A 56237-nucleotide genomic window follows, 5' to 3' on the forward strand; every position below is an offset into this window, starting at 1 on the left:
GAAGGTTGATCAGCGCCTGCTCGAGCTGCCCCGGGTCGATCATCACCTCCAGCGACGCCGGCTCCACCGAAAACTCCACCTGCCCGCCCAGCGCCTGCCACTGCGGCGCCAGCAGCGCGGACAAGCGGTCGAACAGATCCTCCAACCGCACACGCTGCGGCTGCGCCTGCGGCACCGTCGACAGGCTGCGGTAGCTGCCGACAAAATCGACCAGGCTGGCGGCGCGGCGGGCGATGGCGTCCAGCGCGATGCCCAGGTCGGCGTGGATGTCGGCGGGCAGTCCGGCGCTGGCTTCGTCCAGCAGGCCGCAGGCGGTGCGCGACAGCGAGGCCACCGGCGTCAGGGAATTCATGATTTCGTGCGTCAGCACTTGCACCAGCTCGCGCCAGGCGTTCAGCGCCTCCGCTTCCAGTTCGCTTTCCACCGGCATCAACGCGGCCAGGCGCTGCGCCGAGCCCTGCACCGAGAGCGCGGAGATGGCGACCAGCGCGCGCTCGCCACCGCGTTCGGTGTCGAAGGTGACCAACCTGCGCTGGCCGACCGGCTGCGCCGCCAGCAGCTCGTGCAGATCCTGCGGCGCGCTGGCGCGGCCCGGCGCCAGCAGCCTGCGGGCGCTGGCGTTGAGCGGCGCGACCTGCCCCGCGCCGCTGGCTTGCATGATGCGGAACAGCGCGATGGGCGCGTGTTCCAGCCGCGCCTCCAGCGCCAGCACGCTGGCGGCCAGTTCGTTGCGACGGGGACCGGGGGCCATGTCGGCGCCGGCGCCTTGCGGCTCCATGCGCGGCACGCGCGGGCCCAGTTTACGCAGGCATTGCCACAGCGCGCAGATCGGCGCCAGCGCCAGCATTGCGCACAGTACGATGCGGCGCGGCTGCGGCGTGGGCGACAAGGCGTCGGCCATGATGGCCAGCGCCACCAGGGCGAGCACGCTGGCGGCGACGCCGATCTTGAGCGCGCGCTCAGATGCCATGCTTGCCCAGCTTGCGGTACAAGGCGGCGCGGCTGATGCCGAGCGTTTTGGCGGCGTGGCTGATATTGCCGTTGAACTGCGCCAGCGTGCTGGCGATGGCTTCGCGTTCCAGGGCGTCGAGCGTCATGTCGCCAGGGACGGCGGGCGCGGCGCCCTCGTTGGCTGCGACGTTGATGGCGGCCGGCGCGGCACCAAGGCCGAAATCGTTCAAGCCATACTCCGTCCCCTGTCCGAGGATGACGGCGCGCTCGCAAGCGTGGCGCAGCGCGCGCACGTTGCCGGGCCAGTCGTGCCGCCGCAGGCTGTCGAGCGCCATGCCGGCCACCTCGCGCACCGGCCGCTGGTACTGCAGCTCATACAGTTTCAGATAGTGCGCCAGCAGCAAGGGAATGTCCTCACGCCGCTCGCGCAGCGGCGGCACGCGGATGACGATGGTATTCAGCCGAAACAGCAAATCCGGCCGGAAGACGGAGGGATCGAACAGGCGCGCCTCGTCCAGATTGGTGGCGCTGATGATGCGCACGTCGATCGCCTCCGGCTTGTCGGCGCCGATCGGCGTCACCTCGCGCCGTTCCAGCGCCGTCAGCAGCTTGGCTTGCGCGGCCAGCGGCATGTTGCCGATTTCGTCGAGGAACAGCGAGCCGCCGCGCGCCGCCTGGAAGCGCCCGGCGCGGTCGGACCTGGCGTCCGTGAACGAGCCTTTGCGATGGCCGAACAACTCGCTCTCGAAAGTCGATTCCGGCAACGCGCCCATGTCCACCGCCAGCAGCGTGCCGGCGGCGCGGCGCGACAGCGCGTGGATGGCGCGCGCCACCAGCTCCTTGCCGACGCCGTTCTCGCCGAGGACCATCACATTGGCCTCGGTGGGCGCCACGCTGCCGATCAGCGCCTTGAGCTCGCGCATCGCGGCCGACCCGCCCATCAACTCGGGCGCGGCGGCCGACGATCCGCGCAGGGCCGCGCGCCGCGCCAGCGCCTGGTCGACCGCCGCCACCAGCCGCGCGTTATCCCACGGCTTAGTGATGAAATCGCCGGCGCCGCGCTTGAGCGCCTCCACCGCCAGCGGAACGTCGGCATACGCCGTCATCGCGATCACCGCCGGCGGACGCCCTTGGGCGCGCAGCACGTCGAGCAGCGCCAGGCCCTCGGCGCCGTCGATGCAGCCGGGCGTGAAATTCAGGTCGAGCAGCACCACGTCGGGCACGCCCTGCGCCAGCAGCGCGGGCAAGCCGGCGGGATCGCAGAGCGTGGCGACCTGGCCGTGGCGCCGCCGCAGCAGCAGCTGGGCGGCGGTGGCGACATCGGGGTCGTCGTCGAGTATCAGTACGTAGGCGGACATGCAGGCATTCTAGCAGCGCGGGAGGGGCTGCGGACAAGGCAAAACAGGCCGGGCAAACCATTGTGGATGCGGATGTCCAGTTCCGAACATCGCTTGGTGTTCGATATTGAACACCTGCGGACCACATGCGTCACAAATACCCCTGAATCGCCGTTTTTTGTGCGTGGCACAGCGTTTGCTCTGAGACCGGTATGCAGATCAAAAAAAATATCGACCAGCCCAATCCGGGCCTGCCGGCCAGCGGCGCCGCGATGGACACCGTGGTGCCGCGCCGGCGCGGGAAAACCATCGCCATCGCGGTCGTCTCGGTGCTGGCGGTGGCTGCCGCCGGCTACGCGCTGTGGTCGTGGATGCCGCGCGGCCTGCAGATCGAGGGTGCCGACCTGCGCATCGGCCAGGCCGCGCGCGGCGTCTTCGTCGATGAAATCGTCGTGCGCGCCAACGCCGAGCCGCTTAATTCCGTGATCCTCGATTCGGTGGAATCGGGCCGCGTCGAGGAGGTACTGGCAAGCGACGGCGCGCTGGTCAAAAAAGGCCAGCTGCTGTTCCGCATCTCCAACCCGCAACGCAACCTGGAACTGCTGGCGCGGCAATCGGAACACGCGGTCAGCATCTTCAACCTGTCCAACCTGCGCGTGGCGCAGGAGTCCAGCGCCAGCGACCACCGGCGTCGGCTCGACGAGCTGCAATTCGAGGTGGACCAGGCGCGCAAACAGCACCAGCGCAACACGCGGCTGGCCGCGCAGGGCTTCATCTCCAGCGTCGCGCTCGAGGAGTCGGCCGACAAGCTGGATCAGCAACAGCGCCAACTGGCCAACGAGCAGCGGGCGTCGAGCACCGAGGACAAGGTGCGCAGCGCCGCCGCGCAGCAGCTCGAAAGCGCGATCGACGGCTTGAACTCCGGCCTGAAACTGGTCTCCGGCACGGTCGACGCCTTGGCGGTGCGCGCGCCGGTCGAAGGCCGGCTCACCAATTTCCGGCTGCAGGTGGGCGAATCGATCGCCACCGGCAAAAACATCGGCCGCATCGACGATCCGGTGCGCTTCAAGCTCTCGGCCAGCGTCGACGAGTACTACCTGAGCCGCATGGCGGTCGGCCGCAAGGGCAGCGTCAAACAGGACGAGAAGAGCTACGCCGCCGACATCAGCACCATCTACCCGCAGATCAAGGAAGGCCGCTTCACCGTCGAAATGGTGTTCAGGGACGGCCAGCCGCCGGTGCTCAACCCCGGCCAAAGCCTGGACGCCCGCATCACGCTGGGCGAGCCGGCGCCGGCGCTGCTGCTGCCCAACGGCGCCTTCATCAACGACAGCGGCGGCGCCTGGGTCTACGTGGTGGACGCCGGCGGCCGTGGCGCGCAGCGGCGCGCGGTGCGCATCGGGCGCCGCAACAACAGCCAGATCGAGGTGCTCGAAGGCCTGGCGGCCGGCGACAAGGTGATCCTGTCCAGCTACGCCGCCTACGGAAATTCACCCAGGTTGCAGATTACGCAGTAAATTCACATCCACACCACCAAAAGGCAAACCCACATGCTCAAACTCGTCGGCATCAGCAAAATCCACCAGGCAGGGGAAATCCAGACCACGGCCCTGGACCGCATCGACCTGGAGATCGAGGCGGGCGAATACGTCGCCATCACCGGACCGTCCGGCTGCGGCAAATCGACCATGCTGGGCATCCTGGGGCTGCTCGACACGCCCAACCAAGGCGAATACTGGTTCGAAGGCCGCAACGTGGCCGGGTGGAGCGAATCGAAGCTGAACCAGCTGCGGCGCGGCCGCATCGGCTTCATTTTCCAGAGCTTCAACCTGATCGAAGAGTTGACCGTGTTCGAAAACGTCGAACTGGCGCTCGAATACAACGGCACGCCGGCGCGCGAGCGGCGCGAACGCGTCACCGCCATGCTCGACAAACTGGGTGTTGGCCACCGCGCCGCCCACCGCCCGTCGCAGCTGTCTGGCGGCCAGCAGCAGCGGGTGGCGATCGCGCGCGCGCTGGTGGCCGGTCCCGCCGTATTGCTGGCCGATGAACCGACCGGTAACCTCGACACCGCCCACGGCGACGAAGTCATGCGCCTGCTGCGCGAGATCAACGCCGAAGGCACGACCGTTGTGATGGTGACGCACTCGCCGGACCACGCCGCGCAGGCTTCGCGCACCATCAACCTGCTGGACGGCCGCATCATGGTCGACGCCCTGCAAGCCGCTTAAGCGTCAGGATCACCGCCATGAACCTGCGCGATTTTCGCATCGGCTGGCGCCTGCTGGCCGGTGAACCCGGCTACTCCGCCGCCGTGATACTGAGCCTGGCCGTCGGTTTCGCCAGCTGCTTCCTGCCGCTGGGGTTTGTGCGCTACTCGTTCAGCTACGACCGCGACGTGCCGCAGGCCGACCGGGTGTTCCTCGTCAAGATGCGCAGCAACACTTTCGAGCAGCCGGTTTGGTCGGAATCGGTGCCGCTGGCCTTCCTCGAACCGGCACGCACCAGCGGCATGACCGACGGCGTCACGGCCGTGGTGCCGCTGCCGGTGGGGATGAAGACGACCTCGCAGCCGCAATCGATCCAGCTGGCGGCGGTCCATCCCGATTTCCCCGCGATGTTCGGCGTGCGGGCGCTGGCCGGCGACCTGCGCCAGGCCTTGAGCCGCCCCGACGCCCTGGCCCTGACAACCAGCAGCGCGACACGCTTGTTCGGCCGCGCCGACGCCGTCGGCCGGGTGGTGCACATCGGCGGCAAACCCTACACCGTGGCGGCGCTGGTGGCGGACCGGCCGTCCAACAGCACCTTGAGCTACGGCGCGCTGGCCGGCATGGACACCGGCGCTTGGGACGCCGCCGAGCGCAAGGTGCTGATGGCGTCGTGGGGCTACATCAACGGCGCCAAGATCTATGTGCGGCTCAAGCCCGGCGCCGACGCCGACGCGTTGCGGCGGCATTTTCAGCAAGCCACCGACGACTCGCCGTTCAGGCGCGAACAAGCCGCAGCGCTGCAGACTAAACTCGGTGGCGGAAAGCTGCGCGACATGGCCCTGGGCGCCCTGCCCGCGATGTACTTCGACGCCGACACCGCCAACACCCCGAACAGCGGTCCGCACGGCGACCTGCGCGGCATGCTGGGCCTGACGGCGGTGGCGCTGCTGATCCTCGCGCTGGCGGCGATCAACTACGCCAACCTTGCCACCGTGCGCGCGCTGCGGCGCCAGCGCGAGATCGCCGTGCGCAAGGTGCTCGGCGCCGACGGCAAGCGCGTGCTGGGCCAGTTCCTGGCCGAATCGCTGCTGGTGGCGATGACAGCCACCGCCCTGGGACTGATGCTGGCGTGGATGCTGCTGCCGGTATTCGCCGATCTGGTCGACCGCCGGCTCGACGGCTTGTTCACACCGGCCGCGCTGCTGCCCAACCTGGCGCTGGGCGCGGCCATCGGCCTGCTGGCGGGCGCCTATCCGGCATGGGTGGCACTGCGCGTGCGCCCGCCGCAGGCGCTGGCGGGACGCGGCAACGCCGAAACCTCCGGCGCGTTGTGGCTGCGGCGCGCACTGACAGTGCTGCAATTCTCGACCGCCATGGGGTTGGTCGCCGTCACCTTGGCGGTGGCCTGGCAAACCCGCTACGCCAGCCAGGCCAGTCCCGGCTTCGACCCGTCCCCGCTGTTGGTGCTGGAACTGCCGGCCGACACCTCCAACCAGGCCGCGCGCGGCCTGCGCGAGGCGCTTAGACACCTTCCGGGTGTCGACGGCGTGGCCACTTCGCTCGATCCGATCGGGCGCCAGTTCGCCGGCGCCTATATCAAGGTTTCGCTCAAGACCGGGCGCTGGAGCGGCCTGTCGATCCGCTCGGTCAGCGCCGACTTTTTCAACGTCCACGCACTGCGGCCAATCGCCGGCCGCCTCTTCGATGACAAGAAGGACAAGGACGAAGGCGGCTTTGAATCCGTGCTGCTCAACGCCCGCGCCGCCCGCGCGCTCGGCTTCGCAGACCCGGCCGACGCCGTCGGCCAGCTCCTCACCACCGACAGCGGCGACGGCATGGTGACCGGGACCATCGTCGGCATCGCGCCCGAGCTGCGCTACGACAGCCTGCGCGACACGCCCAAATCCTACCTGTACTTCACCAGCCAGCAAAACAGCACGCTGACGGTGCGCGCGCGCGGCGACATGGGCCAGCTCGAAAGCGCCGCCCACGCACTGGCGGCGCAGTACTTCCCGAACGACGTGGTGCCGATCCGCCAGGCGCGCACTTACTTCGCGCAGAACTACGACGACGACCTGCGGCTGGCGCAGCTGCTCGGCCTGGCCAGCGCCATCGCCGTGATGATCGCCGGCTTCGGCGTGTATGTACTGTCGGCCTACAACGTGCGCCGCCTGGGGCGGCAGATCGTGCTGCGCAAGCTGTTCGGCGCCGGGCGGCGCGACATCGCAAGGCTGGTGGCACGCGAAGTGCTGGTACTGGTGGCGATCAGCGCGGCCATCGGCCTGCCGCTGGCCGCGCTGGTGATCCAGCGCTACCTGGCCTCTTTCACCGAACACGCCCCCGTCGGCGGCTGGACCCTGCTTGCCGGGCTGCTGGCGGCGCTGGTGGTAACGGCGGTGTCCACGCTGCGCGGCGCCATCGCGGCGACCGGCATGTCGCCCGCCATGGTGCTGCGCGACTGATGTACAAAATAAGGAAAACAGAATGACACTGCGCGATTTCCGCATCGGTTGGCGCTTGCTGCTGCAACAGCCGGCCTACTCCATCGTCGTCACCGGCGGGCTGGCGATCGGCTTCGCGGCCTGCTTCCTGCTGTTCGGTTTTGTCGCCTTTTGCCTGAACTACGACAGCAGCGCGCCGGACAACGAGCGCGTCGTGACCGTCAAGCAGCGCATCAATGTCTTTCCGCGTCCGGAATGGCAAACCATCGGCTATCTGCCGCTGCGCGACATCGCCCTCGCCAGCGGCCTGGTGGAGCAGGCCACCATCGTCCGGGGAATCGACAAGCCGCTGCGCGCCGACGGCAGGCTGCATGCGATGGACCTGAGTGTGGTCGATCCGGCCTTCGGTTCGTTGTTCGGTATCTCCGCGTCGGCCGGCGACTTGCGGGAGGCGCTGACGCAGCCGGATGGCCTGGCGCTGACCAAGACGGCGGCCCGCAAGCTGTTCGGCGATGCGCCGGCGCTGGGGCGCAGCGTCAATGTCGGCGACAACGTGCTGCAAGTGCGCGCGTTGCTGCCCGATGCGCCGGCCAACTCCAGCCAACGTTACGAGGCGCTGATCGGCAGCGCCAGCAGCGCCTGGCCGGAGCGCGCGACCGCCTTTACCAACTGGGCGCGCGGCACGGTCTACATGAAGCTTAAACCCGGTGCGTCGATGGCGGCGCTGGCCACGCTGCTGCAGGACGCCACCGAGAAATCGCCGATGAACCAGCGCGTCAAGGCGGGCCCGATGGGCGCCGCGCTCAATGGCCGCAACGTCTCGGACATCAAGCTGCTGCCGCTGCGCGACGCCTACTTCGACGAAGAGCTGCTCAACAGCCGCGCGGCGCAGCGGCATGGCGACAAAAGCACCGTGTTCGGCATGGCCGCCGGCGGCTTGCTGATCCTGCTGCTGGCGGCGATCAACTACGTGAACCTGGCCACTGTGCGCACCTTGCGCCGCCAACGCGAGATCGGCCTGCGCAAACTGCTCGGCGCCAGCGCGGCGCGGCTGGTTCAACAATTCCTCAGCGAGGCGGTGCTGACCGCGTTGATCGCGACCGTCGCGGGGCTGATGCTCGCGTGGCTGCTGCTGCCGGTGTTCTCCGATATGGTCAACCGCACGCTGGACGGCATGTTCACGCCGCTGCGCTGCGCGATCGCGCTGGCGTTCGGGGTTTTCATCGGCGTTTGCGCCGGCGCCTACCCGGCCTGGATCGCCCTGCGTTCGCTGCCCGGGGTGTCGCTGGCGGGACGCGGCAACAGCGAGACGGCGGCCGGGCTGTGGGTGCGCCGCGTGCTCACCGTGCTGCAATTCGCCAGCGCGATGACGCTCGGCGCCACGGCACTGGCGGTGGGCTGGCAAACCTGGTTCGCCAGCCACGCGTCGCCGGGCTTCGATACCGCCAACCTGCTTTCGCTATCGCTTCCCGACGGCGCCGAGGGCAAGCCGGCGGCCACCGCCTTTATCGAACAATTGCGGCGTGTGCAGGGAGTGGAGGCAGTTGCTGCGATTTCCGAAGCAGTGGGCCGCGACGGCCTCAAATTGGTCAACACAGTCGTCGCCAAGGACGGGAGGGAGATCCCCATGGAGGCCAAGTACGTCTCGCCGAACTGGTTCGAGGTGCACCGGATACGGCCGCTCCACGGGCAGCTGTTCAACCCCGCCCACGATCCCAACGACACCAAAAACCTCGGCGGCGTGGTCCTGAACCAGGCCGGCGCGCTAGCGCTCGGATATGCCTCGCCACAGGATGCGGTAGGCCAGACGACACCCAGCGGACTGCGAATCAACGGCATCGCGCCGGACATCCGCTTCCAGGGATTGCGCCAGCCGGCCAAGGCGATCATGTACGGCATCCGGCCAGCTGGCGTGCTGTCGGTCCGCACCGACGGCCGCCTGGCAGACGCCTACGGCGCTATCGAGCCGGTATGGCGCCGCCACTTCCCCGACGACATCCTGGAGATCACGACGCAGGAGGCGGTGCTGGCCGAACCTTACACCGACGATGCGCGCCTGGTGCGCATTCTGGTCACCACCAGCGCCGTGGCGATCGCGCTGGCGGCCTTTGGCATCTACGTGCTGTCGGCCTACAGCGTGCAACGCAGCCGGCGCGAGATCGTCATGCGCAAGCTGCACGGCGCGCGGCGTCTCGATATCGCGCTGATGATGGGCCGCGAGTTCCTGTCGCTGATCGGCGCCGGGGCGTTGATCGGCCTGCCGCTGGCGGCGCTGGCGATCGAACGCTACCTCGCCAGCTATACCGACCGCGCGCCGATCGGGATGTGGACGCTGGCGGCGGCGCTGGCGATGGCGGCGTTGGTGGCCCTGCTGGCGACCACGCGTCACACGGTAACGGCATTGCGCATGTCGCCGGCGACGGCGCTGCGCGACTGAAAAGGAGACGAGATGAAACCAAGGGACTTTCGCATCGGCTGGCGCCTGCTGGTGCGCCAACCATTTCAATCGGCCGTCGAGCTGCTGGGGCTGGCGACCGGCTTCGCGGTCTGCTTCCTGCTACTGGGGTTTGTGGCTTACTCGTTCAGCTACGACCGCGACGTGCCGCAGCGCGAGCGCGTCTACGTGATCAAACACCGGCTCAACTTCATTCCGCAGCCGCAGTGGATGGAATACACGCCGTTCGCAATACGCGAAGTGGCACTGCGCAGCGGCTTGCCGCTGGAAGCCAGCGTGTGGTGGCCGCACAAGACAACGGCGTCGCTGAAAGGCCGCGCGCGCGAACTAGAGGTTATGGCGGTCGATCCAGCCTTTGAACGCATTGCCGGCCTGCGGGCACGGGAAGGCAGCCTGCAACAGGCTCTGAACTTGCCGGACGGCCTGGCGGTGACGCGGCGAACCGCGCTAGCGTTGTTCGGCACCGCCGATGCCCTTGGCAAGACCGTGGACATCGATGGTCAAACCTTGCAGGTGCGCGCCGTGCTGGACGACCGGCCGGGCAACAGCACCTTGCAGTTCGGCGCGATGGTCGGCATCGGCAGCGCGCTGTGGCCGGACGCGGAGCGCCAGCGGGCACTGTCCAACTGGATGGGGATCGAGGGCCGCATCTACGTCAAGACCGGCGCCGGCGTCAGCGCGACGGCGCTGCAAAAGGTCCTGCAGGATGTCGTCGACCGCGCGCCGTGGCAGAGCATGGCCACGCCGGAGATGACGACCATGCTGGACGGGCGCAAGATGGTCGATGTCGCGCTCGGGCCGCTGGCAGATGCCTATTTCGACCGCAGCGTCGCCAACACCATGGGCAGCGGCCCGCGCGGCGACATGCGCCTGGTGCTGGCCATGGGCGCGGCCGGCCTGCTGATCCTTGGCTTGTCCGTGGTCAACTACGTCAACCTGGCGACGGTGCGCACGCTGCGCCGCCAGCGCGAGATCGCCGTGCGGCGCGTGCTGGGCGCCAGCACGCGCCGGCTGCTGACGCAGTTCATGGCCGAATCGCTGCTGCTGTCACTGGCCGCCGCCGCGCTGGGCATACTGATGGCATGGCTGCTGCTGCCCTTGTGTTCCGAACTGCTGGACCGTCGCCTCGACGGCGTCTTCACGCCGTTGTCGCTGGCCACCGGCCTGCTGTCCGGCGTGGTAGTAGGCGCGCTGGCGGGCTTGTATCCGGGCTGGCTGGCGCGCGGCATCGACATGGGCGCTGCGCTGGCCCACCGCAGCGGCGAGACGGCCGGCGGCGCGTGGCTGCGGCGCGTGCTGACGGCATTGCAGTTCGCCACGGCGATGGCGACCGGCAGCATGGCGCTGGCGATCCTGTGGCAGACCCAGTTCGCCGGCCGGGCGCCGCCGGGCTTCGATCCGGCGCCGTTGCTGGTGGTGGAAATGAGCAAAGGGCTGGGCGATGCGCAAGCGCGGGCGTTCCGCGACGCCGTCGCGCGCTTGCCGGAGGTCGCCGGCGTGGCGGACAGCCACTTTGTGCCCGGCCGCGACGACCACACCGGCACACGTGGTAGCGTTTCGCTGCGGCGTACCGACGGCAGTACCGCCGGCATGGCGGCGCAATTCGTCAGCCCGGAGTTCTTCGATGTCTACGGCCTGTCCGCCATCGCCGGGCGGCTGCTCGACCCACGCATCGACAACAACGCCGGCGCCGGCAAGGATGCGGAGCGCAATATCGTCATCAACCGGGCGGCGGTAACGGCGCTGGGCTGGAAGTCGATGCAACAGGCGCTGGGCCAGCGCCTGCCCGACTCCAACTGGCGCATCGTCGGCGTGGCGCCGGACATCCGCTGGTACACCTTGCGCGAACCGGTCGGCCCAACGCTGTACCTGCCGGCGGAGAGCAGCCGCCTGCTGACGGTGCGGATGCGCGCCGCGCCATCGGCACGCGGCGCGGCCGAGGCGCTGGAGCGGGCGATCGCCGCGACCGCGCTGCGCTACTTCCCGACATCCCCGCCGATCATACGGCGCGCCGGCAGCTACCACGCCGAGGCCTATGCCGACGACCTGCGCGTGGCCAGCATGCTGGCCTGCGCCACCGCCGTGGTGTTCGCGCTGGCGGCGTTCGGCATCTACGTGCTGGCGGCGAACAGCGTGCAGCGGCGCGCGCGCGAGATCGTGCTGCGCAAGCTGCATGGCGCCGGCCGCGCGGCCATCGGCGCGCTGGTGGGACGGGAATTCCTGCTGCTGACGGGCGTCGCGGCGCTGGTCGGGCTGCCGCCGGCCGCGCTGGCGATCCAGCACTATCTGGCGCCATTTGTCGAGCGCACGCCGCTGGGCGCCTGGGCGCCGGCGGCGGCATTGGCCGTCGCGCTGCTGATCGTGGCGCTGGCCACCGCGCGCCACACGCTGGCGGCGATGCGCATCGCGCCGGCCCTGGCGCTGCGCGACTAAGCCGTATAGACGAAAAAAATGGCAGCCATTTGATTGGCTGCCATCGTTGTTCTATCTAGCTCTATCAGTTGACCAACGTCAGTTCGATGTCAAAGATCAAATTCGAGTTGGCCGGGATGCCAGTCTGCGCCGCAGAGCCGTAGCCCAGGGTCGCGGGAATGTAGACCGTACGTTTTCCTCCGACCTTCATGTCCTTCACACCCAGGTTGAAGCCGGGGATCACTTGCAGTGGCGACGCGTCGATCACGAACTGCAAAGCGGGCTTCGCGGGTGTGGTATCGCGGTTGGTATCAAACTGTTTGCCCTTGCCGCCAGTGGCCGTGCCGTCATACAGATAGCCGGTGTAAACGACAGAAACCGTTTTGCCGGCCGTCGCGGCGGCGCCCGTACCCGCCAAAACTTCGGTGATGGCGAGCGTCGTGCCACCCGGCTGATTAGGCAGTTGGTTAGGCTTGATGACGCTGATCAAACGCAGCTCGTAGACCAGCGGCGAATTGGCCGGAAGCGCGGCGTAGGGGACGCCCAAGACCGTTTGCGCCGCGCGCACGGTGGCGCCGTAGGCCAGGTTGTCCGGCAGGGTGGCCAGGCGCACGCCACCGACGCGCATGCCGGCGACGGCCAGGTCCCAGCCATTCGGCACGATGCCGCCCACGCCCAGCGTGAACGGCGGCGCCGTGGTGCCGCTGTCGATCGAGCTTTCCACCTTGGCGCCGATGCCGTCGGTCTTGGTGGCGTCGTACAGGTAGCCGGTGTAGGCGACGGCGACCAGGTCGCCCTTTTCCGCCACAGGAGCGCTGGCCGGACCGACCGTAACATCCTTGACCGCGTAGGCCGGCTGCGGCACCACGACCGGATCGGATTTTTTCGAACCGCCACCGCAGGCCGTCAAGATCGCCAGGCAAGCAACAGCAACAATAATGTGAAACTTCGATTTCATGATGACCTTTGATGAACAGTTCATATTCGTGCAAGCTTTTAGGAGCAGAAGTTTAGCAGACGCCGGCACCGCCGCCCCAAGCACTACATTCGGTTACATCTTTTAGCGCCGATTGTGTGCTTATATTTCCACTTGCGTGCCAAGTTCGATGACGCGGTTGGGCGGAATCTGGTAGTAGTCGGCCGCGCCGCGGGCGTTGCGCGACATCGTCACGAACAGATGCTCGCGCCATGGCGCCATGCCGTGGCCGGGGGTCGAGATGACCGTCTGGCGGGCGATGAAGAACGACGTTTCCATCATCTCGAACGGCAGGCCGAGGCACTCGCACTGCGCCAGCACCTTCGGAATATCCGGTTCGTCCTTGAAGCCGTAGAACACATTGACCTGGTAGCACTGGTGTCCGAGGTCGATCACCTTGACCTGCTCGGCCTCCGACACCCACGGCTCCTCGACGATATGCACGGTGAAGAACACCACCCGCTCGTGCAGCACCTTGTTGTGCGACAGGTTGTGCAGCAGCGCGTGCGGCACGCCGTCGCTTTCGCCGCGCAGGAAGATGGCGGTGCCGTAGACGCGCGTGGGCGGCGCCACGAACAGCGACGACAGGAACTCCTCAAGCGGGATGGCGTGCTTTTGCAGATTCTTGAACACCAGTTCACGCCCGCGCTTCCAGGTCAGCATGATGGTGAACAGGATGATCGCCAGCAGCAGCGGGAACCAGCCGCCGTGGAACAGCTTGAGCGTGCTGGCCGAGAACAGCAGGATGTCGATGACGACGAAGAAGCCGGTGGCGCCAAAGCACAGCCACAGCGGCAGGTGCCAGCGGTAGCGGATCACGAAGAAGGTCAGCACGGTGGTGCACAGCATGGTGGCCGTGACCGCGATGCCGTAGGCGCCGGCCAGCTTGTCCGACGAGCCGAAGCCGATCACCGCCATCAGCACCACCACAAGCTGCAGCCAGTTGACCGCCGGGATGTAGACCTGGCCGATCTCGGTGGCCGAGGTGTGCAGGATGCGCATGCGCGGCAGCAGGCCCAGGGCGATGGCCTGCTTGGTCATCGAGAAGGTGCCGGAGATGGTCGCCTGCGAGGCGATCACCGCCGCCATCGTCGACAGCACCACCAGCGGGTAGACGCTCCATGAACCCAACTGGTTGAAGAACGGGTTGGACACCGCCTCCGGGTGCGTCAGCAGCAGCGCGCCCTGGCCAAGGTAGTTCAGCGCCAGCGCCGGGAACACGATCAGGAACCAGGCCGCGCGGATCGGCTTTTTGCCGAAGTGGCCCATGTCGGCGTACAGCGCCTCGGCGCCGGTGAAGGCCAGCACCACCGCGCCCAGCGCGACGAAGGCGATCATGCGGTTTTCCAGCATGAAGTGGAAGGCGTGCACCGGATTGAGCGCGTACAGGATCTGCGGCGCGGCGACGATGTTGATCACGCCCATGACGGCCAGCGCGCCGAACCAGATCACCATGATCGGTCCGAACCAGCGGCCGATGCCGGCCGTGCCCTGGCTTTGCAGCGCGTACAGCGACACCAATACGATGATCGACAACGGCACGATGTATTGCTCCAGGCCCGGCGCGGCCACTTCCAGGCCCTCGATCGCGCCCAGCACCGAGATGGCCGGCGTGATGACGCTGTCGCCGTAGAACATGGTGGCGCCAAATACGCCCACCAGCATCAGCGGAAAGTGCCACCGCGGCGCCGCCTTGGTGACGGAATTGAGCGCCAGCGCCATCAGCGCCATGATGCCGCCCTCGCCGCGGTTGTCCGCGCGCAGCACCAGGGTGACGTACTTGAGCGAGACGATCATCGTCAGGCCCCAGAAAATCAGCGAAATGATGCCCTGCAGGTTGAATTCGTTCAACACCAGGCCGTGATCGGGGTCGAAGATGGTCTTGAGGGTGTAGAGGGGGCTGGTACCGATGTCGCCGTAGACGATGCCGACCGCCGCCAGTGTAAGGGCGGCGACACTGCTTTTCTTGTGTTGCTCGGTCAAGATTGCACCTGTTGTTGTTTTGGTGCGTTGCACAATAGGATAACTATTTGCAAAAGGCAAGGAGATTTTGGCATACGCAGGCGTTCCAATTAGTCAATAGCGTCAGTGTACGCTGCTGTGGCCGCGAGCGCGAGTTTGGCGCGCTGCCGGGACGTCGTTGTTGCCCTGCGGCCAGCAAGCCCGGGTTAATTGGGCGATAATGTCGGCCCGCCCCTTTACGCCGCTGCGCACCATGAATCCAGGTATTGCCTACGCCGCCTTTGCGTTCTTTTGCTGGGGACTGTTCCCGCTGTATTTCCACGCGCTGGCCGAGGTGCCGGCGCTGGAAATGCTGGCGCACCGCATGCTGTGGTCGCTGCTGTTCCTGGCCATCGTGCTGACCGCGCGGCGCCAGTGGAAGTGGCTGCCGCAAACCCTGGGCCGCCCGCGCGTGCTGGCCAGCTTCGTCGCCAGCGCCGTGCTGCTGTCGGCCAACTGGTTCGTCTACATCTGGTCGGTCAACAACGGCCACGTCATCGACGCCAGCCTCGGTTACTTCATCAATCCGCTGGTCAATGTGCTGCTGGGCGTGGTGGTGCTGAAGGAAAAACTGCGGCGCGCGCAATGGATCGCGATCGGCGTGGCGGCGTGCGGCGTGCTGTGGCTGACGTGGACGGCCGGCCAGGTGCCGTGGATTGCCTTAATTTTGGGCATCACCTTCGGCTCCTATGGCCTGCTGCGCAAAACGGCGGCGCTCGCCGCGCTCGAGGGCCTGTCGCTGGAAACGATGATTTTGTTCCCGCTGGCGCTGATCTATGTGGTCTGGCTGACCATGAGCGGCCAGAACACCTTCGTCAACAGCGAATTCGACAGCACCCGCTGGCTGCTGGCGGCGGCCGGGCCGATCACGGCCATTCCGCTGCTGCTGTTTGCCGCCGGCGCGCGCAAGATTCCGATGGCCGCGCTGGGGCTGCTGCAATATCTGTCGCCGACCATGCAGGCGCTGCTGGGCGTGTGGGTGTTCCACGAAGCGTTTCCGCCGGCGCGCCTGCTCGGCTTCGTCATCATCTGGGCCGCGCTGGCGCTGTACGTGGCAGAGGGACTGTGGAGCAGCCGGCGGGCGCCGGCTGTCTAGTTGCCAAGTTGTCGGCTGGTGATCAGCCTTCGCGGCGGCGGCGCGCCATGGCGCCCACGCCCGCGAGGCCGGCCAGCAGCATCGCGTAGGTGGACGGCTCGGGCACGGCGGATACGCCGGCCGACACCGACACGTTGTCGAGCAAAGCGCCGCGCAGGTCGCCGCCCAGGTTGTGGAAACTGAACGACGCGACGCCGTCGATCAGCGGGGTGTACCACAAAGACAGCGTGGTCAGCGGTTGATTGTCCTGCACGTTGAAAATCTGCGACGTGCTGCCGAAGGCCACCACCACGGTGTCCACGCCCCACGAGCGCTGATTGCCGGCCAAGTCGAAGCGCAATTCGTAGGTGGTCCCGGCGGTCACGTACACCGAGTTCACGAACAGGCCGCCGACATAGCTCGTGCCGTCGAGATCGACGAAATTGCCGCTGTTCGATACCTGTGGATACCAGCCTGGGGTTTCCACATCCACCGTGCCGACCGGCACTTTCCAGCCATGCAGGAAATCGGTCTTGTTGCCTGCCGCGTAATCGTTGTTGAAATCGTCGTAAAAGATGGTGCCGGCTTGCGCCGCCTGCGCGCCAAGCAGAGCGGCCGCAAGGGCCAGTGTGCGAATAAACATTGTAATCCCCGTATCGGTTATGGAAATTACAATGTAACATATCTAAAAGTTAATTATCATTCTATTAATTTAACGAATGGGCGTCAGCAGGTGTTCCAGCTGATCGGGTTTGCCGGGGATGCGTTCCAGACGCGGGTAGCGCAATGAGCCGTAATAAGGAATCAGCTCGGTTTGCTGCTGGCCGTCGGCCTCGAAGCCGAGCGAAATCGGCTGTTTGGTCGCGGCCGCCGTCTTGATCGCCTGCTTGAGCGCGTCGTCGCTGTACGGCTGTCCGCCGACCGTGGTCAGTTTGGCGCCGATGCCGACGCCGGCGCGGAACGCCGGTCCCTCCCACGCCACCGTCCTGACCACGCCTTTCTTGCCCACGGTGAGCCCCAGCGACGCGCTCAAATCCATGCCGCGGACGTTGAAGCCCTCGTTTTGAACGAAATATTCGGTCGGCTCGTCGGTGTAGACCAAGCGGTAGCCGGCGCGCCCCAGGCCGTCGAGCAGGTGGCTGTCATCGTGGGCGCGCAGGCGCGTGTTGAAATACCCGGCCCAGTCGTGGGGCGCGATGGCGTTGAGTCCCTTGCAGACGTCGGCGAAGCTGTAGGTGCTGGTGACCAGCGCGTTGCCACCCACCCCGAAGAAGGCGCCGGCGAAATCGGCCAGGCTTTTCTTGCCGCCGGTGCGCTCCCGCAGCAGCATGTCTACGTCCAACCACAGCAGCACGCCCTCGCCGTAGTAATCTTCGCGCCGCTGCCAGTCGCGCCATTGCATCTGGCGTCCGGGCATGTACAGCGGGTCGTTGGTGGTGTCCGCCAGCGACTTCCACTGGCGGCCGGTGCGGGCGACGGCGTTGGCGGCATCGACGGCCAGCGCGTCCAGCGTTTGCTGGCGGGTGCGGAAACCCAGTTGCGCGGCCACCACGCGGCCCCAGAATTCGGTCTGCCCCTCGTACACCCAGAGCAGACTGCCGCGCACCGGCTGGTTCATCGTCGGCGACCACAGGTCGGCCGGCTGGCGGAAGCGGCCGTTCCACGAGTGCGCGTATTCGTGGACGATCAGGTCGGCCATCGGCAGATGCGCGTCCGGCCGGGTGAAAAAGTCGAGCGCGAGGTTGTTTTCGCTCGATTCCTGATGTTCGCGCCCACCGGCCGACGGCAGGATGTCGGACAAGGTCAGCAGGAAATCGTAATGGCGGTAGTGCTGCGAGCGGAACAAGCCGGGCAGCGCGGTGGCCAGCGCGCGGTATTTGTCCAGCAGGTCCGGCGGGATGGCCAGCGCGGCTTCATTGTCGGCGATCATGTTCAGACGCACCGGACGGGCGGCGCCGGGCGTGAGCTCGATGCGCTTGAAGTAGCGTCCCGCATGCACCGGCGCATCAACCAGGTCCTCGAACGTGATGGGCTTGAACGACACCAGCTGGTCGTGGAAGGCGGCCGTCTCCAGCGAGGTGGCGTACTGGAATTCCGCCGGCAGTTTCAGTTCCGCCCGCACGGCGATGTTGCGGATGAACCAGCCGGCGGGATACAGCGCGACTTTTTGCCACGGCAAGGTCAGCATGTCGCGGCTCATCAGCACGTTGCCGGCGGTGGGCGACAGGAACTGGAATTCCACCTCCAGTTCGCGCGCGCCGGCGGGAACGTCGATATGGAAGGCGTAGGGATCGCCGCCGTCGCGCAGCCATTCGATGCGCCGCCCGCCGGCCTTGACGATCAGGCCGGCCAGCCCGGTCAGCTCCTGGGTGGCCGAGTGGCTGTCGGTTTCCCACTGCGGATACATCAGCACCATCTTACTTCCACCCTGGACGGGAATGGTTTGGCGCACGCGCAGGATTTTATGAACCTGGTCGGTGGCATCGACGCTCAGCTTGATCTCGCCCTTGAAGGGGATGTCGCGCGGCGCCGGCAAGGCGGCGGTGCCCGCCGTGGCCGCCGCTGCGGTGATGCAAAACAGGACTGCGCAAATCGTATTTTTCATGGATGTTGATGTGAATAAAGAACAGCCGTGATGAGCAGGATCCGTGCCATCGCTAAGTCCTTGAATTTGCTGAAACCGGGTGTCCGGATGCGCGCGCAATGTGTCCGGCGCTGTCCGCTGCGCCTATAATGCTGGATACGGATTATCCCTTACTCTCTTGAAAGCTCCCCCTGAATGGCAAATTACGTCTACACCATGAACCGCGTGGGCAAAATCGTCCCGCCCAAGCGCCAGATTCTGAAAGATATTTCGCTGTCCTTCTTCCCAGGCGCAAAAATCGGCGTGCTGGGTCTGAACGGCTCGGGTAAGTCGACCTTGCTGAAAATTATGGCAGGCATCGACACCGACATCCAGGGCGAAGCCGTGCCGATGCCGGGCCTGAACATCGGCTACCTGCCGCAGGAACCGCAGCTCGATCCGGAAAAAACCGTGCGCCAGGAAGTCGAATCGGGTCTGGGCGAAGTGTTCGAGGCGCAAGCCAAGCTGGAGGCCGTATACGCCGCCTACGCCGAAGAGGACGCCGATTTCGACGCGCTGGCCACCGAGCAGGCCCGTCTGGAAGCGATCATCTCGACTTCCGACGGCGGCAACCTGAACCTGCAACTGGAAATGGCCGCCGACGCGCTGCGCCTGCCGCCATGGGACGCCAAGATCGGCGTGCTGTCGGGCGGCGAGAAGCGCCGCGTGGCGCTGTGCAAGTTGCTGCTGTCGAAGCCCGACATGCTGCTGCTCGACGAACCGACCAACCACCTGGACGCCGAGTCCGTCGAATGGCTCGAGCAGTTCCTGCTGCGCTTCCCCGGCACCGTGGTCGGCATCACCCACGATCGCTACTTCCTCGACAACGCCGCCGAATGGATCCTGGAACTGGACCGTGGCCATGGCATTCCATGGAAGGGCAACTATTCGTCGTGGCTGGACCAGAAGGCCAACCGCCTGAAGCAGGAAGAATCGACCGAATCGGCGCGTCAAAAAGCGCTGGCCAAGGAATTGGAATGGTCGCGCCAGAATCCGAAGGCGCGCCAGGCCAAGTCCAAGGCCCGCCTGGCCCGCTTCAACGAGCTGAGCGAGTACGAATACCAGAAGCGCAACGAGACCCAGGAGATCTTCATCCCGGTGGCCGAGCGTCTGGGCAACGAAGTCATCGAATTCAAGAACGTCTCGAAAGCGTTCGGCGACCGCCTGCTGATGGACAACATCTCGTTCACGATCCCGCCTGGCGCCATCGTCGGCATCATCGGCCCGAACGGCGCCGGTAAATCGACGCTGTTCAAGATGGTGGCCGGCCTGGACCAGCCGGACAGCGGCGAAGTGGTCATCGGCCAGACCGCCCGCGTCTCGCTGGTGGACCAGAACCGCGACACCCTGAGCGACAGCAAGAGCGTATTCGAGGACGTCTCCGGCGGCGCCGACATGCTCACCGTCGGCCGCTTCGACATGCCGTCGCGCGCTTACCTGGGCCGCTTCAACTTCAAGGGTTCCGACCAGCAGAAGATCGTCGGCAACCTGTCCGGCGGCGAGCGCGGCCGTTTGCACCTGGCCAAGACCCTGCTCAAGGGCGGCAACGTGCTGCTGCTCGATGAACCGTCGAACGATCTGGACATCGAAACCTTGCGCGCGCTGGAAGACGCGCTGCTCGAGTTCGCCGGTTCCGTGCTGGTGATCTCCCACGATCGCTGGTTCCTGGACCGTATCGCCACGCACATCCTGGCGTTCGAAGGCAATTCGCAGGTCACCTTCTTCGACGGCAACTATCAGGAATATGAAGCCGACAAGAAGAAACGCTTGGGTGAGGAAGGCGCCAAGCCGAAGCGTATCCGTTACAAGCCGCTGACCGTATAAGCACGGTGGTGTAATCGATATAGGGGGCAGCTGGTTTAGCTGCCCCCTTTCACATCGTCAGTCGAACTTGATCAGGTCCTTGAAGATCAGATGGCCCCAGCTATTGCCGCGCGCGTGCACCAGCAATCCCCCTTCCGCGAGACCGCCCAGTTTGACCGGCGCGAAGCCGAACTTTTGCGCCAGCGTGGCGACTTCCGTCGCCGCGCCGTCGTCGTCGCTGGCCAGGAAGACCACGCGCTTGCCGCCGTGGACGGCCGGATCTTGCTCAAGCACGCCGGCGACCAGATGGTTGAAGCCCTTGACCAGTTTTGCACCGGTGAACGCCTGTGCGACCACCCTGGCGGAAGGTTGTCCGCCCAGTTCCTCCGGCGGCACGCCATACGCGTTGGTGACATCGACGATGGTCTTGCCCTTCCAGCTGGACAACGCCCTGGCGACATCCGGATGCGACTCGAACCGGACCGCCAAAAAGATGACGTCGGCCTCGACGGCGTGCGCCAGTGTGGCCGGCTTGATCCCGGGACCGATCGCGGCCGCGTCGGCGGCAAAGCTGGCCGGGTCGCGCGTGGTGGCGACGGCTACCTCGATGCCGCTGCGGGCGAACGCCTTGGCCAGCGCCTTGCCGACGCTGCCGAAGCCGATAATTGCGTAAGTCATAGATGCTCCTTTCGTGCGCTTGCCTGGCGCATCACAGTTGAGCCAGGCCGCCGTCGACGGCGAGCTCGCTGGCGGTCATGAAGCTGCTGTCCGGCGACGCCAGGAAGGCGGCCGCCGCGCCGATCTCGGCCGGATCGGCCATGCGCTGGAGCGGCGTCATCGCGGCGTAGACCTTTTGCCCCTCCTCGCCCAACGCCGCCTTCGCCAGCTCGGTCGCCGTCGCCCCGGGCGACAGCACGTTGACGCGGATGCCGGTGCCCTTCAGATCTTCCGCCCAGGTGCGGGCCAGGTTGCGCACCGCCGCCTTGCTGGCGCTGTAGGCGCTCATGGTCGGCGCGCCCGTGGTGCCGGCGCTCGAGCCGGTCAGGATGATCGAGCCGCCCTGGCCCATCAGCGGCAACGCCTTCTGGACCGTGAAGATCGTGCCCTTCACGTTGGTGTCGAAGGTTTCGTCAATGTGGGCGGCGGTGATTTCGCCAAGCCGGCCCTGGCTGCCCGCGCCGGCGTTGGCGAAGACGATGTCCAGGGTGCCGCGCTCGGCCTTGACTGCCGCGTAGAGCCGGTCGAGGTCGGCCTCGTCCGAGACCGAGCCCTTCACCGCGCGGGCGTTGGGACCAAGCTCGGCGACGGCGGCGTCGAGCGCGTCCTGGCGGCGGCCGTAGATGAAGACGAAGGCGCCCTCCTCGATGAAGCGTTTGGCGGCGGCGCGGCCGATGCCGGTGGCGCCGCCGGTGATGACGGCGGTTTTTCCATTCAATCTGGTCATGACAGGTGTCCTTTTCGTTGCAGGGTGAAGGAAGCAGGGATTGCTTCCTTGACGGCCAATATAACGAGCTGCTAACCTAAGGACAAGTATGCACTTTTTGGTAAGTACCCCTTTTCTGGAAAAATGATGACGACCCATGAAACCTGCGGCACCGGTGGTTTTTCTTGCGGGCTCGACGCCACCTTGCGCATCATCTCGGGCAAGTGGAAGCCGCTGATCCTGTTTTCCTGCGCGACGGCCCCAAGCGCTACGGCGAGCTCAAACGGCTGACCCAAGGCGTCAGCGACAAGGTGCTGATCCAGCAATTGAAGGATTTGGAGGCCGACCACGTGATTGCACGGAACGACTACAGGGAGGTGCCGCCGCGCGTGGATTACTCGCTGACGCCGCTGGGGGGCAGCCTGGCCGAGGCCATCGTCCCGCTGTGCACGTGGGGAAGCGAGCACATGGCCGAGATGGCCGCCATCTTCGCCCGCCGCGCCAGTTTGCCCGAGGAGGATGTGGAACAGGCGCCGCGCCGGCTGATCAACAAGCTACGCTGACCGTCGCGCACGCGGCGCCGAACGAAAAAAGCCACCTCGCGGTGGCTTTCTTGCTGCTATTGCTTGAACGCTTGAAACTTAGAACGCGTAACGCAAGCCCGCCGTCACAGCACCGCTCTTACGACCGGTATCGATGTCGTTCTTGCCGTAGTTTTCATATTCCAGCGAGACTTTGACGTTTTTGTTGACGGCATATTCAGCACCGACCGACGCGTACAGCGCGGTCTTGTCCTTGTCGCCGCTCACCGTCGAGAAACCGGTGGTGGTCACTTCGTTGGTGTTGCGCGCCACGCCCAGCTTGCCGAACAGCGCGATCTGCTGGTTCACGGGCCAGGTGCCCTTGCCGGCCAGGTAGTAGGAGTGCGCATCGGTGCGCACGCCGCCAGGCAGGCCGTTGGAGGTGTAGTTGTACGACTTTTTACCGAAGTCGGTGTAGCCCGCTTCCACAGCCCAGGTCTGGTCGATGTTGTAACCACCGTAGACCTTGCCGCCGGCCTTGTAGCCGCTGTGGTTGTCGCCGCTCAGCGCGTTCGGCGCGTTGAATTCGTAACGGCTGCCCACCACGCCGGCGCCGATGTAACCGGTGCCTGCGTCATCGGCGAAGGCGGAAGTGGCGCTCAGGGCGGCAGCGGAAGCGACTAATGCGAACAGAATTTTTTTCATGATATCGATCTTTCAGCAAAATGATTGAAGTGGGACTTGCTTGGGATCGCAGTTCTTTGAATTGCGATGTGTTCAAGATAGCACTCCGACCATCGCCCGTCACGACCGAATTAGTAATAAGTGTGACCAAGTGTAAGCCATATGTTTCATGGTATAATCGCCGCTTCGCCAAACTTAAGCCAAGCTTAAGAACTCTTAGAATTCCTCCCAATCGGAAGTTGCGGGGCTTGCCGCAGCCTTGTTTTTGCCGGCATCGGTCACACGCAGCGGCGCCTTGGCCGGTCGGGCGGGCGGCTTGGCAAGCGCCGGACGGGACACCGGCGCGGCGGGCGCGGCCAGCGCCGCGTGCCGCTGCTCCAGCCGGAACACGCTGACCACCTGCGACAACCTCCTGGCCTGGTCCTGCATCGATTCCGACGCCGCCGCCGACTGCTCCACCAGCGCCGCGTTCTGCTGCGTCACCTGGTCCATCTGGACGATCGCCTCGTTGATCTGCTCGATACCCGTGGTTTGCTCGCTGCTGGCCGCCTGGATGTCGGCCATGATGTCGGTCACCCGCTGGATGCTGGCAACGATCTCGCGCATCGTCACGCCGGCCTGGTCGACCTGTTTGGCGCCGGCGTCGACCTTGCTCACCGAATCGTCGATCAGCTGTTTGATTTCCTTGGCCGCCGCCGCCGAGCGCTGCGCCAGGTTGCGCACCTCCGTGGCCACCACGGCGAAACCGCGGCCCTGCTCGCCCGCGCGCGCCGCCTCGACCGCCGCGTTCAGCGCCAGGATATTGGTCTGGAAGGCGATGCCGTCGATGACGCCGATGATGTCGGCGATCTTGCCGGACGATTCGTTGATCGCGCCCATCGTGCCGATCACCTCGTCCACCACCGCGCCGCCCTTTTGCGCCACCTCCGAGGCCGACAGCGCCAGATGGTTGGCCTGGCGCGCGTGGTCGGCGTTCTGCTTGACGGTGGAGGTCAACTCCTCCATCGAGGAGGCGGTCTCCTCCAGCGCGCCGGCCTGCTGCTCGGTGCGCGCCGACAGGTCCTGGGTGCCGCTGGCGATCTGCGACGAGGCGGTGGCGATCATGTCGGTGCCGGCGCGCACCTCGCCGACAATGCCGCCGAGGCTGTCGCGCATGGTTTTCATGGCGAACAGCACGCTGTCGCGGTCGTTGTGGCGCAGCGCGACGTCGACGGTGAGGTCGCCGCCGGCGATTTTTCCGGCCACGTCGGCGGCATAGGCGGGCTCGCCGCCCAGCTGGCGCGTGAGCGCGCGGGCGATCAGCGCACCCAGACCGAGGCCGAGGCACAAACTACCCAGCACCAGGCCGATCATCAGTTCCTGGCTCGATTCGAACAGCTCGGTGGTGTCGTCGGATTTCTGCTTGGCGCGTGCCTCCTTGATCTTGGTCATCGCGGTCAGCATGTCGTCCAGCACGTCGGCCTGCTTGCGCGCCGCCACCAGCATCCCGGTCAGTTCATCGCTGCGCTGCGCCAGCGGCTCGGCCTCCGCCCGGGCGAGCGCGCGCGACAGCAATTGCTTGTACTCGCGCGAAGAACTGGTGTAGTCGTCGAGCAGTTTTTTCCCTTCCTGGCTGATGAACAAGGGGCGCGCCTTCTGCAAATAGTCGTCGACCGTGGACAGGTATTTGTCGATGTCGCGGCGATGCCCGGCACGTTCCTGGGTGGTGGTGGCCAGCAGGAAGCTGTTGCGCGACCTGCCCGCGTAGATCAGGTTGATATTGGCTTCCTTGATGTACGAAAGGCCCATCAGATCCTCCGAGTACATGCTGTCGGCCTGGTCGTTGATATCGCCCATGCTGAAGATGCCGATGCAGGCGACGATCGCGCCCAGTATCGAGACGAACACAAATCCCGCGATCAGCTTGGTACCCACTTTCATGCTTCTAAACATAACGCCTCCCGTTTTGAGAAGGCAAAGATAGCAGCGGAAACGGCGGCTGTATTCCTCGAAAAACCGCGTCAAACGACGGCGGCGCGGCGCCTGGCGAAGTTGTCCAGAACATCGAGGCGCACTGCGTCAAAAAACGGCGGCAGGCGCGGGTTTGTTCAACACATCGGGCCGCCGGTCGTGACCCGCTTATTTGGTCTTGCACCTTGCAAGCTGTTGCCATTGACCAACGGTTCAGCGGATCATGCGGAAGGTCAGGTTGATGCGGGGACCGCGCGGCGTGCGCTCTTTGTTGATGCCGTGTAACCAGTGCTGCTGCAGGGTGCCCGCCATCAACAGCAGGCAGCCGTCGCCCAGCGCCAGCTTGACGGTTTTCGGCAGGCGCCGGTGCTTGAGGATGAAAGTGCGCGGCGCGCCGAAGCTGACCGAGGCGACGGCCGGGTCCGGCCCCAGTTCGCGCTCGTCGTCGGCGTGAAAGCCCATGCTGTCGCGCTCGTCGCGGTAGTAGTTCAGCAGCACGCTGTTGAAGCGGCGTCCCGTGGCGCGCTCGACGGCCTCTTTGATGTGCAGTTGCAGCGGCGTGAACGGCAGCGGATGGAAGGTCTTGCCGGAATAGCGATAGCTCGCCTCGCCATGCCAGGCCGTCAGGCGCGGCTGCATGTGCAGTTTGCCCCAGACCTGCACCTGTTCGTGGCGCCAATCGGTCTCGTCGAGCAGGCGTTGCATGACCTCGGCCGCCGGGCAGTCCAGCGCCAGCCGTTGCTGAAACCACAGTTCGCCATCGTCGATGGGGATCGGCGTCAGGGCGGTGTCGTCGGCGAATAAGTCCATGCGCGGTATGATACCGGCACTACGCGATCGAGGAGAAACCGCATGAAAAAACGCCAGTTCCTGGGCAGCGCCGTCGCCGGCGGCCTAGCCGCCGCCCTGCCCGCTGGCCCGGCCGGCGCCGCCGCCACGGCCGTCGCCACCGCCGGCCCGGCCTTGCTGACCGTCACCGGCGCCATCGACAAGCCCAACCGGGACAAGTTCAACCCGGTGCGCGACCAAATGATGTTCAAGCAAAAGCTGGGTTTCGACAAGGCGCACGCGTTCACGTTCGCGGCGCTGGCCGCGCTGCCCGCCGTCACCATCAAGCCGACCCTGGAATACGACGCCAAGGCGCACACGCTGAGCGGCCCGCTGCTGCTGGAAGTGGTCAAGGCGGCCGGCGGCGCGCTCGGCGACAACGTCAAGCTGGTGCTGCGGGCGGTGGATGGCTACGCGGCCTCGATTACGGTGGCGCAGGCGCGCGCGCAGCGCTACATCGTTGCCACCCATCTGGACGGGACGGCGATGGCGCTGGGCGGGCTCGGTCCGCTATGGGCGATCTACGATGCCGACAAAGTGCCCGACATGGCAGGCAAACCGCTGCCTGAGCGGTTTGGCTCCTGCCCGTGGGCCTTGTATCACATCGAAGTGGCGGCGTGACGCCGCGCGGAAGGTTTTAAGCGTACGCTTCGGCCAAGGTCATCACGCGCGGCGCGATGGTGATACCGATGCCGCCGAACAGCGCGGTGATGGCGGCCATGTTGGCTTCCATTTCCTCGGCCTTCCAACCCTGGAACAGGTCGGTGCCGTCCTTCTGGAAGTGCAGGTCCAGCACCTTGCCGCGGTCCTTGTGGGTGTAGCCGCCGCTGTAGGTGTTCTTGAAGCCCATCGCGGCCAGCGCTGCCAGCACTTCGGCCGGCGGATTGTCCGGATCGGTGGCCATGAAGACGCCGAAGGTTTTGCCTGGCGGCTTGGCGGCGATGTCGACGTCGTAAATGCCTGGCGCCTTAGTGACGGTCGTACTTTTCAAAAATAACATGTTCTTACCCCTATCCAATTGGCGCCGGCTGCAGTCTTGCTGACGTGTTGTATCGTGTACTTCTTGATTCTCAAAGAAAACATTCTGAGAAACAAGCTTATTGTGAATCGCCGCGTTTGTCGACAAATCCCGCCACTTATTTGTGAATTCGTACCAATAAAACTGCAACGCATGACCATACACGGCGCCAGACCACCGGCAACCCTGTCTAAAATATAGTTGTTATGTAGTAATTTGCAAGGAGATAAGTGCCGAAGCGTGCACGGGGGACGCCTCAGGGCATTTTTTGATGTTTTCTGCGCGCCAGCAGGGTCGTCGGCGCCACCAGTGCCTGGTACAGCTCGCCGGTAGCGGCGTCCCAGCCGGCCACGGCGCGCTGCTGGCGCTCGACCGTCGCCATGTCGCCACGCGCGACCGGCCCGCTGAGCGCGGCGGCGGCGCCCAGCCGGAATACATTGGCCATCGATTCGGCCGCCAGCGGCTGCGCCATTTGGCGCGCCACCGGCTCCGGTATGCCGGCGGCCTGGTAGGCGCGCAGCGCGGCGTCCAGCACCGTGACCAGGTAATTGCTGGCGAAGACGGCGGCCGCGTGGTAAACGGTTTTGGCGGCGGCATCGATCGGCACCGGTTGCGCGCCGATCGCCGTCAGGGCCGGCGTGAGCACGGCCAGCGCGCCGGCATCGCCCTCGATGCCGCAAAACGTGCCGGCGAATTGCGCGGCCACCGCCGCCGGATCGGCGAAACTGCGGATCGGATGCACGCTGGCGACCAGCGCGCCGGCTTCCCGCGCGGCCTGCAACCGGTCGGACGCGAGCGCGCCGCTGCAATGGAACACCACGCTGCCGACCAGCGGCACGGCTTGGGCCAAGGCCGCGCAGGCGCCGGCGATCTGGTCGTCGCCGACGGCCAGCACGTGCACCGCCGCCGGTTGCAACTGATCGTAGCGCTCGACCGCGTCGCCGGCGCCGATGAAGGCCACGCCGTCGCGGGCGGAAGCCACGGAGCGCGTGAGCACCTGCTGGATGGTGAAGCAGCCTTGTAGCGCGAACAGGCGCCCCAGCACGCGGCCCACATGGCCGGCGCCGATCACATTCAAACCCGGCGTCATCAGAATCCCGATCCGGGCTGCTGGAGATAGGCCTGTTCTTCAGCGGTCGATGGCCTGTTCAGGATCGCGTTCCGGTGCGGGAAGCGGCCGAAGCGGCGTATCACCTCGCGGTGGCGCTGCGCGTAGTCGAGCGAGCCCGCGATGCCCTTGAGGGTGGCCGCGGATACGACATCGCGTTCTTCGTTTTCCATCAACGTGAACAGCGCCACGGCCAGCTCCTGCATCGCCATGTCCTCGGCGTGCTCGAAAGGCAGGTAGACAAATGCGCGCTGCAGCGGCGGCAGCGCCTCATCGTGGCCGGCGTCGACCATCGCCTGGGCCGCTTGCAGCGCCAGCGCGTCGCCGGCGAAGGCCTGCGGCGTGCCGCGATGGACGTTGCGGGTGAACTGGTCGAGCAGCAGGATGCGCGCCAGTTGCGATGGCGGACCTTCCGCATCCCATTCCAGCAGGCCGCCGGCCAGCGCCCGCGCGATCAGCGCGCCGAAACGGTTGCCGATTTCGCGGTCGAAGGCTTCGTCCTTCTGGAACCACTCGCGGCGCGGGGCGTCGGCAGGCTGGCCGGGACCGGGCTGAAACCAGAAATCGAATACGGCTTGGGCTTGTTCATTCATCGTCTTAGTTCCTCGCGTGCGATAGCTGGAAGCTGTGGATGCCGTCGAATGCGGCCAGTTCGGCGGACAGCACCGCCATCGGCGCGCCACTGCGCTTGCTCAATGCGATGGCGACGAAGCGCCACTCCTGCTGGCCGCCGTCGCTGCCGATCATCAGCGAGCCGCCGGCGATCTCGTAGCCGCGCTGCAGCGCCATCGCCCGCAGCGCCGGCTCTTGCGGCATATACCCCGCCTTGAAACGCATGGTGATGGCGATCGCATGCCGCGACGGCAACCACCTCTCCACGCGGGTCAGGAAGATCATCGAGCCGGCGCACAATATCGCCAGGCCGATCGCGCCCAGATAGAAGCCCACCCCCACCATCACGCCGATCACCGACGAGGCCCAGATCGATGCGGCCGTCGTCAGGCCGCTGATATTGAAGCCCTCGCGCATGATCACGCCGGCGCCGAGGAAGCCGATGCCGGTGACGATGCCCTGCACGATGCGGGTCGGGTCGGAGTTGATCAGATATTGCGACACGTGGCCGCCGAACCAGTGCCCCGGATAGCCGCCGATGACGGTGAGCGCGGCCGACGCCATGCACACCAGGCCATAGGTGCGCATGCCCGCCGCGCGCCCGTGGTACGAGCGTTCGTAGCCGACCATCAGCCCCAGTGCCAGCGCTCCCATTAGATTGAGCAGGATGACGGCGTTGGTCGCTAGCTCGTCGTGCGACCAGTAGGCGCTCAGGAAATCGATGGCGGGCATGTCGAGCCTTTATTCTTTGGGTGCTTTTTTGACGAGCTGCTTTTCAAACGCCACATCGAGCTTGCTCACGCGCCTTGGCGGGCCGGGCGAAATGCCGTTGACGAAAGCGACGAAATCGTCGAGCTCCAACGGCGCGCACAGCGGCGGCTCGCAGGGGCCCTCGGTCAGGAAGAAGTGGCCGCTGCCGGTGCGCGACATCGAATACTTGGCATTGCCGCTGCGGACCTTGAGGCGGTCGACGGCCGACGTGGCCCGGGTTGCGCGGCCGCTCATAGCGCCACCGTGCGGTTTTCCAGCCAGGCCAGCGCGTCGCCGGACAACAGCGGCAGCAAACGGCCGCGCACCGTGGCGTGGTAGTCGTTGAGCCAGCACTTTTCGTCGTCGCGCAGCAGCGAGGGCTCGATGCAGCGGGTGTCGATCGGGCACAGCGTCAACGTCTCGAACTGCAGGAAATCGCCGAAATCGGTCTGGCCGGCGGGCCGGTTGAGCACCAGGTTTTCAATCCGGATGCCCCATTTGCCCGTGCGGTAAAGGCCCGGTTCTATCGATGTAATCATGCCTGGTTCCATAGCGGTGTGCGGCTCCGGCATCGCCGATTGCGAAATCGACTGCGGGCCTTCGTGCACGTTGAGGAAATAGCCGACGCCATGGCCGGTGCCGTGGCCGAAATCGAGCCCTTCGGCCCATAGCGGCGCGCGGGCGATGGCGTCGAGCATCGGGGATTTGGTCCCGCGCGGGAAGCGCGCGGACGACAGCGCGATGACGCTCTTGAGCACCAGGGTGAAGTCGCGTTTATGTTCGGCGGTGATGGCGCCGACGGCGACCACGCGCGTGATGTCGGTGGTGCCGCCCAAATACTGGCCGCCGGAGTCGATCAGCAGCAGGCCGTCGCCTTCGATCACAGCGTGGTGCGCCTCGCTGGCGCGGTAGTGCATGATCGCGCCGTTGGCGCGGAAGCCGGCGATGGTGGCGAAACTCGGACTGATAAATCCCGGCCGGCGCGCGCGGGCAGCGGTAATGTGGTGGTCGATCGCCACTTCGGTCAGCGGCGCGCGCTGCGGATCGGCCAGCGTCTGCTCCAGCCACGTGAAGAACTCGCACAGCGCGGCGCCGTCCTGCTCCATCGTCGCGCGGATGTGGCTTGCATCCTGCTCGCTCTTTTGCGATTTGGCGAAGGTGGTGGGGTTGATCGCCTCGATCACACGGACTTCCACCGGCACGCACTGGCGGGTGCCGAAGGTGACGCGGCGCGGATCGATCAACAAGGTGGCGTCGTGCGGCAAGTCGGCCAGCGCCCCGGCGATGGCGCCGTATGGGGCGACGTAGATATCCTGCTCCGCCAGTTGTTTGATGAGTTCTGCGGCGATTTTGCCGTCGGCGACATACAAGGTCGCGCGGGTCGGCGTGATCAGCGCGTGCGCCAGGAAGACCGGATTGAAATTGACGTCGGCGCCGCGCAGGTTGAATAGATAGGCGATATCGTCCAGGGTCGAGATCAGGTGCCGGTCGGCGCCCAGCCGCTGCATCGCGTCGCGCAGCTCGGCCAGTTTTTCGCTGCGGCTTTTCGACGCGTACGGCGGCTGGTGTTCGTAGACCTGCGTCGCCGGCGGCGGGGGACGATCGGGCCAGATCTCGTCGAGCGGATCGAGATCGGTGCGCAGGGTGACGTCCTTGGCTTCCAGCGCCTGCCGCAGCAGGCGCGCGATCGCCAGGCCCAGTACCGCGCCGTCCACGGCCAGGGTCTGGCCGGCTTGCAGATTGGCGGCCAGCCAGTCGACATACTGCACGCTGGCGCCGGAGGTCAGCTTCATCAACCGGATCGAGGTGCCGGCCAGCTCTTGCTCGGCCTGTGTCCAATAGCGGGCATCGGTCCAGACGCCGGCGAAATCGGTGGTAATGATGAAGGTGCCGACCGAGCCGGTGAAACCGGACAGCCATTCGCGGCCCTTCCAGCGGGCCGGCAGGTATTCGGACAGGTGGGGATCGGCCGACGGCACCATCAGCGCGTCGATGCCGCGCCGACGCATCGCCGCCCGCAATAGCGCCAGGCGCTCGGTGACGTGGGTGGTATCTGAAATATCCATGGGTAGCTTGAATCCGGTGCGCCGCCGATGCGGCATAGCTTGTCGCTATGATACCGCGATTGCCCTACGCCTGGTTTGCCATCACCGTTGAAGCATGCGGGGCGCCGCACCGAAAACGGCACTGCCCATTTTCTCGACCAGATAGCCGATAAACACCCGCACGCTGCGGCATGTGGCGCCGGTTGCGGAAGATCGCTTGAATCTCCTCGGTGTTGCCCGAATTAGGACGGGGTAATACTTCCACCAATCTGCGGGCCTTGTGGAAGCAGCGCCAGTCTGCTACGTATTGATAAGAAGGGGATCCTGGAGCCTTGTCATCGCCTGATGCAACTAATTAAGCGCCTATCTAAATCACGTAGGGCGGATTAGCGTAGCGTAATCCGCCCTACGAAATGTCTTTAATAGAAAGTTTTAATGATTTTATTTCGTCGGTAAATCCGCGCCGATGCCGGAACCGTACCGACCAGCGCGTAAAGCAGACCCGGGAGCGTATTGCCGGGCTATTCGTGCCAAGTATTGGCGTGTATTCGCCAATTTTCAGCACGCGGACTCAGGCTTCGTAGCGACGCAGGCCTTCCAGATCGAGTATGCGGATGCCGCCATAGTCGACGCGCAGCAGGCCTTGTTTCTCCAGCAGGTGCAAAGCCTGATGCGCGCGCTGGCGCGATGCGCCCGAAAGAAGGCCCAATTCTTCTTGCGATATTTGGATCAATTTCTCCAGGCCTGGATAAAGGTGGGAGTTGAACATCGAAGCAAGGCATCGGGCCACGCGGGTATCAGGGTTAAGCAGCCTGTCGTTTTCCACCATGCCAATAAATTGACCGAGACGTTCATTCAATTGCATCAACAGGAACCTGGTAAACGGCAAACTGGAATCCAGCAGCCAAATAAATGTGGAAGCCGGCATGCGCGCGATGCGCGCGTCGCGCAACGCCATCGCATCATATTTAAGTATCTCGTTCTTTAATATCGAACCTTCGCCAAACCAGCCGCCGGCCGGCACGCCCGTAAATGTCACGCTTTTACCGGAACGCGAAAAGTTATTCATCTTGACCATGCCGTCGATAATACCGAGCCAATTCTCGACCATATCCCCTTTGCGGCAAACGTAACCGCCTTTGGGGACGAAGGTTTCAAAGGTATCGGCTTCGACGCGCGCCATTTGCTCGGGCGTCAGGCTTTGCGCCCAAATTGCAGATCGCAAAGCATCTTTGAGGGAGATTTGATGTGGAGACATTATTGCGTCGCACCATAGAAAAGTCGGTCAATTGTCATCGAAACGACAACACAGGTCTTTGCGGCAGGCTAATATCATCACACAAGAAGCTGTACACAAGTACAAGAAAAGCAACCGGAGACAACTGGTGCAAAACAATCAAGAGACTTTTCCTCGCCGCCTGCTCGCGCACGGCCAGGTCAGACCCGGCAAGCCCGCGTTCCGCGAAAAACACCTGGGCATCTGGCAAAGCTGGAACTGGGCGCAGGTGAACGACGAAGTGCGCGCGCTGGCCTGCGGACTGGCGGCGCTGGGGTTCGAACGCGGTATGAACCTGGCCATCATCGGCGACAACCGCCCGCGCCTTTATTGGGCGATGCTGGCCGCGCAATGCCTGGGCGGCGTGCCGGTGCCGCTGTACCAGGACGCGCCGGCGGCCGACATGGCCTACGTGCTGGAAAACGCCGAGATCCACTATGCCATCGTCGAAGACCAGGAACAGGTCGACAAATTGATGGAATCGCAAACGTTGTATCCGCACGTGCGCCATATCGCCTACGACGACGAACGTGGCATGCGCCACTACCGCCAGCCAGGTTTGCTGTCCTTCGCCCGCCTGCAGGAGCTGGGGCGCGACTGGGACAAAGCCCATCCCGGCATGTTCGACGCCGCCGTCGATGCCGGACAGGGCGGCGACAACGCCATCATCCTCTACACCTCCGGCACCACCGGCAAGCCGAAAGGCGTGTGCCAGACCCACGCCGCGCTGATCGCGGCCGGCACCGGCGGCGTCGGTTTCGAGAACCTCACCGACGCCGAAGACATCCTGTCCTACTTGCCGATGGCGTGGGTGGGCGACTGCCTGTTCTCCTTTGCGCAGGCGATGACGGCCGGTTTCACCGTCAACTGCCCCGAATCCGGCGACACCGTCATGACCGACATGCGCGAAATCGGTCCTACTTATTACTTCGCCCCGCCGCGCGTGTTCGAAAACATGCTCACTACCGTGATGATACGGATGGAGGACGCGGGCGCCATCAAACGCACCATGTTCCATTACTTCATGGCGGTGGCGCGCCGCAGCGGCGCGGCGATTTTGGATGGTAAAGCAGTGCCGCTGGCCGACCGCCTGTCGTATGCGCTGGGACGGGTGCTGGTCTACGGGCCGCTGAAAAACGTGCTCGGATTGTCGCGAGTGCGGGTCGCCTACACCGCCGGCGCCGCGATAGGACCCGATCTGTTCAGGTTCTATCGCTCCATCGGCGTCAATCTGAAGCAGTTTTACGGCTCGACCGAAACCTGCGCCTACATTTGCCTGCAACCGGACGGCCAGATCAAATTCGACAGCGTCGGCCTGCCGGCGCCCGGCGTGGAGGTCAAACTGGCCGACAACGGCGAGGTGCTGGTGAAATCGCCAACCCTGATGGATTGCTATTACAAGCGCGCCGACGCCACCCGCGAGGCGATCGACGCGCAAGGCTACTTCCACACCGGCGACGCCGGCTTGTTCGATCCCGAAGGCCATCTGAAAATCATCGACCGCGCGGCCGATGTGGGCAGAATGAATGGCGGCGCCATCTTCGCGCCGAACTACATCGAGAACAAACTCAAATTCTTCCCGTTCATTAAAGAGGCGGTGGCGTTCGGCCATGAGCGCGACGAGGTCTGCGCCTTCATCAATATCGATATCGAGGCGGTGGGTAACTGGGCCGAGCGGCGCGGCATCGCCTATTCCGGCTACACGGACCTGGCGGCGCATCCGCAAGTCTATGGCCTGATCCGCGACTGCATCGAGCAGGTCAACGCCGACCTGGCCGCCGAGCCGATGATGGGCGACACGCAAATCCACCGTTATCTGGTGCTGCACAAGGAGCTCGATCCGGACGACGACGAGTTGACCCGGACACGCAAGGTGCGGCGAAAATTCATCGCCGAGAAGTACGCGGTGCTGATCGATGCCCTCTACGGCGGCAAAACGTCTCAATACATCGAGACGCAGGTGAAGTTTGAAGATGGCCGAACGGGCCTGGTGGCGGCGGATCTGAAGATAGAACGCTGCAAGACCTTCCCTGCGGTCCAAGCAGCGGCATGCCGGAGAGAGCGACCATGCAGATGAACGAACCAGACGTCCACTTCGGCGCAGACATCAGTAGCGGGCGCCGCGTCATCGGCGACGTGATACTCGACCTGAAAAACATCTCGCTGTCGTTCGGCGGCGTGAAGGCGCTGACGGATATCTCCTTCGACGTGAAAAAGCACGAGATCCGCGCCATTATCGGCCCCAATGGCGCCGGCAAAAGCTCGATGCTGAACGTGATCAACGGCGTCTATCGCCCGCAGCAGGGGGAGATCGTTTTTCGCGGCCAGCACCGCAAGAATATGGACTGCCACAGCGCCGCCAAGGCGGGCATCGCGCGCACCTTCCAGAATATCGCGTTGTTCAAGGGGATGACGGTCCTCGACAACATCATGACCGGCCGTAACCTGAAGATGAAGTCCAACTTCCTGATGCAGGCGCTGTACTGGGGACCGGCGCGACGTGAAGAAATCGCGCACCGCGTCAAGGCCGAGGAAATCATCGACTTCCTGGAGATCCAGGCGATTCGCAAAACGCCCGTTGGACGCCTGCCGTACGGCCTGCAAAAGCGCGTGGAACTGGGCCGCGCGCTGGCCGCCGAACCGGAGATCCTGCTGCTGGACGAGCCGATGGCCGGCATGAACGTCGAGGAGAAACAGGATATGTGCCGCTTCATCCTCGACGTCAACGACCAATTCGGCACCACCATTGTCTTGATCGAACACGATATGGGGGTGGTGATGGATATCTCGGACCGCGTAGTGGTCCTCGACTACGGCCGCAAGATCGGCGACGGCACGCCGGACGAGGTGCGAGGCAATCAGGATGTGATCAACGCCTACCTCGGAGTCGCGCACGCATGAACATCAATTTCTTCTTCGAGGTGCTGATCGGCGGCCTGCTGTCCGGCGTCATGTACGCGCTGGTGGCGATCGGCTTTGTGCTGATCTACAAAGCGTCCGGCGTGTTCAACTTCGCGCAGGGGGCGATGGTATTTTTCGCCGCGCTGACTTGCGTCGGCATCATGGATAAATTCGGCGTGTCGCTGTGGGTGGCGATCCCGCTGACGATCGTGGTGATGATACTGCTCGGGATAGCGATCGAGCGGGTGGTCCTGCGGCCGCTGGTCAACCAGCCCGAGATCACGCTGTTCATGGCCACCATCGGACTGGCCTTCTTCATCGAAGGGCTGGCGCAGCTAATGTGGGGCAATCAGGTGCACAAGCTGGAACTGCCGATCGAGGACGTGCCATCGGAGTACCTGATGGAGAACTTCAATTTGCTGGTGTCGCAGTTCGACATCATGGCGGCGGCGGTGTGCGGCATCCTGGTCACCTCCCTGGCGCTGCTGTTCTCCAAGACCAAGGTGGGCCGCGCGCTGCGCGCCGTCGCAGACGATCACCAGGCCGCGCTCGCGGTGGGCATTCCATTGCAACGCATCTGGGCGGTACTGTGGGCGGTGGCCGGCGTGGTCGCGCTGGTGGCCGGCCTGCTGTGGGGCGCGCGCAATGGCGTGCAGTTCGCGCTGACCTTCGTGGCGCTGAAGGCGCTGCCGGTGCTGATCCTCGGTGGCTTCACGTCGATGCCGGGCGCGATCGTCGGCGGCCTGATTATCGGCGCGTCGGAAAAACTGGCCGAGGTGTATATCGGCCCGCTGGTCGGCGGGGGTATCGAAGGCTGGTTCCCGTACGTGCTGGCGCTGATGTTCCTGCTGGTGCGGCCGGAAGGGCTGTTCGGCGAAAAAATCATCCGCAGAATTTAAGAGGCGAATTTTAAGAGGCGAACATGCTCTACCGCGAAGCAGGACAATTCAAGACCAGCTATCAGGCCGACAGCCAGATCTTCCCTATTCTGCAGGACCGCGTAGCGATGCTCGCGCTGCTGATCGTCGCCATCGTGGTGGTGCCGCTGGTGGCGTCACCCTACGCACTGTCGGCGATCCTGATTCCGTTTTTGATTTTCTCGCTCGCCGCGCTCGGGTTGAACATCCTGACCGGCTACGCGGGCCAGCTCTCGCTCGGCACCGCCGCTTTCATGGCGGTGGGCGCCTTCGCCTCGTATAACTTCGTCTCCCGCATTCCAGGCATTCCGGTGCTGGTGGCGTTTGTCCTCGGGGGCTTGAGCGCTGCGGCGGTGGGAATCGCCTTCGGCCTGCCGTCGCTGCGCATACGCGGTTTCTACCTGGCCGCGTCGACGCTGGCTACGCAGTTCTTCGTGATCTGGTGCCTGACCAAGATCCCCTACCTGACCAATTACAGCGCGTCCGGCGTCATCACCGCGCAGAAAATCGTCATCCTCGGCTACCAGTTCGACACGCCGGACCGCAAATACCTGCTGGTGCTGGGCGTGGTGGCGGTCATGGCGCTGCTGGCCAAGAATATGGTGCGCTCCAACGTCGGCCGCTCCTGGATGGCGGTGCGCGACATGGACGTGGCGGCGGAGGTCATCGGCTTCCGGCTGATGCGCACCAAGCTGCTGGCGTTCGCGGTCAGCTCCTTCTATTGCGGCGTGGCCGGCGCGCTGTATGCCTTCGCCTACCTCGGCACCGTGGAACCGGAGGCCTACAACCTCGATCTGTCGTTCCGCATCCTTTTCATGATCATTATCGGCGGCGTCGGCTCGATACTGGGATCCTTCCTGGGTGCGGCCTTCATCGTGCTGCTGCCGGTGCTGCTCAATATTTTGGCACACAGCCTGTCGCTGCCGAACAGCGTGGCGTCCAACCTGGAGTTGATGGTGTTCGGCGCCTTGATCATATTTTTCCTGATCGTCGAGCCGCACGGCCTGGCGCGTTTGTGGCAAATCGGTAAAGAGAAACTGCGTCTGTGGCCCTTCCCGCACTGAACGCAGCAATTGGATGCAACCTTCCAGCGTAATACCCAAGAGGAGACAACAATGAAAATCATGGCATCGTTTGTAATTGGCGCCGCACTTGTCGCAACCATCGCGCCCGCGCTGGCGCAGCAGGCCGCCGGACAGTACGTCGCCCTTCCCTCCTACCGCGTCGGCCCTTACGCGGCGGGCGGTTCCGGTTTTTATGGCGGCATCATCGACTACTTCAACCTTGTCAACCTGGCGGGCGGCATCAATGGCGTCAAGATCGGCTGGGAGGAATGCGAAACCGAATACAACCCGTCGCGCGGCGTCGAATGCTACGAGCGGCTGAAAACCAAGAACGGCGGAGCGACTCTGGTCGAACCGCTGTCCACCGGCGTCGCCTACGGTGTGCTCGACCGCCTGCCGACCGATAAAATCCCGATGACGATGATCGGCTACGGCCGTTCCGACGCCGCCAACGGCAAGGTCTTCCCCTACGTCTTCCCGCTCATCACCAGCTACTGGAACCAGGCCGCCGGCATGATCAAGTACCTGGGCGACAAAAACGGCGGCATGGACAAACTCAAAGGCAAAAAGATCGTCCACCTGTACCACGACTCGGCATTCGGCAAGGAGCCGTTGCCGGTGCTGGAGGCGCTGTCCAAGCAGTATGGCTTTGAACTGATCAAAATCCCCGTCACGCCGCCGGGCAGCGAGCAGCAGTCGCAATGGCTGCAGATCCGCCAGGCCAAGCCGGACCACGTGATCCTGTGGGGCTGGGGTTCGATGAACGCGGTGGCGATCAAGACCGCGCAGCGCAACGGCTTCCCGCGCGAGAAAATGCTCGGGGTGTGGTGGGCGGGGTCGGAAGAAGACACCGTGCCGGCCGGCGACGCCGCCAAGGGCTACAGCGCGATGACCTTCAACACCCCTGGCAACTACCCGGTGATGGACGACATCAGAAAAAAACTCTACGAAGCCGGCAAGGGTAATCTGGCGGACCGCAACCGCATCGGCTCCGTGTACCACATGCGCGGCGTCAGCGCGGCCATCCTTTGGGTGGAGGCGATGCGCACCGCGCAGGAGAAGTTCGGCAAAGGCAAAGCGGTCACCGGCGAGCAAATGCGCTGGGGTCTGGAGAACCTCAACGTCGACGAAGCGCGTCAGAAGGCTATCGGCGCGCTCGGCATGCTACCGGTGGTGAAGACCAGCTGCGACGATCATGAGGGCTCCGGCGCGGTGAAGGTCCAGCAATGGGACGGCAAAAAATGGAACGCCATCACGCCTAACTGGGTGGTGGGCGACAAGGCGCTGACCCGCAAGCTGTTGGAAGAAAGCTCCGCAGCCTATGCGGCCGAGAAAAAAATTACCCCGGCCTGCGCAAAATGACGCCCTACCTCTCCGTCAACAACGTGGAAGTGATCTACGACCATGTGATCCTGGTGCTGAAGGGCGTGTCGCTACAGGTCCCGCAAGGGAAAATCGTCGCGCTGCTGGGGGCCAACGGCGCCGGCAAATCCACCACCTTGAAGACCATTTCCACCTTGCTGCGCGGAGAGCGCGGCGACGTCACCAAAGGCGACGTGCAGTTCAAGGGCGAACGCGTCGACCAGCTCACGCCCAATGAACTGGTCAAGCGCGGCCTGTCGCAGGTGATGGAGGGCCGCCACTGCTTCGGCCACCTGACCATCGAGGAAAACCTGCTGACCGGCGCCTACACGCGCAGCCTGTCGCGCGCGGAGCTCAAGGAATCGCTGGACAAGGTATACCACTACTTCCCGCGATTGAAGGAGCGCCGCACCAGCCAGGCCGGCTACACCTCCGGCGGCGAGCAGCAGATGTGCGCGATCGGCCGGGCGCTGATGGCCAAGCCGTCGATGATTTTGCTGGACGAGCCGTCGATGGGCATCGCGCCGCAAATCGTCGACGAGATATTCGGCATCGTGAAGGACTTGAACGGCAAGGAGAACGTCTCCTTCCTGCTCGCCGAGCAGAACACCAGCATCGCCCTGCGCTACGCCGATTTCGGTTACATCCTGGAAAACGGCCGCGTGGTGATGGAGGGTGCGGCCGCCGACCTGGCCAGCAACGAGGACGTCAAGGAGTTCTACCTCGGCGTGTCCGGCGCGGGCCGCAAGAGCTTCCGCGACATGAAATTTTACCGCCGCCGCAAACGCTGGCTGGCCTGAGGACCCTCGCGCATGAATATCAATCAAGAGATCGGAGGACGGCAATCATGACGGATACCCTGGACAGCCTGGAAGTACGCCCGCCCGAACAACGCGAGCGCGAACTGATGGCGCGCCTGCCGCAACTGGTCGCGCGCGCAAAGGCTGCCGCCGGCTGGTCGCGCATCCTGCGGGACGTGAACGCGGCCGACATCACCAGCCGCGCCGCGCTGGCGACTTTGCCGGTGACGCGCAAATCCGAACTGCACGCGCTGCAAAAACTCCAGCCTCCGTTCGGCGGCCTGAATACGACGCCGGTCGGACAGCTGGCACGCCTGTACATGTCGCCCGGGCCGATCTTCGACCCCGAAGGCAAAGGCAAGGACTGGTGGCGCTTTGCCCGTCCCATGTACGCGGCCGGCGTGCGTCCCGGCGGTTTGCTGCAAAACTGCTTCTCCTATCATTTCACGCCGGCGGCTTTCATGGTCGAAGGCGGCGCCGCGCGCATCGGCTGCACCGTCATCCCGGCGGGCAGCGGCCAGACCGAGATGCAGGTGCAGGCGATCAGCGAACTGCGGCCGGACACCTACGTCGGCACGCCTTCCTTCCTGAAGATCATCATCGAGAAGGCGCAGGAAATGGGGGCCGACATCAGCAGCATGACCAAGGCGCTGATGGGCGCCGAGGCGCTGCCCGAATCGCTGCGCGAGTGGTTCGCCGACAACGGCGTGCCGCATGTGCTGCAAACCTACGCCTCCGCCGATATCGGCAGCATCGCCTTCGAAACGCGCAGCGGCGACGTGCGCCACCCCGGCATGGTGCTCGATGAAGACGTGATCCTGGAAATCGTCCGTCCCGGCAGCGGCGATCCGGTGGCCGCCGGCGAAATCGGCGAGGTGGTGGTCACCGTTTTCAATCCGGACTATCCACTGATTCGCTTCGCCACCGGCGATCTGTCGGCGGTGTTGACCGGCGTGCCCGATTCGCCGTGCGGCCGCACCAACACTCGCATCAAGGGCTGGATGGGCCGCGCCGACCAGACCACCAAGGTGCGCGCGATGTTCGTCCATCCGTCGCAGGTGCATGAAGTGACGCGCCGCCATCCGGAAATCGTCAAGGCGCGGCTGGTGGTCTCCGGCCGCATGGCGCAGGACGTGATGACCTTGCACTGCGAGGTGGCCGATCCCGCCACCGCCAGCGACGCGGCCATCGTCGAATCGATCCGCGAGCTCACCAAACTACGCGGCGAGGTGCGCTTCGCCGCCATCGGCAGCTTGCCCGGCGACGGCAAAGTGATCGACGACGTAAGGGATTACACGTAGGGCCAAGGCAAATCCTGTGGCGGGATAGCAACGGTGAGCGGCGCACGGTGATATGGCGGATAATATCGTTCTTCAACATGTTTTTAAAAGCCGAAGAAGACCATGCAAGACTTCCACCACAACCGCGCCCGCGCCCTGCTGGAGAACGCGGAAGAACTGTTCAATAAAGAGACCGTCGACGGCGCCGTCACCGCGATGGCGGACACCCTCAACGCCCGCTTCAACCAGGCCGACAGCGAGGAATTCCCGCTGGTGCTGGGCGTGATGGGCGGCGCGGTGGTCTTCACCGGCAACCTGCTGCCGCAGCTGACGTTCCCGCTCGAATTCGACTACATCCACGTCAGCCGCTACGGCGACGACGACCAGGGCGGACAAGTGGTGTGGAAAGTGGTGCCGCGTTCGAACGTGGCCGGCCGCGTCGTCATCGTGTTGGACGATATCCTGGACGAAGGCGAAACGCTGGCCCACGTCAAACAGCGCCTGCTGGACATGGGCGCGGCCGAAGTGGTGCTGGCCGTCTTCGCCGACAAGGCGATCGGCAAGCCCAAGCCGGTCAAGGCGGACATCGTCGGCATCACGATCCCGAACCGCTTCGTGGTCGGATTCGGCATGGACGCATACGGCTACTGGCGTAATTTGCCGGGTCTGTGGGCGATCCAGACCGAGAAGCAGTAACTAGGGCTGCAGCCCCCACGTATCGACGAATTTGCGAATACCGTTGGGATGCGCCTTCTTCCACGCCTCGAACTCGGGGCGGTAGGATTCCTTGTACCGCAAGATCAGAAGGCCCGCCTCCAGCTGATCGGCCTTGGCCAATGTCTGCATGGCGATCAAGCCTGGATCGGTGAGCGCTTCGCCGCCCTTGGCCTCGATTTCGCTGGCCGCCTTCATCGCCCCCTCCCATGACGCCAGCTCGATGGCGAACGGCGTGCTGGCGATATTGTCCTCGCGATTTTTAACGCGGATGGCCGCCTCGCTCATGCCCAGCATCAGCCACGCCCCGCCATCGGCTGTTTTCTGCTCGCCCGGCGCGCCGCTGAAAGTGGAATCGAGTTGGACCGACGGCTTGCCGGTTGCCGGGTCAAGCGTCACGCCGACCTTGCGCACCAAACCCAAGGGCTTCAGCGGCGTGCCGGCCGCCGCGCGCATGTGTGCCAGCTTGCCCCAGTTGGGCATCTGGCTCGGTTGCGCGGCGATCCCGTTGAACAGCGCCTCCTCGGCGGCCGCGCGCTTGCCCTGGTACGCCAGCGCGTCGGACAGGAAGCGCCAGCCCTGGCTATTCAACGGCTCGATCGTCACCCCCTTGCGGAAAAGCTCCTCGGCCTCGGCATATTTTTTCTGCGCGAAGTAGCAATCGCCGGCGTAAATCCAGGCGGTGGAATACAACGGGTCGGCCTGCGCCGCCTGCAGGTATTTTTCGCGCGCCTCGTCCAGTTTTCCGGCGATGAACAGCTGTTCGGCTTCACGCTTCAGGTTTGACGCCTGCTCGGTCGGCACGTGCAACGGTGCCGGCTTTTCCTCGGAGAGCATGCGCAGCACCTCCTGCGCAATCGGATCGGGCGGTTCAAGCTTCAACGCCTGCCGCGCGACGGCCTCCGACTGCGCGCGCCATTGGGATTTTTTCTCGGCGTCGGGTTGCACTATCGATAAAACGTAGATTGCGTTTGCCAGCCGCGACAAGGGCACGGAGGATGTCGCATCCGCCTTCACGGCCGCTTCAAAGCTGCGCAATGCCTCCCCGGGCTTGCGCTGGGACAGCTGCATGTCGCCTTGCTTGACCAGCGCGGCGGCAGCGTCGTTGATGGGTATTTGCGCGGTGGCCGTAGGCGCGAAGCACAGCAACGAAAAAGACATGGAGAGGGACAGCGACAGCGCGCGCACTTTATTCATCATTCAATCCATTTTTTTCGCAAGGTTGAATTAATTATAAGTGCTTTCGCTAGACCATGCCCTACGCTGCTGCGCCCAGGGGTTTGTTACAGTGCCAGGCGTGCGCGGGCCGCGTCGTATTCGGCTTTCAGCCGCGCGACCATTTCCGCGGTGGTCGGCACATCGTCCATCAAGCCCACGCCCTGGCCGGCGCCCCAGATGTCGCGCCATGCCTTGGCACTGCTGGAGCCGAAGTTCATCGAGCTCTTGTCGGCCTGCGGCAGCGCGTCCGGATCGAGGCCGGCGTTGATGATGGATTTCTTCAGGTAGTTGCCATGCACGCCCGTGAACAGGCTCGAATAGACGATGTCGGCGGCCGACGATTCGACGATGGCGTCGCGGTAGTCGTCGCTGACATTCGATTCCTTGGTCGCGAGCCAGCGCGAACCGATGTACGCGAAGTCGGCGCCCATCGCCTGCGCCGCCAAAATAGCGTCGCCGGTGGCGATCGCGCCGGACAGGGCGATCGGGCCTTTGAAGAACTTGCGCACTTCACCCACCAGCGCGAACGGCGACAAGGTGCCGGCATGGCCGCCGGCGCCGCTGGCGACCAGGATCAGGCCATCGACGCCGGCTTCCAGCGCTTTTTCGGCGTGGCGGATCGATACGATGTCGTGCATGACGATGCCGCCGTAGCTGTGGATCGCGTCCAGCATTTCCTTCGGCGGCGCGCGCAGCGACGAGATGATGATCGGAACCTGGTGCTTGACGCAGACTTCGACGTCATGCGCCAGTCGGTCGTTCGACTGGTGGACGATCTGGTTGACGGCGATCGGGCCCACGCGCTTGTCCGGATTGGCGATCTGGTAATCGGCCAGTTCCTTTTGCAGGTCGGTCAGCCAGACGTCGAGCATTTCCGCCGGGCGGGCGTTCAGCGCCGGGAAAGAGCCGACGATGCCGGCCTTGCACTGCGCCGCCACCAGCGCGGGACCGCTGGCGATGAACATCGGGGAGGCGATTACTGGGAGTGAAAGATTTTGCAACGCTGCAGGCAGGGCCATGGCAAACTCGCTGACGTAAGTTGATCGGAGTGTAAGGTCTCGGAGGATTATAAGCCGGAAATAGTACGATCGTGCCAAAAATAGGTGGATTGCTCTAGAGTTTGCACCGGATGGCGGCGGCCCGGTAGCAGCTCACTCGTTGAGTAAGTGCTCACCTTCGATGCGGGCCGCCAGGCTCCTTACTAGCTGTTTTATCGCCCATGTTCCCAGCGCTTCCGGCGTCTCCTTCAAAAATCGCGCATTGGCCGCTTCGAATACCGGCATCGCCAGCAGCAGCGCCGGCACCTCGCTCAACGCTATCCGCTGCCGCTCCAGCAGCAAGAACTTCAGCAGAACCTTGATGGCGTTCTGCGCGTTGCGCACGGGGTCCGCCTCCAGATACGCCAGGCGCGATCTGGCCCGCGCCAGCGCGCCCTCCACATCGCTGAACGGCCGGCCGTGCCCCGGAATCACCAGCCGCACATCCAGTCCCGCGATCACATCGAGCGTGGCCCGCTCCTCCGCGAAACCGGATTCGCCTTCGAGCTCCGGGAAAATCACGCCGAAGCCGTTCTCCCACAGCGCGTCTGCCGACACCAGCACGCGCTCCTGCGGACAGTAAAAAATCAGCGAATGCGGATCGTGCCCCGGCGCGCCCAGCGCCTGCCACTCCATGCCGCCCAAGGCCAGCACGTCGCCCGGCGCGATGGTGGTGTCGAAGGTGAATCGCTCGCAGCGCTGGCCCGTGGCCTTGAAACTGAGCGCGTCGACATCCCAGTCCCGCACCTTGTCCGCCTCGGCGACCGGAATCGCGATCCGGCTGCCGTAATGCGCCTGCAGCGCGGCGTTGCCGCCGCAATGGTCCGAATGCAGGTGGGTGTTGAGCACCAGGTCGAGATGCCGGCCTTGCAGGGCGTGCCGCACCAACGCCAGCGTTTGCGGCGCGTGGGTCAGGTAGCCAGTGTCGATTAGGGCCGTGTCGTCGCGTCCCAACAACAGCACGTTGTTGGAGGACAGCCAGCCCCGCTCGAACACCTGGATCGAGGCCGGCAGCGCGATCATTCCGCGAAATCGTCGTCGAAATTCACCGTCAGCTCGCGCCGGCGGATTTCGGCCCAGACGCCCCGCTTGTAGTTGTCGTCCGCCTTGGACCAGTTGACGATTTCCTCGATGGTGCGCAGGCATCCCATGCAATAACGGCGCTCGGCGTCCATCTTGCACAGGCTGACGCAGGGCGACGGGACGGGGGAGGCGAGCTCGGGAGCAGCGCCCGGAAGGGCTAAGTTAGTTGGATCACTCATGGCGCCATTATGGACCGAATGCGCTTGACTTGGGGAACGCGAAGCCTATACTACCATCCATGTAGATGGTAACCAGATGGAGATGTATGGCTAAGCAAGAACTAAAACTGAAGACCGCCGAGTCGGAAAAGATCACGATCAACCTCGGTCCCATCGACCTCGGGCAGATCGATTTGCTGGTGCAGGAGGGGTTTTACTCCAACCGCACCGATTTGATCCGGACGGCGATCCGCAATCAGTTAAACGAGCACGCCGACGTGGTGAAGCAAACGGTGGCGCGCAAAAGCCTGGTGCTCGGAATGCAACATTACACCCGCTCGGATCTTGAGGCGGTGCAGGCGGCCGGCCAGCGGCTGCAGATACAGGTACTTGGTTTGGCCAGCATCGCCAGCGACGTTTCGGTCGAACTGGCACTGGCGACCATCGATTCGATTTTTGTATTAGGTTCGCTCCACGCCAGCGCGGTGATCAAAACCGCGTTAGCCCAACGAATCCACTAAAGGACAACTATGAAATTACCGTTTATGTCGAGCGTGCGCAGTGCCGCACAAAAGCTCATTAACAAGGGCGCCACGGCCGCCGTGCAAAAAGCCATGGAAAGCATGATCGAACTGCAGCAAAAGCAGCAGCAGCAACGCGCCGCCGGGCCGCAACCGGCATCGCCGTCGGCGCCCCAGCCGTCGTCGCAACCGCATATGCGTGACATTAATCCGCCGCCGGAATACGTGGCGCCGCGTTCGGCGCCGCAACCGGCCGCCGACAGCGCCCGCGTTCACGCCGAATCGGCGGCGAAACCGGCCGCCCAAGCTGCGACTGAACCGCCGCAGCAGGCCACGCCGGCCAGCATGCCCAATCCCGCCACCAATCCAACAGAGTACGCGCAGGACATGTTGAACCGGATGGGCATCAAGATCGATTTGCAGTCCATGGATCTGCAGTCCAACTTCGGCATGGACATGGGTTCGTTCATGAATCCCACCCAGGCCGCGCCGCTGCCGGAAGGCGCGAAGTTCATCAGCGGCAGCTACGCCAACCACGCCGGCAGCCGCAATTACAAGTTGTATGTGCCGTCGACCTACACCGGCCAGGCCATGCCGCTGCTGGTCATGCTGCACGGCTGCACGCAGAACCCCGACGATTTCGCCGCCGGCACGCAAATGAACCAGGTGGCCGAGGAAATGGGCTGCTTCGTCGCCTATCCGGAGCAAACGTCCGGCGCCAACCACTCGAAGTGCTGGAACTGGTTCAACGCCATCGACCAGCAGCATGGCCAGGGCGAGCCGTCCATCATCGCCGGCATCGCGCAGCAGATCATCGACGAATATCCGGTCAACGAGCGCCAGGTGTATGTGGCCGGACTGTCGGCCGGCGGCGCGATGGCCGTCATCGTCGGCACCCTGTACCCCGAGCTGTTCGCGGCGGTGGGCGTGCATTCGGGCCTGCCGTTCGCCTCGGCGCAGGATTTGCCGTCGGCGCTGAGCGCCATGAAGCGCGGCGCCAGCAGCTCGCGCAAGGCCGGCAATGGCTCGCAGCCGATCATCGTGTTCCACGGCGATAGCGACACCACCGTCAACCCGCGCAACGGCGAGCAGGTGATCGAGCAGAGCCTGCACAGCCACAAGGGCGCGCCGTCGATCCAGTCGGGCAGCGTGCCGAATGGCTATCGCTACACGCAGACGACGCACACCAAGGCCGACGGCTCGCCGCTGGGCGAACATTGGGTGGTGCATGGCGCCGGCCACGCATGGTCGGGCGGCAGCTCCCACGGCACCTACACCGACGCCAAGGGGCCGGACGCCAGCCGTGAGATGGTGCGTTTTTTCCGCACGGTGAGCTAGGCCTCGTCCGGGATGAGGTCTGGAGAGACGTAGGGCGGATTAGCGCAGCGTAATCCGCCATCGAGCCGTCGGCGACGCATGCATGGCGGATTACGGCTTCGCCTAATCCTCCCTACGTGCCTCCGGGGTCTGGTTCGGTTCCGTGTCGGCGATATGCTGTTTCAGGCAATCCGGGCACCAGCAACTGGCGCCCGGCGCCGACGGCACCGGCAACGCCGCCGGCAGATAGGTGCACCAGCAGGGCTGCGCCGCCGTGGCGGGATCGGCGTCCACCATGGCGCACGAGAAGTCGGCGCCGCAACGCGAGCAGGTACTCATATGGCGGCAAGTTGGCTGGTCATGCGGTCCAGCGTATCGGATGATCTCGGAAAATACAACCGGATAGCCCTATAATGCGTAACTGATCGCAGCGATCGCAGCCACAGGCTGTAAAATTGCACAAAATTTTTAACCGGACTCGCCATGACCCAACTGACTAACCTTAACTTAGGCATGAATGACGACTTGACCGCGGTGTCGCCGCAGATCAAGGCACAGATTCTGGCCGAGGCCCTGCCCTACATCCGCAATTTCCATGGCAAGACCATTGTCATCAAATACGGCGGCAATGCGATGACCGACGAGCGCCTGAAGCACGGCTTCGCCCGTGATGTCATTTTGCTCAAACTGGTGGGCATGAATCCGGTCGTGGTGCACGGCGGCGGTCCGCAAATCGACAACGCGTTGAAAAAAATCGGCAAGCAGGGCACCTTCGTGCAGGGCATGCGCATCACCGACGAAGAAACCATGGAAGTGGTGGAGTGGGTGCTCGGCGGCGAAGTCCAGCAGGACATCGTGATGTTGATTAATCACTACGGCGGCCAGGCCGTGGGCCTGACCGGCAAGGACGGTGGCCTGATCCGCGCCAAGAAGATGGCGATGCCGGACAAGGAAAATCCAGGCCAATTCCTCGACATCGGCTTCGTCGGCGAGATCGACGCGATCAACCCGGCCGTCGTCAAGGCGCTGCAGGACGACGCCTTCATCCCGATCATTTCGCCGATCGGCTTCGGCCAGGATGGCCAGGCGTACAACATCAACGCCGACGTCGTCGCCGGCAAAATCGCCGAAATCCTGAAGGCCGAAAAGCTGATCATGATGACCAACATCGCCGGCGTTCAGGACAAACAGGGCAACCTGGTGACCGACCTGTCGGCGCGCGAGATCGACGAGATGTTCGCCGACGGGACGATTTCGGGCGGCATGCTGCCTAAAATTTCATCAGCGCTGGACGCTGCGAAGTCCGGCGTCAATACGGTTCACATCATCGATGGGCGAATTGAACACTCTTTATTGCTCGAGGTGTTGACCGAACAGGCATTTGGAACTATGATCCGGTCTCACTGAAAAAACGGCGATGCACTTTTAGCCGCGTTTTTGAGTGCATCGTCATACCAGTACGCCCTTTTAGCTCAGTGGTAGAGCACTCCCTTGGTAAGGGAGAGGCCACGTGTTCAATCCACGTAAAGGGCACCATCTCCCGCAGCACCCTCCCCCGCTTGTCCTTAACTCTTCAATAAATCCGCTCCACCGTCATGCCGCGTTGGCGCAGCAGTTCCGGCACGCTTCCCTTGCCGATCAAATGCAGCACGCCGATCGCCGCAACGCTGTTGTTTTCACGCGCCATCAGCTTGACCATGCTGTCGGCCAGCGCCGGATTGCGTCCGTCCAGCAGCACCTTCTGCACGAAGCGGCCGGAGAAGGTGTCGTCGCGCTCCGCCTGGGCCGCCAGCGCGTCCAGCGCCTTGATGTCGGCGTTGCGCCAGGCCTCGGCGATCTCGCGCGCCTGCCTGGCCTGTTCCTTGTCCTCGATGCCGGCGATGGTCTCCTGCAGGAACAGCAACTGCTCGGCCGGCGAAAGATTGCCGAACAAGCCCATTTGGCCCTCGGGCGATTCCAGCTCGATGACTTTCTGGCCACGGTCGTGCGCCTGTCTGGCCAAGTGCGCGTCGACCGCCTGCGCGGCGTCGTAACCCTGGCTGGCGAATTCGCTCACCGTCAGCAGGCTGGCGAGCAGCCATGGCTTCATCGCCGCCACGGTCTCCGGCTCGATCTTGTACTGCTTGAGCAGCGCGTCGAGCCGGCGCCGCCATTCCGGCAACAACGACGGCGCCGCCGCGCCGGGGCCGACCAGGCCATACTTCTGCACCGCCCGCGCCAGTTTTTGCGGATCGCCCAGCGGATCGATTTCCAGCGCCAGCACGGGCGCCTGCTTCAACGCGCCGGCCACGCGCGGCTCGAGCGGATAGAAGTCCCTGGAGCCGACGTGGATGGTGCCGAACAGGTATAGCGCATGTTCGCCGCTGCGCACCTTGAACAGCGCGCCGCGGTTGGGCGCCTGTCCAGGGTCCGCTGCCCAAGTGGGACCGAGGGCAAAGCAGAACAAACTGCAGAACATCACTATAATCTGGCGTCGCATGGCTTCCTTTGTTGATTGGTCTCCCGTGAATATTACTCGTAACCCGCCCGTGTGGTTGTTCGATCTCGATAACACGCTACACAACGCCTCCCACGCCATCTTCCCCGCGATCATGGCGAACATGAACGTCTATATCGCCCGCGTGCTGGGAGACGGCGTCACGCCGGCCAGCGAGGATATCGTCAACGCCGCGCGCACCAGCTACTGGCGCAGGTACGGCGCAACGATACTGGGACTGGTCAAGCATCACGGCGTCATTCCGGCCCATTTCCTGCACGAGACCCACACGATCGCCGAGATGACGGAGATGATCCGCGCCGAGCGCGGACTGCGCCAGCTGATGCGCCGCCTGCCCGGGCGCAAAATCCTGCTGACCAACGCGCCGCACCGCTATTCGACGCAGGTGCTGCGCCATCTGGGCCTGCACCGCGAATTCGGCCATCACGTCTCGGTCGAATCGATGACGGTGCACCGGCAGATGCGCCCCAAGCCGTCCAAGCTGATGCTGCGTAACCTGATGCGCCGCCACCGCCTCACGCCCGAGCGCTGCATCCTGGTCGAGGACACCTTGGCCAATCTGCGCAGCGCCCACGCGCTCGGCATGCGCACCGCGTGGATCACCCAGTACCTGACCATTGGCGACACCGCCGGCCTGGCGCATCCCCAAAAAAGGTTAATTCGCCCCGCTTATGTCGATGTCAAAGTAAAATCTGTCAGGAATCTGCCGGCACGCCTGCATCATCTGCGCTGATTCCCCTCTTTTTCGACACCTATCCGCGAGATCACATGGCAAGCACACCGCCGGGCCAGCGCCGCCTTGAAATCCTCCGAGCGCTGGCGGAGATGCTGGAACAGCCCAAGGGCGACAAGATCACCACGGCCGCGCTGGCGCGCAAGCTCGCGTTTTCCGAGGCCGCGCTGTACCGGCACTTCGCCAGCAAGGCGCAGATGTTCGAGGGGCTGATCGAATTCATCGAGTCCACCGTTTTCGGCCTGATCAACCAGATCGCCGAACGCCAGGCCGACGGCCTGACGCAGGCGCGCGACATCGTCGGCATGCTGCTGCAATTCGCCAGCCAGAATCCGGGCATGACGCGGGTGCTGATCGGCGAGGCGCTGGTCAACGAGGACGAACGCCTGCAGCTGCGCATGAACCAGTTCTACGACCGCGTCGACCTGGCGCTCAAACAGGCGTTGCGGCAGTCGGTGGCGGAGGGGCAGGCGCACGAGAGCGAAGTGCAGGCCCGCGCCGGCATGCTGACCAGTTTTGTCATCGGCCGCTGGCACCGTTATGCCAAGAGTGGATTCAAGAACAACCCGTCGCAGGACGCCCCGCTGCAAATCGCGCTGCTGTTATCGTAGATGGAAATGAACGCTGAATGTTTCGCACTGCTGGACGACGCCAGTCCGAGTAGCGGATTTGAAACCCGCACCGCCGAGCAGGGTCGTACCCCGCATGGGGTACGACCCTTAAGTGGTGACTCGGGCGCATCGCTAAACGCAGGGGGCGCGCACGGCGATGGTCCGCGTTCGCGCCTGTACACCGGCCATCTGGGCACGCTGCGCTGCGACGACATCGGCCAATGGCCGCAAGTGCTCGAGCAGATGCGCGCGGCGCTGAAGCGCAGCGAGTACGCGGTTGCGCTGTGCGCCTATGAGCTGGGCGCGGCGCTGCTCGATATCGGCACCACCCCGCCCGCCGGCGCGCCGCTGGCGCAAATCCTGTTGTTCAAGGATTGCGCGTCGCTGACCAGCGCCGAAGTGGGCGACTGGCTGGCCGCGCGCTCGTTCCCGATCGACCGGCCGGCCGGCATCGCCAACATCCGCCCCAACATCGACCGCCAAGCCTTCGACGCCGCGCTGGCGCGCATCCACGACTACATTGAGGCCGGCGACACCTACCAGGTCAACTACACCTACCGCTTGCGCTTCGACGCCTTCGGCGGCATCCACGCGCTGTACGCGCGCCTGCGCGGGCGCCAGCCGGTGCCCTACGGCGCGCTGGTCGGGCTGGAGGACGGCTCGGCCATCCTGTCGCTGTCGCCGGAACTGTTCGTGCGCCACCAGGACGGCGTGCTGACGGCGCGGCCGATGAAGGGCACCGCGCCGGCCGCGCCGCCGGCCCAGGCGGCCGAGAACATCCTGCGCGCCACCGTGCTGGCGGCCGATCCGAAGAACCGCGCCGAGAACCTGATGATCGTCGACCTGCTGCGCAACGACATCGGCCGCATCGCCCGCACCGGCAGCGTGAAGGTACCGGCGTTGTTCGAGGTGCACCGCTACAGCAGCGTGCTGCAAATGACGTCGACCGTCACCGCCGAACTGCGCGACGATGCCACCTTGGCCGACATCTTCGACGCGCTCTATCCATGCGGCTCGATCACTGGCGCGCCCAAGCGCCGCACGATGGAAATCATCGGCGAGCTGGAACCGGACCCGCGCGGCATCTACACGGGCGCCATCGGCTGGTTCGATCCAGACAAGGAAGGCAAGGTCGGCGACTTCTGCATGTCGGTGCCGATCCGCACCCTGGCGCTGGGCGCGCCGGACGGCATCGACGGCGTGCGCCGGGGCGAAATGGGCGTCGGCGCCGGCATCGTCTTCGACAGCGACGCCGCCGGGGAGTACGCCGAGTGCCAGTTGAAGGCGCGCTTCCTCACCGGCCTGAAAAACGACTTCGAAATCTTCGAGACGATGTATGCGACGCCACAGGGCGGCGTGCGCCATCGTGCGCGTCACCTCAAGCGCCTGGCCGCGTCGGCCGCCTACTTCGGCTATGCGTGGGACGAGGCGGCGGCCAACGCCTACCTGGACACCGCCTGCCACATGCTGGCGGACGACGTGCTTCAGCCGCCGGCGGCCGGCGCGGCATACCGCCTGCGATTGGCGCTGGGTTCATCGGGTGCGTTCTCGGTGCAGCACGCACCGCTGGCGCCATTGACGCAACCGGTGCGCGTGCTGCTGGCCGACGACGCCACCGCCTCCGGCGACGTATTCCTGCGCCATAAAACCAGCATCCGCACCCGCTACGACGACGCCTGGCGCGACGCCGAGACGCGAGGCGCGTTCGACACGCTGTTTTTCAACGAGCGCGGCGAGCTGACCGAGGGTGGACGCAGCAGCGTCTTCGTGCGCGTCGACGGCCGCTGGCTGACGCCTGCGCTGCCCTGCGGCGTGCTGCCCGGCGTGATGCGCGGCGTGCTGCTCGACGATCCGGAATGGAATGCCAGCGAGGCGGTCGTCACTCGAGAAATGCTGGAGCGCGCGCAGGACATCGTCGTCTGCAATGCCCTGCGCGGCGCGGTGAAGGCGACACTTTAAAGGTCGACGATCATCTCGAAGCCGCCGTAGATCATGCGCTTGCCGTCGAAGGGCATGCTCTTGGGGTCCATGAACTCGGCCAGGCGCGGGTCTTTCATGACTTTTTCGTTGATTTCGTCGCGCTTGGCACGCGATTCGTAGACGATCCAGGAAAACGCCACCACTTCGTTTTCCTTCAGGTCCACACTCATCGGAAACGAGGTGACCTTGCCGGGCGGGACATCGTCTCCGATGGTTTCACGGAACTCCAGCGCGCCGTATTCCTTCCAGACCGCGCCGCAGGCCAACGACATTTTTTTGTACGCTTCGATGTTCTCTTTCGGTACCGGAATCACAAATCCATCGACATATGCCATGACTGTCTCCTGGTTATCGGGTGAACAACCAGATTAGTCAACTAAGCGGCGGATGACAAGCGACATAGCTAATGAACATCAACCCGATTCCTGATTTCAGCGGGCGTCAACGAAACGTTTCCGGTAGGCGCCAGGCGTGGTCGCGGCCAGCCGGCGAAAATGATGCCGCAGGGACTCTTCGGAACCGAAGCCGGCCCGCTCGGCGATGTGCGCCAGCGGCACATCCGGCACTTCCAGCATCTCCTTGACGATCGCCACCCGCTCGCGGATCAGCCACTCGACCGCGCCCATTCCCGTTGCCTGCTGGAACTGCCGCTGCAAGGTGCGCGGACTCATCGCGGCGCGCTCGGCCATGCTGGCGACCGTGTGCGCCAGCTCGGGATGGCTGCGCAGCCAGTCCATCAGCTTCGACAGCCGGCCCTGCTCGCCCTGCGCCATCGGCCGCGGCAGGAACTGCGCCTGCCCGCCCTCCCGGTGCGGCGCCACAACCAGCCGCTGCGCCACGAGATTGCCGATGCGGACGCCATGGTCGCGCCGCACCACGTGCAGCAGCATGTCGAGCCCGGCGGCCGAGCCGGCGGCGGTGATGACCTGGCCGGTGTCCACGTACAGGTGGTCCGGCTGGACATCGATCTTCGGATAGCGCTTGGCCAGCTTGTCGGCGTAGCGCCAGTGGGTGGTGGCGCGCTGGCCGTCGAGCACGCCGGCGGCGGCCAGCACGAAGACGCCGGAACAGATCGAGCACAGGCGCGCGCCGCGCCGGTGCGCGGCGCGGATCAGCTCGAGCAGCGCCGGTGGAGGGGCTTCGTCGGCGTCGCGCCAGCCGGGGATGACGATGGTGTCGGCCAGCGCCAGCAACTCGGGCGCGTACGGCGCCTGCACGACGATGCCGCCGGCCGCGCGGATCGGCCCCGGCTCGACGGCGCAGACGGCGAAGTCGTACCAGTCGACGTCCAGCTCGGGACGTTCCAGGGCGAACAGTTCGACCGTGCAGCCGAACTCGAAGGTGCACAACCGGTCGTAGGCCAGCGCGACAACGAGATGTTTTTTCATGGCGCGATCTTAACGCAGAATGGCGGATGCGCCACTGATGGTATTGGCGAGGCGCGTGGACAATGGCGTTACTGTTCAAACACGTAGGGGGGATTAGGCGGCACGCCGTAATCCACCATGCACGAGCCGCCGACCGAGCTTGGCGGATTACGCTGCGCTAATCCGCCCTACGTGGATCCCAGGAACTCATCCACCAAGGAGATAACATGTCCGCAAAATCCCTCGTTACCGCCATCCCGGCCGCCCCCAGCGCCGCCGCCCTCGCCCACTTCGAAGCCAGCTTCAGCTACGAAACCGACTGCTGGGACGTGCACGACGCGCTCGCCGGCGGCAAGCAGGATTTCGTGTTGCTGGATGTGCGCGGCACGGAGAAGTACGCCGCCGGCCACGTGCCGGGCGCCTTGGATCTGGCGCATCGCAAGATCATCGGCTCGAAGATCGCCGAATTCCCGGACGATACGCTATTCGTGGTCTATTGCGCCGGCCCGCACTGCAATGGCGCGGCGCGCGCCGCCGTGCGGCTGGCGCAGCTGGGCCGGCCCGTCAAACTGATGCCAGGCGGCATCACGGGCTGGCTCGACGAAGGCTTCGCCCTCGCCACCGCGCCCGCCGGCGCGCCGCAGGAGGATTAATTACATCGCCAGCGCTTTTTCGACCGCGCCGACCAGTTGCTTGTCGTCCGGTTTGACTTTGCTGCCGAAGTTATCCACAACCTTGCCGTTGCGGTCGATCAGGTATTTGTGGAAGTTCCAGGCCGGCGCCTTGCCGGTCGCCTTGATCAGGTTGGCGAAGAGCGGATTCGGCTCCTTGCCCGACACCACCGATTTGGAAAACATCGGGAACTTCACGCCATAAGTGTTGTAGCAGAAATCGGCGATTTCCTTGCTGCTGCCGGGCTCCTGCTGGCCGAAGTCGTTGGACGGGAAGCCCAGCACCACCAACCCCTTGCTACCGTACTTGGCGTACATGGCCTCCAACCCCTCGTACTGGTTGGTGAAGCCGCAATACGACGCGGTATTGACCACCAGAATCACCTTGCCGGAGTACTGGCACAGGTCCTGCGGCGCCTCGTCCTGCAAACGCTTGAACGTTTGCTTGAGGATGGCAGGGCAATTGGCAGGCGCGGCCGTCGCCGCAGGGGCTGTCCCGGCCGCCACGGCGGGGGCTTGCGCGAACGCATGGGCGCCCGCCAAGAAGGTCAGCGAGGAAACTACGCACAACTGGGCAATTGTCTTGGACATGGTCGAGGTCGCTTAGAGTAAAAAAATCATTCTATGCCAATCCGCCGGAACTTGCCTGACGAGCATGCAAAATCGCAAGCGCCGTCAGGCGCTAAACGCCGCCCAGGCAAATGTACTTCACCACCAGATACTCGTCGATGCCGTGTTGCGAGCCCTCGCGACCCAGGCCCGACTGCTTGACGCCACCAAACGGCGCCACTTCGGTGGAGATCAGGCCCGTATTGACGCCGACGATGCCGCATTCGAGTCCCTCGGCCACGCGCCAGATCCGGCCGATATCGCGCGAGTAGAAATAGCTGGCCAAGCCGAACTCCGTATCGTTGGCCAGCGCGATGACTTCCTCGTCGGTCTTGAAGCGGAACAGCGGCGCCAGCGGGCCGAAGGTCTCCTCGCCGGCGACCAGCATGTCGTTGCCGACATCGGCGATGACGGTCGGCTGGAAGAAGCTGTGGCCCAGTGGGTGGCGCTTGCCGCCGGTGAGCAGGCGGCCGCCTTTGGACAGCGCGTCGGCAATGTGCTCCTCGACCTTCCGGACGGCCTTCTCGTCGATCAGCGGGCCTTGCGTCACGCCCTCCTCGACGCCGTTGCCGACCTTGAGTTTTTCGACGGCGGCCACCAGTTTTTCGGCGAATTGTTCGTACACCCCGTCCTGCACATACAGGCGGTTGGCGCACACGCAGGTCTGGCCGGCGTTGCGGTACTTGGAGGCGATCGCGCCTTCGACGGCGGCATCGAGGTCGGCGTCGTCGAACACGATGAACGGCGCGTTGCCGCCCAATTCCAGCGACAGCTTTTTAATCGTCGGCGCGCTTTGCTCCATCAGCAGCCGGCCGATGGCGGTGGAACCGGTAAAGGTCAGCTTGCGCACGATCGGGTTGGACGTCATTTCACCGCCGATATCCTTGGAAGCGCCGGT

At 64.6% G+C, this 56237-nt stretch carries 51 protein-coding genes, 1 tRNA gene and 1 pseudogene (2 of these 53 only partly in view); 25 read left to right on the plus strand and 28 right to left on the minus strand.

Annotated elements, in window-relative coordinates; translation table 11 throughout:
• A protein-coding gene (locus AC0IYS_RS30450; RefSeq protein ID WP_471708691.1) for a sensor histidine kinase crosses the window boundary here: on the minus strand, positions 1-970 show its 5' portion. Its footprint begins 284 nt before the window's first position; the window shows 970 of its 1254 coding nt (coding positions 1-970); it begins with the start codon at positions 968-970; its stop codon lies off the left edge, out of view.
• Positions 960-2309, minus strand: coding sequence for a sigma-54-dependent transcriptional regulator (locus AC0IYS_RS30455; RefSeq protein WP_471708692.1), 1350 nt, complete (start codon positions 2307-2309; stop codon positions 960-962). The genes AC0IYS_RS30450 and AC0IYS_RS30455 overlap by 11 nt, the downstream gene beginning before the upstream one ends.
• A 191-nt stretch (positions 2310-2500) precedes the next feature.
• On the opposite strand from AC0IYS_RS30455, the gene AC0IYS_RS30460 reads away from it, so the two are divergent.
• Genes AC0IYS_RS30460 through AC0IYS_RS30480 form a run of 5 tightly spaced genes read left to right on the plus strand, consistent with a single transcriptional unit; the run spans position 2501 to position 11827 of the window.
• Positions 2501-3805, plus strand: a complete 1305-nt coding sequence (locus tag AC0IYS_RS30460; protein WP_471708694.1) for an efflux RND transporter periplasmic adaptor subunit — start codon at positions 2501-2503, stop codon at positions 3803-3805.
• 33 nt (positions 3806-3838) lie between these two features.
• Positions 3839-4519, plus strand: coding sequence for an ABC transporter ATP-binding protein (locus AC0IYS_RS30465; RefSeq protein ID WP_471708695.1), 681 nt, complete (start codon positions 3839-3841; stop codon positions 4517-4519).
• A 17-nt stretch (positions 4520-4536) separates the two neighbouring features.
• Positions 4537-6960 carry an ABC transporter permease gene (locus AC0IYS_RS30470; RefSeq protein WP_471708696.1) on the plus strand — a complete coding sequence of 808 codons (2424 nt, stop codon included), beginning with the start codon at positions 4537-4539 and terminating at the stop codon, positions 6958-6960.
• 22 nt (positions 6961-6982) lie between these two features.
• On the plus strand, positions 6983-9376 hold the full coding sequence (locus AC0IYS_RS30475; RefSeq protein ID WP_471708697.1) for an FtsX-like permease family protein: 2394 nt from the start codon (positions 6983-6985) through the stop codon (positions 9374-9376).
• A gap of 12 nt (positions 9377-9388) precedes the next feature.
• On the plus strand, positions 9389-11827 hold the full coding sequence (locus tag AC0IYS_RS30480) for an ABC transporter permease (protein ID WP_471708698.1): 2439 nt from the start codon (positions 9389-9391) through the stop codon (positions 11825-11827).
• A 64-nt stretch (positions 11828-11891) separates the two neighbouring features.
• Here AC0IYS_RS30480 and AC0IYS_RS30485 read toward each other — a convergent pair whose 3' ends face one another.
• Together AC0IYS_RS30485 and AC0IYS_RS30490 are read right to left on the minus strand one after the other, a co-directional pair.
• On the minus strand, positions 11892-12764 hold the full coding sequence (locus AC0IYS_RS30485) for an FKBP-type peptidyl-prolyl cis-trans isomerase (RefSeq protein WP_471708699.1): 873 nt from the start codon (positions 12762-12764) through the stop codon (positions 11892-11894).
• 120 nt (positions 12765-12884) lie between these two features.
• Entirely contained in the window at positions 12885-14765 is a 1881-nt protein-coding gene (locus tag AC0IYS_RS30490) for a potassium transporter Kup (protein ID WP_471708700.1), read from the minus strand.
• A gap of 232 nt (positions 14766-14997) precedes the next feature.
• Here AC0IYS_RS30490 and rarD point away from each other — a divergent pair, with 232 nt between their 5' ends.
• Positions 14998-15879, plus strand: a complete 882-nt coding sequence (gene rarD, locus AC0IYS_RS30495; RefSeq protein WP_471708701.1) for an EamA family transporter RarD — start codon at positions 14998-15000, stop codon at positions 15877-15879.
• A 22-nt stretch (positions 15880-15901) separates the two neighbouring features.
• On the opposite strand, the gene AC0IYS_RS30500 is transcribed toward rarD, so the two are convergent.
• Positions 15902-16501, minus strand: coding sequence for a PEP-CTERM sorting domain-containing protein (locus tag AC0IYS_RS30500; RefSeq protein WP_471708702.1), 600 nt, complete (start codon positions 16499-16501; stop codon positions 15902-15904).
• 69 nt (positions 16502-16570) lie between these two features.
• A complete protein-coding gene (locus AC0IYS_RS30505) occupies positions 16571-18463 on the minus strand; it encodes a M61 family metallopeptidase (protein WP_471708703.1) in 1893 nt (630 codons plus the stop codon).
• 174 nt (positions 18464-18637) lie between these two features.
• Between AC0IYS_RS30505 and ettA the strand changes: the two genes are divergently transcribed.
• A complete protein-coding gene (gene ettA, locus AC0IYS_RS30510; protein ID WP_471708704.1) occupies positions 18638-20305 on the plus strand; it encodes an energy-dependent translational throttle protein EttA in 1668 nt (555 codons plus the stop codon).
• A gap of 57 nt (positions 20306-20362) precedes the next feature.
• Here ettA and AC0IYS_RS30515 read toward each other — a convergent pair whose 3' ends face one another.
• Complete coding sequence (locus tag AC0IYS_RS30515) at positions 20363-20962, minus strand: NADPH-dependent F420 reductase (RefSeq protein ID WP_471708705.1); 600 nt, start codon at positions 20960-20962, stop codon at positions 20363-20365.
• Positions 20963-20993: 31 nt separating this feature from the next.
• Entirely contained in the window at positions 20994-21728 is a 735-nt protein-coding gene (locus AC0IYS_RS30520) for an SDR family NAD(P)-dependent oxidoreductase (protein WP_471708706.1), read from the minus strand.
• 123 nt (positions 21729-21851) lie between these two features.
• On the opposite strand from AC0IYS_RS30520, the pseudogene AC0IYS_RS30525 reads away from it, so the two are divergent.
• Positions 21852-22270, plus strand: a pseudogene (locus AC0IYS_RS30525) (winged helix-turn-helix transcriptional regulator).
• A gap of 78 nt (positions 22271-22348) precedes the next feature.
• On the opposite strand, the gene AC0IYS_RS30530 reads toward AC0IYS_RS30525, so the two are convergent.
• The 3 genes from AC0IYS_RS30530 to AC0IYS_RS30540 form a co-directional block, all read right to left on the minus strand.
• The gene (locus AC0IYS_RS30530; protein WP_471708707.1) at positions 22349-22933 is read right to left on the minus strand and encodes an outer membrane beta-barrel protein; all 585 of its coding nucleotides are present in this window, start codon (positions 22931-22933) and stop codon (positions 22349-22351) included.
• 195 nt (positions 22934-23128) lie between these two features.
• Positions 23129-24844: a methyl-accepting chemotaxis protein gene (locus AC0IYS_RS30535; RefSeq protein ID WP_471708708.1), complete on the minus strand. Its 1716-nt coding sequence runs from the start codon at positions 24842-24844 to the stop codon at positions 23129-23131.
• A 231-nt stretch (positions 24845-25075) separates the two neighbouring features.
• Positions 25076-25672 carry an alpha-ketoglutarate-dependent dioxygenase AlkB family protein gene (locus tag AC0IYS_RS30540; protein ID WP_471708710.1) on the minus strand — a complete coding sequence of 199 codons (597 nt, stop codon included), beginning with the start codon at positions 25670-25672 and terminating at the stop codon, positions 25076-25078.
• A gap of 42 nt (positions 25673-25714) precedes the next feature.
• On the opposite strand from AC0IYS_RS30540, the gene AC0IYS_RS30545 reads away from it, so the two are divergent.
• Complete coding sequence (locus AC0IYS_RS30545) at positions 25715-26311, plus strand: molybdopterin-dependent oxidoreductase (protein ID WP_471708712.1); 597 nt, start codon at positions 25715-25717, stop codon at positions 26309-26311.
• A 16-nt stretch (positions 26312-26327) separates the two neighbouring features.
• On the opposite strand, the gene AC0IYS_RS30550 is transcribed toward AC0IYS_RS30545, so the two are convergent.
• The 7 genes from AC0IYS_RS30550 to AC0IYS_RS30580 form a co-directional block, all read right to left on the minus strand.
• A complete protein-coding gene (locus AC0IYS_RS30550) occupies positions 26328-26690 on the minus strand; it encodes a hypothetical protein (protein ID WP_471708714.1) in 363 nt (120 codons plus the stop codon).
• A gap of 274 nt (positions 26691-26964) precedes the next feature.
• Positions 26965-27798, minus strand: a complete 834-nt coding sequence (locus AC0IYS_RS30555) for a Rossmann-like and DUF2520 domain-containing protein (protein WP_471708716.1) — start codon at positions 27796-27798, stop codon at positions 26965-26967.
• The gene (locus AC0IYS_RS30560) at positions 27798-28409 is read right to left on the minus strand and encodes a DUF924 family protein (protein ID WP_471708718.1); all 612 of its coding nucleotides are present in this window, start codon (positions 28407-28409) and stop codon (positions 27798-27800) included. The genes AC0IYS_RS30555 and AC0IYS_RS30560 overlap by 1 nt, the downstream gene beginning before the upstream one ends.
• Positions 28410-28413: 4 nt before the next feature.
• Entirely contained in the window at positions 28414-29160 is a 747-nt protein-coding gene (locus tag AC0IYS_RS30565; protein ID WP_471708719.1) for an MgtC/SapB family protein, read from the minus strand.
• Between the two features lie 9 nt (positions 29161-29169).
• Positions 29170-29433 (minus strand): hypothetical protein, encoded by a 264-nt coding sequence (locus AC0IYS_RS30570; RefSeq protein WP_471708720.1) that lies wholly within the window; start codon positions 29431-29433, stop codon positions 29170-29172.
• Entirely contained in the window at positions 29430-31244 is a 1815-nt protein-coding gene (locus AC0IYS_RS30575) for an aminopeptidase P family protein (RefSeq protein WP_471708722.1), read from the minus strand. Before AC0IYS_RS30575 ends, AC0IYS_RS30570 begins: the two co-directional genes overlap by 4 nt.
• Positions 31245-31794: 550 nt before the next feature.
• Positions 31795-32481 carry a Crp/Fnr family transcriptional regulator gene (locus AC0IYS_RS30580; protein WP_471708723.1) on the minus strand — a complete coding sequence of 229 codons (687 nt, stop codon included), beginning with the start codon at positions 32479-32481 and terminating at the stop codon, positions 31795-31797.
• A 124-nt stretch (positions 32482-32605) separates the two neighbouring features.
• Here AC0IYS_RS30580 and AC0IYS_RS30585 point away from each other — a divergent pair, with 124 nt between their 5' ends.
• The 8 genes from AC0IYS_RS30585 (at position 32606) to AC0IYS_RS30620 (ending at position 41519) form a co-directional block, all read left to right on the plus strand.
• Positions 32606-34576, plus strand: coding sequence for an AMP-binding protein (locus tag AC0IYS_RS30585; RefSeq protein ID WP_471708957.1), 1971 nt, complete (start codon positions 32606-32608; stop codon positions 34574-34576).
• Entirely contained in the window at positions 34567-35400 is an 834-nt protein-coding gene (locus AC0IYS_RS30590) for an ABC transporter ATP-binding protein (RefSeq protein ID WP_471708724.1), read from the plus strand. Before AC0IYS_RS30585 ends, AC0IYS_RS30590 begins: the two co-directional genes overlap by 10 nt.
• 2 nt (positions 35401-35402) lie before the next feature.
• Positions 35403-36299, plus strand: coding sequence for a branched-chain amino acid ABC transporter permease (locus AC0IYS_RS30595; RefSeq protein WP_471708958.1), 897 nt, complete (start codon positions 35403-35405; stop codon positions 36297-36299).
• A 23-nt stretch (positions 36300-36322) separates the two neighbouring features.
• Positions 36323-37381 (plus strand): branched-chain amino acid ABC transporter permease, encoded by a 1059-nt coding sequence (locus AC0IYS_RS30600; RefSeq protein WP_471708725.1) that lies wholly within the window; start codon positions 36323-36325, stop codon positions 37379-37381.
• A gap of 51 nt (positions 37382-37432) precedes the next feature.
• The gene (locus AC0IYS_RS30605; protein WP_471708726.1) at positions 37433-38743 is read left to right on the plus strand and encodes an ABC transporter substrate-binding protein; all 1311 of its coding nucleotides are present in this window, start codon (positions 37433-37435) and stop codon (positions 38741-38743) included.
• Positions 38740-39543, plus strand: a complete 804-nt coding sequence (locus tag AC0IYS_RS30610; RefSeq protein WP_471708727.1) for an ABC transporter ATP-binding protein — start codon at positions 38740-38742, stop codon at positions 39541-39543. The genes AC0IYS_RS30605 and AC0IYS_RS30610 overlap by 4 nt, the downstream gene beginning before the upstream one ends.
• A 47-nt stretch (positions 39544-39590) precedes the next feature.
• Positions 39591-40844 carry a phenylacetate--CoA ligase family protein gene (locus AC0IYS_RS30615; protein WP_471708728.1) on the plus strand — a complete coding sequence of 418 codons (1254 nt, stop codon included), beginning with the start codon at positions 39591-39593 and terminating at the stop codon, positions 40842-40844.
• A 102-nt stretch (positions 40845-40946) separates the two neighbouring features.
• The gene (locus tag AC0IYS_RS30620; protein WP_471708730.1) at positions 40947-41519 is read left to right on the plus strand and encodes a hypoxanthine-guanine phosphoribosyltransferase; all 573 of its coding nucleotides are present in this window, start codon (positions 40947-40949) and stop codon (positions 41517-41519) included.
• On the opposite strand, the gene AC0IYS_RS30625 is transcribed toward AC0IYS_RS30620, so the two are convergent.
• The 4 genes from AC0IYS_RS30625 to AC0IYS_RS30640 form a co-directional block, all read right to left on the minus strand.
• Positions 41520-42737, minus strand: a complete 1218-nt coding sequence (locus tag AC0IYS_RS30625; protein ID WP_471708732.1) for a tetratricopeptide repeat protein — start codon at positions 42735-42737, stop codon at positions 41520-41522.
• 83 nt (positions 42738-42820) lie between these two features.
• Positions 42821-43774, minus strand: coding sequence for an NAD(P)H-dependent flavin oxidoreductase (locus AC0IYS_RS30630; RefSeq protein ID WP_471708733.1), 954 nt, complete (start codon positions 43772-43774; stop codon positions 42821-42823).
• Between the two features lie 132 nt (positions 43775-43906).
• The gene (locus AC0IYS_RS30635) at positions 43907-44815 is read right to left on the minus strand and encodes an MBL fold metallo-hydrolase (RefSeq protein ID WP_471708734.1); all 909 of its coding nucleotides are present in this window, start codon (positions 44813-44815) and stop codon (positions 43907-43909) included.
• Entirely contained in the window at positions 44812-45054 is a 243-nt protein-coding gene (locus AC0IYS_RS30640; protein WP_471708735.1) for a DUF1289 domain-containing protein, read from the minus strand. The genes AC0IYS_RS30635 and AC0IYS_RS30640 overlap by 4 nt, the downstream gene beginning before the upstream one ends.
• Positions 45055-45140: 86 nt before the next feature.
• Here AC0IYS_RS30640 and AC0IYS_RS30645 point away from each other — a divergent pair, with 86 nt between their 5' ends.
• Both AC0IYS_RS30645 and AC0IYS_RS30650 read left to right on the plus strand, forming a co-directional pair.
• On the plus strand, positions 45141-45554 hold the full coding sequence (locus AC0IYS_RS30645; protein WP_209721480.1) for a CopG family transcriptional regulator: 414 nt from the start codon (positions 45141-45143) through the stop codon (positions 45552-45554).
• A 9-nt stretch (positions 45555-45563) separates the two neighbouring features.
• On the plus strand, positions 45564-46892 hold the full coding sequence (locus AC0IYS_RS30650; RefSeq protein WP_471708736.1) for an extracellular catalytic domain type 1 short-chain-length polyhydroxyalkanoate depolymerase: 1329 nt from the start codon (positions 45564-45566) through the stop codon (positions 46890-46892).
• 102 nt (positions 46893-46994) lie between these two features.
• On the opposite strand, the gene AC0IYS_RS30655 is transcribed toward AC0IYS_RS30650, so the two are convergent.
• On the minus strand, positions 46995-47210 hold the full coding sequence (locus tag AC0IYS_RS30655) for a cysteine-rich CWC family protein (RefSeq protein WP_471708737.1): 216 nt from the start codon (positions 47208-47210) through the stop codon (positions 46995-46997).
• 174 nt (positions 47211-47384) lie between these two features.
• Between AC0IYS_RS30655 and argB the strand changes: the two genes are divergently transcribed.
• Together argB and AC0IYS_RS30665 are read left to right on the plus strand one after the other, a co-directional pair.
• Positions 47385-48278, plus strand: coding sequence for an acetylglutamate kinase (gene argB / locus AC0IYS_RS30660; protein WP_090324085.1), 894 nt, complete (start codon positions 47385-47387; stop codon positions 48276-48278).
• A 54-nt stretch (positions 48279-48332) separates the two neighbouring features.
• Positions 48333-48407, plus strand: a tRNA-Thr gene (locus tag AC0IYS_RS30665).
• 37 nt (positions 48408-48444) lie between these two features.
• Here the strand turns inward: AC0IYS_RS30665 and AC0IYS_RS30670 are convergent.
• Positions 48445-49350 carry a TraB/GumN family protein gene (locus tag AC0IYS_RS30670; RefSeq protein ID WP_471708738.1) on the minus strand — a complete coding sequence of 302 codons (906 nt, stop codon included), beginning with the start codon at positions 49348-49350 and terminating at the stop codon, positions 48445-48447.
• Here AC0IYS_RS30670 and AC0IYS_RS30675 point away from each other — a divergent pair.
• From AC0IYS_RS30675 to AC0IYS_RS30685, 3 genes are read left to right on the plus strand one after another with little or no spacing between them, the layout of a single operon-like run.
• Positions 49349-50101, plus strand: coding sequence for an HAD-IA family hydrolase (locus tag AC0IYS_RS30675; protein ID WP_471708739.1), 753 nt, complete (start codon positions 49349-49351; stop codon positions 50099-50101). The two genes, AC0IYS_RS30670 and AC0IYS_RS30675, sit on opposite strands and share 2 nt — an antisense overlap.
• A gap of 35 nt (positions 50102-50136) precedes the next feature.
• A complete protein-coding gene (gene slmA / locus AC0IYS_RS30680; protein WP_471708740.1) occupies positions 50137-50712 on the plus strand; it encodes a nucleoid occlusion factor SlmA in 576 nt (191 codons plus the stop codon).
• 6 nt (positions 50713-50718) lie between these two features.
• Positions 50719-52671, plus strand: a complete 1953-nt coding sequence (locus AC0IYS_RS30685; protein ID WP_471708741.1) for a chorismate-binding protein — start codon at positions 50719-50721, stop codon at positions 52669-52671.
• On the opposite strand, the gene AC0IYS_RS30690 is transcribed toward AC0IYS_RS30685, so the two are convergent.
• A complete protein-coding gene (locus tag AC0IYS_RS30690; RefSeq protein WP_315221254.1) occupies positions 52668-53027 on the minus strand; it encodes a DUF1428 domain-containing protein in 360 nt (119 codons plus the stop codon). The two genes, AC0IYS_RS30685 and AC0IYS_RS30690, sit on opposite strands and share 4 nt — an antisense overlap.
• Before the next feature lie 96 nt (positions 53028-53123).
• Positions 53124-54080: a transcriptional regulator FtrA gene (gene ftrA, locus AC0IYS_RS30695; RefSeq protein ID WP_471708743.1), complete on the minus strand. Its 957-nt coding sequence runs from the start codon at positions 54078-54080 to the stop codon at positions 53124-53126.
• A gap of 206 nt (positions 54081-54286) precedes the next feature.
• On the opposite strand from ftrA, the gene AC0IYS_RS30700 reads away from it, so the two are divergent.
• A complete protein-coding gene (locus AC0IYS_RS30700) occupies positions 54287-54712 on the plus strand; it encodes a rhodanese-like domain-containing protein (RefSeq protein WP_471708744.1) in 426 nt (141 codons plus the stop codon).
• On the opposite strand, the gene AC0IYS_RS30705 is transcribed toward AC0IYS_RS30700, so the two are convergent.
• A complete protein-coding gene (locus AC0IYS_RS30705; RefSeq protein ID WP_471708745.1) occupies positions 54713-55321 on the minus strand; it encodes a glutathione peroxidase in 609 nt (202 codons plus the stop codon). It abuts the gene before it with no gap.
• A 91-nt stretch (positions 55322-55412) separates the two neighbouring features.
• On the minus strand, positions 55413-56237 hold the 3' portion of the coding sequence (gabD, locus tag AC0IYS_RS30710) for an NADP-dependent succinate-semialdehyde dehydrogenase (protein ID WP_471708746.1). The gene runs 630 nt beyond the window's last position; the window shows 825 of its 1455 coding nt (coding positions 631-1455); its start codon lies off the right edge, out of view; its stop codon occupies positions 55413-55415.

It is taken from the genome of Duganella sp. AC237 (assembly GCF_979254035.1).

Excerpts from the sequence above, each read along its gene's own strand:
- AC0IYS_RS30590 (WP_471708724.1), top strand. The coding sequence starts at position 34,567 with ATGCAGATGAACGAACCAGACGTCCACTTCGGCGCAGACATCAGTAGC.
- AC0IYS_RS30690 (WP_315221254.1), bottom strand. The coding sequence starts at position 53,027 with ATGGCATATGTCGATGGATTTGTGATTCCGGTACCGAAAGAGAACATC.
- AC0IYS_RS30630 (WP_471708733.1), bottom strand. The coding sequence starts at position 43,774 with ATGGCCCTGCCTGCAGCGTTGCAAAATCTTTCACTCCCAGTAATCGCC.
- AC0IYS_RS30505 (WP_471708703.1), bottom strand. The coding sequence starts at position 18,463 with ATGAAAAATACGATTTGCGCAGTCCTGTTTTGCATCACCGCAGCGGCG.
- slmA (WP_471708740.1), top strand. The coding sequence starts at position 50,137 with ATGGCAAGCACACCGCCGGGCCAGCGCCGCCTTGAAATCCTCCGAGCG.
- AC0IYS_RS30515 (WP_471708705.1), bottom strand. The coding sequence starts at position 20,962 with ATGACTTACGCAATTATCGGCTTCGGCAGCGTCGGCAAGGCGCTGGCC.
- AC0IYS_RS30575 (WP_471708722.1), bottom strand. The coding sequence starts at position 31,244 with ATGGATATTTCAGATACCACCCACGTCACCGAGCGCCTGGCGCTATTG.
- AC0IYS_RS30615 (WP_471708728.1), top strand. The coding sequence starts at position 39,591 with ATGACGGATACCCTGGACAGCCTGGAAGTACGCCCGCCCGAACAACGC.
- ftrA (WP_471708743.1), bottom strand. The coding sequence starts at position 54,080 with ATGAAAAAACATCTCGTTGTCGCGCTGGCCTACGACCGGTTGTGCACC.
- AC0IYS_RS30685 (WP_471708741.1), top strand. The coding sequence starts at position 50,719 with ATGAACGCTGAATGTTTCGCACTGCTGGACGACGCCAGTCCGAGTAGC.
- AC0IYS_RS30565 (WP_471708719.1), bottom strand. The coding sequence starts at position 29,160 with ATGCCCGCCATCGATTTCCTGAGCGCCTACTGGTCGCACGACGAGCTA.
- AC0IYS_RS30655 (WP_471708737.1), bottom strand. The coding sequence starts at position 47,210 with ATGAGTACCTGCTCGCGTTGCGGCGCCGACTTCTCGTGCGCCATGGTG.
- AC0IYS_RS30540 (WP_471708710.1), bottom strand. The coding sequence starts at position 25,672 with ATGGACTTATTCGCCGACGACACCGCCCTGACGCCGATCCCCATCGAC.
- ettA (WP_471708704.1), top strand. The coding sequence starts at position 18,638 with ATGGCAAATTACGTCTACACCATGAACCGCGTGGGCAAAATCGTCCCG.
- AC0IYS_RS30500 (WP_471708702.1), bottom strand. The coding sequence starts at position 16,501 with ATGTTTATTCGCACACTGGCCCTTGCGGCCGCTCTGCTTGGCGCGCAG.
- AC0IYS_RS30625 (WP_471708732.1), bottom strand. The coding sequence starts at position 42,737 with ATGATGAATAAAGTGCGCGCGCTGTCGCTGTCCCTCTCCATGTCTTTT.
- argB (WP_090324085.1), top strand. The coding sequence starts at position 47,385 with ATGAATGACGACTTGACCGCGGTGTCGCCGCAGATCAAGGCACAGATT.
- AC0IYS_RS30555 (WP_471708716.1), bottom strand. The coding sequence starts at position 27,798 with ATGACGCCGGGTTTGAATGTGATCGGCGCCGGCCATGTGGGCCGCGTG.
- AC0IYS_RS30605 (WP_471708726.1), top strand. The coding sequence starts at position 37,433 with ATGAAAATCATGGCATCGTTTGTAATTGGCGCCGCACTTGTCGCAACC.
- AC0IYS_RS30465 (WP_471708695.1), top strand. The coding sequence starts at position 3,839 with ATGCTCAAACTCGTCGGCATCAGCAAAATCCACCAGGCAGGGGAAATC.
- AC0IYS_RS30460 (WP_471708694.1), top strand. The coding sequence starts at position 2,501 with ATGCAGATCAAAAAAAATATCGACCAGCCCAATCCGGGCCTGCCGGCC.
- AC0IYS_RS30635 (WP_471708734.1), bottom strand. The coding sequence starts at position 44,815 with ATGATCGCGCTGCCGGCCTCGATCCAGGTGTTCGAGCGGGGCTGGCTG.
- AC0IYS_RS30545 (WP_471708712.1), top strand. The coding sequence starts at position 25,715 with ATGAAAAAACGCCAGTTCCTGGGCAGCGCCGTCGCCGGCGGCCTAGCC.
- AC0IYS_RS30455 (WP_471708692.1), bottom strand. The coding sequence starts at position 2,309 with ATGTCCGCCTACGTACTGATACTCGACGACGACCCCGATGTCGCCACC.
- AC0IYS_RS30480 (WP_471708698.1), top strand. The coding sequence starts at position 9,389 with ATGAAACCAAGGGACTTTCGCATCGGCTGGCGCCTGCTGGTGCGCCAA.
- AC0IYS_RS30600 (WP_471708725.1), top strand. The coding sequence starts at position 36,323 with ATGCTCTACCGCGAAGCAGGACAATTCAAGACCAGCTATCAGGCCGAC.
- AC0IYS_RS30610 (WP_471708727.1), top strand. The coding sequence starts at position 38,740 with ATGACGCCCTACCTCTCCGTCAACAACGTGGAAGTGATCTACGACCAT.
- AC0IYS_RS30675 (WP_471708739.1), top strand. The coding sequence starts at position 49,349 with ATGGCTTCCTTTGTTGATTGGTCTCCCGTGAATATTACTCGTAACCCG.
- AC0IYS_RS30705 (WP_471708745.1), bottom strand. The coding sequence starts at position 55,321 with ATGTCCAAGACAATTGCCCAGTTGTGCGTAGTTTCCTCGCTGACCTTC.
- AC0IYS_RS30640 (WP_471708735.1), bottom strand. The coding sequence starts at position 45,054 with ATGAGTGATCCAACTAACTTAGCCCTTCCGGGCGCTGCTCCCGAGCTC.
- AC0IYS_RS30670 (WP_471708738.1), bottom strand. The coding sequence starts at position 49,350 with ATGCGACGCCAGATTATAGTGATGTTCTGCAGTTTGTTCTGCTTTGCC.
- AC0IYS_RS30700 (WP_471708744.1), top strand. The coding sequence starts at position 54,287 with ATGTCCGCAAAATCCCTCGTTACCGCCATCCCGGCCGCCCCCAGCGCC.
- AC0IYS_RS30550 (WP_471708714.1), bottom strand. The coding sequence starts at position 26,690 with ATGTTATTTTTGAAAAGTACGACCGTCACTAAGGCGCCAGGCATTTAC.
- AC0IYS_RS30620 (WP_471708730.1), top strand. The coding sequence starts at position 40,947 with ATGCAAGACTTCCACCACAACCGCGCCCGCGCCCTGCTGGAGAACGCG.
- AC0IYS_RS30470 (WP_471708696.1), top strand. The coding sequence starts at position 4,537 with ATGAACCTGCGCGATTTTCGCATCGGCTGGCGCCTGCTGGCCGGTGAA.
- AC0IYS_RS30580 (WP_471708723.1), bottom strand. The coding sequence starts at position 32,481 with ATGTCTCCACATCAAATCTCCCTCAAAGATGCTTTGCGATCTGCAATT.
- AC0IYS_RS30475 (WP_471708697.1), top strand. The coding sequence starts at position 6,983 with ATGACACTGCGCGATTTCCGCATCGGTTGGCGCTTGCTGCTGCAACAG.
- AC0IYS_RS30520 (WP_471708706.1), bottom strand. The coding sequence starts at position 21,728 with ATGACCAGATTGAATGGAAAAACCGCCGTCATCACCGGCGGCGCCACC.
- AC0IYS_RS30485 (WP_471708699.1), bottom strand. The coding sequence starts at position 12,764 with ATGAAATCGAAGTTTCACATTATTGTTGCTGTTGCTTGCCTGGCGATC.
- AC0IYS_RS30560 (WP_471708718.1), bottom strand. The coding sequence starts at position 28,409 with ATGAATGAACAAGCCCAAGCCGTATTCGATTTCTGGTTTCAGCCCGGT.
- AC0IYS_RS30535 (WP_471708708.1), bottom strand. The coding sequence starts at position 24,844 with ATGTTTAGAAGCATGAAAGTGGGTACCAAGCTGATCGCGGGATTTGTG.
- AC0IYS_RS30530 (WP_471708707.1), bottom strand. The coding sequence starts at position 22,933 with ATGAAAAAAATTCTGTTCGCATTAGTCGCTTCCGCTGCCGCCCTGAGC.
- AC0IYS_RS30570 (WP_471708720.1), bottom strand. The coding sequence starts at position 29,433 with ATGAGCGGCCGCGCAACCCGGGCCACGTCGGCCGTCGACCGCCTCAAG.
- AC0IYS_RS30645 (WP_209721480.1), top strand. The coding sequence starts at position 45,141 with ATGGCTAAGCAAGAACTAAAACTGAAGACCGCCGAGTCGGAAAAGATC.
- AC0IYS_RS30650 (WP_471708736.1), top strand. The coding sequence starts at position 45,564 with ATGAAATTACCGTTTATGTCGAGCGTGCGCAGTGCCGCACAAAAGCTC.
- rarD (WP_471708701.1), top strand. The coding sequence starts at position 14,998 with ATGAATCCAGGTATTGCCTACGCCGCCTTTGCGTTCTTTTGCTGGGGA.